This window comes from Bradyrhizobium sp. Pha-3, assembly GCF_042258325.1.
Classification (GTDB): Bacteria; Pseudomonadota; Alphaproteobacteria; order Rhizobiales; family Xanthobacteraceae; genus Bradyrhizobium; species Bradyrhizobium elkanii.
Window position 1 is genome coordinate 1,303,607 of the sequence record NZ_CP170151.1, and the last position, 55,086, is coordinate 1,358,692.

At 63.6% G+C, this 55,086-nt stretch carries 51 protein-coding genes, 1 tRNA gene, 1 other RNA gene and 4 pseudogenes (1 of these 57 running past the window's edge); 28 read left to right on the plus strand and 29 right to left on the minus strand.

Annotated elements, in window-relative coordinates; translation table 11 throughout:
* Positions 1 to 1,014: 1,014 nt before the first annotated feature.
* Positions 1,015 to 1,400, minus strand: a pseudogene (locus ACE10X_RS06275) (carbohydrate porin).
* A 79-nt stretch (positions 1,401 to 1,479) separates the two neighbouring features.
* Positions 1,480 to 1,794 (minus strand): annotated as a pseudogene (locus ACE10X_RS06280) (carbohydrate porin); the annotation flags it as partial.
* Between ACE10X_RS06280 and ACE10X_RS06285 the strand changes: the two are divergent.
* Together ACE10X_RS06285 and ACE10X_RS06290 are read left to right on the plus strand one after the other, a co-directional pair.
* Positions 1,793 to 1,942, plus strand: coding sequence for a hypothetical protein (locus ACE10X_RS06285; protein WP_162832431.1), 150 nt, complete (start codon positions 1,793 to 1,795; stop codon positions 1,940 to 1,942). The pseudogene ACE10X_RS06280 and the gene ACE10X_RS06285 overlap by 2 nt on opposite strands.
* 879 nt (positions 1,943 to 2,821) lie before the next feature.
* A complete protein-coding gene (locus tag ACE10X_RS06290) occupies positions 2,822 to 3,172 on the plus strand; it encodes a hypothetical protein (protein ID WP_038386603.1) in 351 nt (116 codons plus the stop codon).
* Between the two features lie 2,357 nt (positions 3,173 to 5,529).
* On the opposite strand, the gene ACE10X_RS06295 is transcribed toward ACE10X_RS06290, so the two are convergent.
* Together ACE10X_RS06295 and ACE10X_RS06300 are read right to left on the minus strand one after the other, a co-directional pair.
* Positions 5,530 to 6,018, minus strand: a complete 489-nt coding sequence (locus ACE10X_RS06295; protein WP_038386601.1) for a DUF1203 domain-containing protein — start codon at positions 6,016 to 6,018, stop codon at positions 5,530 to 5,532.
* A gap of 234 nt (positions 6,019 to 6,252) precedes the next feature.
* Positions 6,253 to 6,375 carry a hypothetical protein gene (locus tag ACE10X_RS06300; RefSeq protein ID WP_259192580.1) on the minus strand — a complete coding sequence of 41 codons (123 nt, stop codon included), beginning with the start codon at positions 6,373 to 6,375 and terminating at the stop codon, positions 6,253 to 6,255.
* 114 nt (positions 6,376 to 6,489) lie between these two features.
* On the opposite strand from ACE10X_RS06300, the pseudogene ACE10X_RS06305 reads away from it, so the two are divergent.
* The 5 genes and pseudogenes from ACE10X_RS06305 to ACE10X_RS06325 form a co-directional block, all read left to right on the plus strand.
* Positions 6,490 to 7,457 (plus strand): annotated as a pseudogene (locus ACE10X_RS06305) (NRAMP family divalent metal transporter); the annotation flags it as partial.
* Positions 7,458 to 7,686: 229 nt separating this feature from the next.
* Positions 7,687 to 9,624, plus strand: coding sequence for an ABC transporter ATP-binding protein/permease (locus ACE10X_RS06310; RefSeq protein WP_038386600.1), 1,938 nt, complete (start codon positions 7,687 to 7,689; stop codon positions 9,622 to 9,624).
* Positions 9,625 to 10,157: 533 nt separating this feature from the next.
* Positions 10,158 to 10,433 (plus strand): annotated as a pseudogene (locus ACE10X_RS06315) (alpha-amylase family glycosyl hydrolase); the annotation flags it as partial.
* Positions 10,434 to 10,488: 55 nt separating this feature from the next.
* Positions 10,489 to 10,743 carry a high-potential iron-sulfur protein gene (locus ACE10X_RS06320; protein ID WP_080583453.1) on the plus strand — a complete coding sequence of 85 codons (255 nt, stop codon included), beginning with the start codon at positions 10,489 to 10,491 and terminating at the stop codon, positions 10,741 to 10,743.
* A 138-nt stretch (positions 10,744 to 10,881) separates the two neighbouring features.
* Positions 10,882 to 11,043 (plus strand): DUF2934 domain-containing protein, encoded by a 162-nt coding sequence (locus ACE10X_RS06325; protein ID WP_080583452.1) that lies wholly within the window; start codon positions 10,882 to 10,884, stop codon positions 11,041 to 11,043.
* 307 nt (positions 11,044 to 11,350) lie between these two features.
* On the opposite strand, the gene ACE10X_RS06330 is transcribed toward ACE10X_RS06325, so the two are convergent.
* Both ACE10X_RS06330 and ACE10X_RS06335 read right to left on the minus strand, forming a co-directional pair.
* Positions 11,351 to 11,578: a hypothetical protein gene (locus tag ACE10X_RS06330; RefSeq protein WP_244435899.1), complete on the minus strand. Its 228-nt coding sequence runs from the start codon at positions 11,576 to 11,578 to the stop codon at positions 11,351 to 11,353.
* 363 nt (positions 11,579 to 11,941) lie between these two features.
* Positions 11,942 to 12,124, minus strand: a complete 183-nt coding sequence (locus ACE10X_RS06335; protein ID WP_157788052.1) for a hypothetical protein — start codon at positions 12,122 to 12,124, stop codon at positions 11,942 to 11,944.
* A 602-nt stretch (positions 12,125 to 12,726) separates the two neighbouring features.
* On the opposite strand from ACE10X_RS06335, the gene ACE10X_RS06340 reads away from it, so the two are divergent.
* On the plus strand, positions 12,727 to 13,014 hold the full coding sequence (locus tag ACE10X_RS06340) for a DUF2934 domain-containing protein (protein ID WP_038386598.1): 288 nt from the start codon (positions 12,727 to 12,729) through the stop codon (positions 13,012 to 13,014).
* Between the two features lie 21 nt (positions 13,015 to 13,035).
* On the opposite strand, the gene ACE10X_RS06345 is transcribed toward ACE10X_RS06340, so the two are convergent.
* Entirely contained in the window at positions 13,036 to 13,218 is a 183-nt protein-coding gene (locus ACE10X_RS06345; RefSeq protein ID WP_157788051.1) for a hypothetical protein, read from the minus strand.
* A 246-nt stretch (positions 13,219 to 13,464) separates the two neighbouring features.
* Here ACE10X_RS06345 and ACE10X_RS06350 point away from each other — a divergent pair, with 246 nt between their 5' ends.
* Positions 13,465 to 13,830, plus strand: coding sequence for a response regulator (locus ACE10X_RS06350; protein WP_038386597.1), 366 nt, complete (start codon positions 13,465 to 13,467; stop codon positions 13,828 to 13,830).
* A 370-nt stretch (positions 13,831 to 14,200) separates the two neighbouring features.
* On the opposite strand, the gene ACE10X_RS06355 is transcribed toward ACE10X_RS06350, so the two are convergent.
* Positions 14,201 to 15,253 carry a tyrosine-type recombinase/integrase gene (locus ACE10X_RS06355; RefSeq protein WP_244435898.1) on the minus strand — a complete coding sequence of 351 codons (1,053 nt, stop codon included), beginning with the start codon at positions 15,251 to 15,253 and terminating at the stop codon, positions 14,201 to 14,203.
* Positions 15,254 to 16,421: 1,168 nt separating this feature from the next.
* On the opposite strand from ACE10X_RS06355, the gene ACE10X_RS06360 reads away from it, so the two are divergent.
* The gene (locus ACE10X_RS06360; RefSeq protein WP_100213609.1) at positions 16,422 to 16,688 is read left to right on the plus strand and encodes a helix-turn-helix domain-containing protein; all 267 of its coding nucleotides are present in this window, start codon (positions 16,422 to 16,424) and stop codon (positions 16,686 to 16,688) included.
* Positions 16,689 to 16,716: 28 nt separating this feature from the next.
* Here ACE10X_RS06360 and ACE10X_RS06365 read toward each other — a convergent pair whose 3' ends face one another.
* Positions 16,717 to 18,123, minus strand: a complete 1,407-nt coding sequence (locus tag ACE10X_RS06365; RefSeq protein ID WP_038386595.1) for a site-specific integrase — start codon at positions 18,121 to 18,123, stop codon at positions 16,717 to 16,719.
* A 210-nt stretch (positions 18,124 to 18,333) separates the two neighbouring features.
* Positions 18,334 to 18,418 (minus strand) — tRNA-Leu (locus tag ACE10X_RS06370).
* A 522-nt stretch (positions 18,419 to 18,940) separates the two neighbouring features.
* Here ACE10X_RS06370 and ACE10X_RS06375 point away from each other — a divergent pair.
* Positions 18,941 to 19,513 carry a disulfide bond formation protein B gene (locus ACE10X_RS06375; RefSeq protein ID WP_051003132.1) on the plus strand — a complete coding sequence of 191 codons (573 nt, stop codon included), beginning with the start codon at positions 18,941 to 18,943 and terminating at the stop codon, positions 19,511 to 19,513.
* A 245-nt stretch (positions 19,514 to 19,758) separates the two neighbouring features.
* Here the strand turns inward: ACE10X_RS06375 and ACE10X_RS06380 are convergent, their stop codons facing one another.
* Positions 19,759 to 20,844: an AbrB family transcriptional regulator gene (locus tag ACE10X_RS06380; RefSeq protein WP_085970728.1), complete on the minus strand. Its 1,086-nt coding sequence runs from the start codon at positions 20,842 to 20,844 to the stop codon at positions 19,759 to 19,761.
* 324 nt (positions 20,845 to 21,168) lie between these two features.
* A complete protein-coding gene (locus ACE10X_RS06385; protein WP_038386594.1) occupies positions 21,169 to 21,450 on the minus strand; it encodes a PsiF family protein in 282 nt (93 codons plus the stop codon).
* A 207-nt stretch (positions 21,451 to 21,657) separates the two neighbouring features.
* On the opposite strand from ACE10X_RS06385, the gene ACE10X_RS06390 reads away from it, so the two are divergent.
* Positions 21,658 to 22,143 (plus strand): hypothetical protein, encoded by a 486-nt coding sequence (locus ACE10X_RS06390; protein ID WP_038386593.1) that lies wholly within the window; start codon positions 21,658 to 21,660, stop codon positions 22,141 to 22,143.
* A gap of 76 nt (positions 22,144 to 22,219) precedes the next feature.
* On the opposite strand, the gene ACE10X_RS06395 is transcribed toward ACE10X_RS06390, so the two are convergent.
* Positions 22,220 to 22,777, minus strand: coding sequence for a TetR/AcrR family transcriptional regulator (locus ACE10X_RS06395; RefSeq protein ID WP_038386592.1), 558 nt, complete (start codon positions 22,775 to 22,777; stop codon positions 22,220 to 22,222).
* A gap of 177 nt (positions 22,778 to 22,954) precedes the next feature.
* Between ACE10X_RS06395 and ACE10X_RS06400 the strand changes: the two genes are divergently transcribed.
* The 6 genes from ACE10X_RS06400 (at position 22,955) to ACE10X_RS06425 (ending at position 26,768) form a co-directional block, all read left to right on the plus strand.
* The gene (locus ACE10X_RS06400) at positions 22,955 to 23,389 is read left to right on the plus strand and encodes an acyl-CoA thioesterase (RefSeq protein ID WP_375764090.1); all 435 of its coding nucleotides are present in this window, start codon (positions 22,955 to 22,957) and stop codon (positions 23,387 to 23,389) included.
* Positions 23,390 to 23,395: 6 nt separating this feature from the next.
* Positions 23,396 to 23,863 carry a PaaI family thioesterase gene (locus ACE10X_RS06405; RefSeq protein WP_038386590.1) on the plus strand — a complete coding sequence of 156 codons (468 nt, stop codon included), beginning with the start codon at positions 23,396 to 23,398 and terminating at the stop codon, positions 23,861 to 23,863.
* A 215-nt stretch (positions 23,864 to 24,078) separates the two neighbouring features.
* Positions 24,079 to 24,465 carry a CidA/LrgA family protein gene (locus tag ACE10X_RS06410; RefSeq protein ID WP_038386589.1) on the plus strand — a complete coding sequence of 129 codons (387 nt, stop codon included), beginning with the start codon at positions 24,079 to 24,081 and terminating at the stop codon, positions 24,463 to 24,465.
* Positions 24,462 to 25,184, plus strand: a complete 723-nt coding sequence (locus ACE10X_RS06415; protein WP_038386588.1) for an LrgB family protein — start codon at positions 24,462 to 24,464, stop codon at positions 25,182 to 25,184. The genes ACE10X_RS06410 and ACE10X_RS06415 overlap by 4 nt, the downstream gene beginning before the upstream one ends.
* Before the next feature lie 135 nt (positions 25,185 to 25,319).
* The gene (locus ACE10X_RS06420) at positions 25,320 to 26,057 is read left to right on the plus strand and encodes a sulfite exporter TauE/SafE family protein (protein WP_051003131.1); all 738 of its coding nucleotides are present in this window, start codon (positions 25,320 to 25,322) and stop codon (positions 26,055 to 26,057) included.
* A 36-nt stretch (positions 26,058 to 26,093) separates the two neighbouring features.
* A complete protein-coding gene (locus ACE10X_RS06425; protein ID WP_051003130.1) occupies positions 26,094 to 26,768 on the plus strand; it encodes a DsbA family protein in 675 nt (224 codons plus the stop codon).
* 77 nt (positions 26,769 to 26,845) lie between these two features.
* Here ACE10X_RS06425 and ACE10X_RS06430 read toward each other — a convergent pair whose 3' ends face one another.
* Both ACE10X_RS06430 and ACE10X_RS06435 read right to left on the minus strand, forming a co-directional pair.
* Positions 26,846 to 27,052, minus strand: coding sequence for a hypothetical protein (locus ACE10X_RS06430; protein ID WP_038386586.1), 207 nt, complete (start codon positions 27,050 to 27,052; stop codon positions 26,846 to 26,848).
* A 63-nt stretch (positions 27,053 to 27,115) separates the two neighbouring features.
* Complete coding sequence (locus ACE10X_RS06435) at positions 27,116 to 28,003, minus strand: LysR family transcriptional regulator (protein WP_375764091.1); 888 nt, start codon at positions 28,001 to 28,003, stop codon at positions 27,116 to 27,118.
* Between the two features lie 120 nt (positions 28,004 to 28,123).
* On the opposite strand from ACE10X_RS06435, the gene ACE10X_RS06440 reads away from it, so the two are divergent.
* On the plus strand, positions 28,124 to 28,864 hold the full coding sequence (locus ACE10X_RS06440) for an SDR family oxidoreductase (RefSeq protein ID WP_038386584.1): 741 nt from the start codon (positions 28,124 to 28,126) through the stop codon (positions 28,862 to 28,864).
* Positions 28,865 to 28,920: 56 nt separating this feature from the next.
* Entirely contained in the window at positions 28,921 to 29,820 is a 900-nt protein-coding gene (locus ACE10X_RS06445) for an SDR family oxidoreductase (RefSeq protein WP_038386583.1), read from the plus strand.
* A 143-nt stretch (positions 29,821 to 29,963) separates the two neighbouring features.
* Here the strand turns inward: ACE10X_RS06445 and ACE10X_RS06450 are convergent, their stop codons facing one another.
* The 3 genes from ACE10X_RS06450 to ACE10X_RS06460 form a co-directional block, all read right to left on the minus strand.
* Positions 29,964 to 31,046 (minus strand): phospholipase, encoded by a 1,083-nt coding sequence (locus tag ACE10X_RS06450; protein ID WP_038386582.1) that lies wholly within the window; start codon positions 31,044 to 31,046, stop codon positions 29,964 to 29,966.
* A gap of 176 nt (positions 31,047 to 31,222) precedes the next feature.
* Positions 31,223 to 32,194, minus strand: coding sequence for a S1C family serine protease (locus tag ACE10X_RS06455; RefSeq protein WP_038386581.1), 972 nt, complete (start codon positions 32,192 to 32,194; stop codon positions 31,223 to 31,225).
* A 144-nt stretch (positions 32,195 to 32,338) separates the two neighbouring features.
* A complete protein-coding gene (locus ACE10X_RS06460) occupies positions 32,339 to 33,853 on the minus strand; it encodes an AMP-binding protein (RefSeq protein ID WP_038386580.1) in 1,515 nt (504 codons plus the stop codon).
* Positions 33,854 to 34,175: 322 nt separating this feature from the next.
* On the opposite strand from ACE10X_RS06460, the gene ACE10X_RS06465 reads away from it, so the two are divergent.
* Complete coding sequence (locus ACE10X_RS06465; RefSeq protein ID WP_051003129.1) at positions 34,176 to 34,496, plus strand: PilZ domain-containing protein; 321 nt, start codon at positions 34,176 to 34,178, stop codon at positions 34,494 to 34,496.
* 106 nt (positions 34,497 to 34,602) lie between these two features.
* Here ACE10X_RS06465 and ACE10X_RS06470 read toward each other — a convergent pair whose 3' ends face one another.
* From ACE10X_RS06470 to ACE10X_RS06480, 3 genes are all read right to left on the minus strand, one after another.
* Entirely contained in the window at positions 34,603 to 34,980 is a 378-nt protein-coding gene (locus tag ACE10X_RS06470; RefSeq protein WP_038386579.1) for a hypothetical protein, read from the minus strand.
* A 382-nt stretch (positions 34,981 to 35,362) separates the two neighbouring features.
* On the minus strand, positions 35,363 to 36,391 hold the full coding sequence (locus ACE10X_RS06475) for a peptidoglycan -binding protein (RefSeq protein ID WP_375764092.1): 1,029 nt from the start codon (positions 36,389 to 36,391) through the stop codon (positions 35,363 to 35,365).
* Positions 36,392 to 36,418: 27 nt separating this feature from the next.
* Positions 36,419 to 37,405 carry a hypothetical protein gene (locus ACE10X_RS06480; protein WP_038386578.1) on the minus strand — a complete coding sequence of 329 codons (987 nt, stop codon included), beginning with the start codon at positions 37,403 to 37,405 and terminating at the stop codon, positions 36,419 to 36,421.
* Between the two features lie 542 nt (positions 37,406 to 37,947).
* Here ACE10X_RS06480 and ACE10X_RS06485 point away from each other — a divergent pair.
* The 3 genes from ACE10X_RS06485 to ACE10X_RS06495 all read left to right on the plus strand — a co-directional run bounded on the left by ACE10X_RS06485 (position 37,948) and on the right by ACE10X_RS06495 (position 43,566).
* Positions 37,948 to 39,153, plus strand: coding sequence for an efflux RND transporter periplasmic adaptor subunit (locus tag ACE10X_RS06485; RefSeq protein WP_085970727.1), 1,206 nt, complete (start codon positions 37,948 to 37,950; stop codon positions 39,151 to 39,153).
* 6 nt (positions 39,154 to 39,159) lie between these two features.
* Complete coding sequence (locus ACE10X_RS06490; protein WP_304557474.1) at positions 39,160 to 42,315, plus strand: multidrug efflux RND transporter permease subunit; 3,156 nt, start codon at positions 39,160 to 39,162, stop codon at positions 42,313 to 42,315.
* A gap of 114 nt (positions 42,316 to 42,429) precedes the next feature.
* Positions 42,430 to 43,566 carry an AAA family ATPase gene (locus ACE10X_RS06495; RefSeq protein ID WP_304557475.1) on the plus strand — a complete coding sequence of 379 codons (1,137 nt, stop codon included), beginning with the start codon at positions 42,430 to 42,432 and terminating at the stop codon, positions 43,564 to 43,566.
* A 14-nt stretch (positions 43,567 to 43,580) separates the two neighbouring features.
* Here ACE10X_RS06495 and ACE10X_RS06500 read toward each other — a convergent pair whose 3' ends face one another.
* The 8 genes from ACE10X_RS06500 to tkt all read right to left on the minus strand — a co-directional run bounded on the left by ACE10X_RS06500 (position 43,581) and on the right by tkt (position 53,234).
* A complete protein-coding gene (locus ACE10X_RS06500) occupies positions 43,581 to 44,375 on the minus strand; it encodes an inositol monophosphatase family protein (protein WP_375764093.1) in 795 nt (264 codons plus the stop codon).
* A 229-nt stretch (positions 44,376 to 44,604) separates the two neighbouring features.
* Complete coding sequence (locus ACE10X_RS06505) at positions 44,605 to 45,690, minus strand: tetratricopeptide repeat protein (protein ID WP_038386569.1); 1,086 nt, start codon at positions 45,688 to 45,690, stop codon at positions 44,605 to 44,607.
* 7 nt (positions 45,691 to 45,697) lie between these two features.
* On the minus strand, positions 45,698 to 46,387 hold the full coding sequence (locus ACE10X_RS06510) for a thiamine phosphate synthase (protein ID WP_038386568.1): 690 nt from the start codon (positions 46,385 to 46,387) through the stop codon (positions 45,698 to 45,700).
* Entirely contained in the window at positions 46,388 to 47,443 is a 1,056-nt protein-coding gene (locus ACE10X_RS06515) for a class I fructose-bisphosphate aldolase (RefSeq protein ID WP_038386573.1), read from the minus strand.
* Positions 47,444 to 47,632: 189 nt separating this feature from the next.
* On the minus strand, positions 47,633 to 48,700 hold the full coding sequence (gene fba / locus ACE10X_RS06520; protein ID WP_028332808.1) for a class II fructose-bisphosphate aldolase: 1,068 nt from the start codon (positions 48,698 to 48,700) through the stop codon (positions 47,633 to 47,635).
* Positions 48,701 to 48,743: 43 nt separating this feature from the next.
* Positions 48,744 to 49,940 carry a phosphoglycerate kinase gene (locus tag ACE10X_RS06525; protein WP_038386567.1) on the minus strand — a complete coding sequence of 399 codons (1,197 nt, stop codon included), beginning with the start codon at positions 49,938 to 49,940 and terminating at the stop codon, positions 48,744 to 48,746.
* Positions 49,941 to 50,082: 142 nt separating this feature from the next.
* Positions 50,083 to 51,090: a type I glyceraldehyde-3-phosphate dehydrogenase gene (gene gap / locus ACE10X_RS06530; RefSeq protein ID WP_038386566.1), complete on the minus strand. Its 1,008-nt coding sequence runs from the start codon at positions 51,088 to 51,090 to the stop codon at positions 50,083 to 50,085.
* 161 nt (positions 51,091 to 51,251) lie between these two features.
* Positions 51,252 to 53,234 carry a transketolase gene (gene tkt, locus ACE10X_RS06535; RefSeq protein WP_038386565.1) on the minus strand — a complete coding sequence of 661 codons (1,983 nt, stop codon included), beginning with the start codon at positions 53,232 to 53,234 and terminating at the stop codon, positions 51,252 to 51,254.
* Between the two features lie 330 nt (positions 53,235 to 53,564).
* Here tkt and ACE10X_RS06540 point away from each other — a divergent pair, with 330 nt between their 5' ends.
* The 4 genes from ACE10X_RS06540 to ACE10X_RS06555 all read left to right on the plus strand — a co-directional run.
* Entirely contained in the window at positions 53,565 to 53,885 is a 321-nt protein-coding gene (locus ACE10X_RS06540) for a DUF4164 domain-containing protein (protein ID WP_028343976.1), read from the plus strand.
* Positions 53,882 to 54,265, plus strand: a complete 384-nt coding sequence (locus tag ACE10X_RS06545; RefSeq protein WP_028332812.1) for a cell division protein ZapA — start codon at positions 53,882 to 53,884, stop codon at positions 54,263 to 54,265. Before ACE10X_RS06540 ends, ACE10X_RS06545 begins: the two co-directional genes overlap by 4 nt.
* Before the next feature lie 489 nt (positions 54,266 to 54,754).
* A non-coding RNA gene (gene ssrS / locus ACE10X_RS06550) (6S RNA) lies at positions 54,755 to 54,914 on the plus strand.
* 171 nt (positions 54,915 to 55,085) lie between these two features.
* Position 55,086: a 1-nt sliver of a 5-formyltetrahydrofolate cyclo-ligase gene (locus ACE10X_RS06555; protein WP_028343974.1), read on the plus strand. It continues 578 nt past the right edge of the window; only 1 of the gene's 579 nt is visible here; only part of the start codon is in view: it crosses the right edge, with 1 base visible at position 55,086; its stop codon lies beyond the right edge, outside the window.

Here is a 55,086-nt window from a genome sequence, read left to right on the forward strand (position 1 = left end):
AGTCAGCGCGGGTTGAAGTCTCTTACGTTGGCGATGATACTTTCCCCGTCACGCGAGGAGTTGCCAGCGCCAGAGTTTCGGAAGCGGCTGTTCGACCGGCGCGGTTTCCTTGTTGGGATTGCCTATCGACTTCGCGCTCTGCCTCGGCTCAAATCCGGTAGACGCACAGGCGTACGTGGGGCGCTTTGAACCGGCTGCGACAATCTCTCGAAGACAATTCCTCGAAGAATGCTCGTTTGGCGAAAGGCCCGATCGAAGCGCATACGCTTTCGGGGCAGCGATCTTGCTGACGCCGGCATAGGGCATGACCTCCCCACCCTGGTTTCAGCGCCGCGGCTCCCGGCAACGCTCTGCGATCTGCCATCGGTCGACGCGTCCGGGCAGCCTGTTGTCGATGACAAGCACGTCCGCAACCCAGCTCCCGCACCATGCCGGTGCCTTTCTCGCCGTTGGCCGCCTGGACGACGTCGTAGTCCTCGTCGACCACCCCACACTCACAACGAATTTCAATTTGGCGGCTTCAATTCGCCGGCCAGCCAGCCGACCGCGTCCGTCTGCATCGGATCCACGGCGAAGCGGACCACTCGGTGCGCTCGCAGGTCGAGCACTCGAAGGTGCGTTCCTCGAATCAGCGCGGGCCGGGAGAGATGCGCGCCAACGCCATGCGGTGCTTGCAAACCGGACACATCGGACGCTCGTTGGTCGAGGCAGCCATCCCTGAAATCCCCGTCGCCTGATCATACGCCATCCGTAGCCGGAGTATTCGATTATTACTGCCGCTTCCGCCAAAGGGAACGAGCCCGGTCGGACCGGATTGATTCTGCAGGCCCGCGCGCGAGCACGGCCTGCGTAGCTCCGCCGCCAAGTCCCAAAAGTCCCAAAGGTTGGGCTGCGCTCATAGGAGCGGAGTATTCGGCATCGTAATCCCGGGCGGAACGGCCGTTCTTCAGCGGCGCTCCCGCGATGGATTGTCAATCGAAAAGATCGTGAAAACGATGCCTTGTGAGCATCGTCCTAGAACTTGAGCGTGGTCCTGAGACCGAACACGGACGCGTTTCTGAGGGCCTTTCCGGCGAGCGGGCCCGTCGGGAGCGTGGCGCCGCCGCCGGGATGAAGGATGTATTGGAAATTGGGCTGCACCGTCCAGCCGTCCTTGATTTGATATTGATACACCGCAGTCAGCAATCCCTCGAAGCTCCGTACGGGCCAGTTCGGATCCACTAAAGTCCGATAATCCGCGTCGAGTGCCTGCGCCCGTTCGAGACGTGGGCGTAACCCGCTGCGATCCCGAACTTGTCGTTCGGTCGCTCGTCCCGCAGACCGATGAACTCGATGCCCGCATCGGCGTAGAGATCGATCAGGTTGCGGTCGGCACGGGTGCCGGCGGCCCTGGCGAACACGCCGATTCCGCGATCGTCGCCTGTGAGGCACGCGATAAACCTGCTGCTCGAGGACTGCCCAACCGCCGATATCCCCTGACAATAGCAGGGGCTCGCCGCTGCTGGCGGGAGCGGCGAGTGAAACGCCGTTCGACGCGAGCCGCTGGTCCGCGAAGGAGCCGAAGTGCTGCCAGCCTCCGAATTTGATCTGGCCGGTCAGGTTCGGATCGCCCTTCTTGTTGTTCCAGGCGTACTGCATCTGTCCGAGCAGGAGAGGCGGATCGTTGACGCGGAAATTCACGCCGTAGCGGTTGCGCTCCTGCGGATCGCCCGGACCGGGTCCGGCCTGGTCGCCATCGAAGATGCCGCCAAGCAGGGAAAGCTGATCGGTCAGGACCAGCAGCCGGGCTCCCATGGCGGCCAAGGGCGGCGATCCTCGACGACAGGCGGGAGCGGCGATGAAGGAGGCCGTGCAGGCCGATGGCTTCGAACGGCAGCGCTGGATACGGCTCGCTCAGGCCTGGCTCGAGATCACGCGTATCGGTTTTCCACGTGTTTCATGACCCGTCGGCAGCGGCGTCAAAGGCGCTGCCGACGAGCGGAACGAGCGGGCCACAGCCAAGCTTTCCCGGATGACACCGAAATCCCTTCATTCGCTGGTCGAACTGCTCTGGACGCCGTCAGGCGAGTTCCGTCGTTGCGCTTTGCGTACGGCGCGGTTGGTATCGCCGCAATTCGAACGATGGCAAGACCGCCAAGGGGCAGGTTGAATATTTTGGTCGCGATATCGGAGTTGGCTCCGCAATTGCGAGGGTGGTGGCCCCGGAAACGTCCGCATCAAAGGCGAAATCGTGCGCGAGGAATCCAGCTTGGGGCTCATGGTTTCCTCGATGCTGGGCCTCGCTCTGATCGTAGGGATAATCAGGCTCTTCGGCTCGAGCCCGCCGCCGGATTGGGGGTCGCGTACCCGCAGGGTCCAGTCCGCTGTCCAGGCCAAACCTGGCTGACGGCTCGACGTCCGGAAGCCGCTCGCTCGGTAGGGAGCGACGTGCGGCGAAGGGTCGGCAAGTTCTTGGTTTTTTGGTACACTGTGCTCTGGCGGGTTCTACCGCTGCAATCCGCTCGTGCGCTACGCTTCGCGGACTCTGGCGCCGGGCGGGAGGTTGACCAACCCGGCCCTCGGTGCCTCCTAATCAAAACCCCGCCAGCTACCGAAGTATCTGACGGGGCTTGATCTGATATTTCTGTTGGATCTCTCCTCCATTATACCAGTCGTACAAATAACGACGCAGCCGGCGGGTCGTTCCTTTCCGATCGCTGCTCCGGCAGATTTATTTCGATGGCCTGAATGCCGGCGGCCGGGAGCGCAGCGGCCGCTTGCGGCGGCGCCGATCCTCCGTCAACCCCGGCCGTGAGGCGGCCTCAACCGCGGGGTCGTTGCGGTGACCCGCCGGGTCCGCAGCAGCGGCGAGATCAGATCAAATGTCAAGTTCATCTTCGTCAGCGAAGCGCTTGTCGACCAGCCGGTACGGATTGTCGAATTCGAGAGCGGCGACCACGTGGTGCGCTTCTACGGCCCTGGACGTCGGCCTCATCGCCTCATCGACCGCCGCGGGAAGATTAAGAATAAGCTCGATGCGGACGCCGTCGAAGCTGAAACGGTTCGGTTGATTTTCAATCTTTACCTCGATGGCGACGGGAAGACTGGCCCGCTCGAAGTGGCTGAACAGCCACAGAGGGCGGACGCGGCGCTGCGCAACCTTCGGCGTCGGACCCGGTGCATAAGATTTTGACCAACACTTGCTATGCGTCGGGACGATGGCCCTACGGCGCGCGTAGCTCTCGTGACGGCCGCAAGCACGATCCGTCGACTGTAATTCAAATTCCCGTCCCCGTCTTGATTGAGTAAGACGTTTTCGATCGCGTTCAGGCGAAACTTGCCCGGAGCAATCCGAAGACCACACCGCCGCGCGTGATCGATGAACCCTCGCTCCATTGCGGTTTGCGCTTCTTGCGGCCCCGGAATAACGTGCACGGGAACGACCAACAGGCAGAGTAGATCCTATTCCTACTATTCGTGCGGGTTGCCAGCAGAAGAGCAAGACGGTCCGCGAGGGCCGCCACATACCGGCTGCAACCTTGGACGACTCGTGCTGAGGAATCTCAAGCAGCGCGTCTATTGGCGCCCGACCGCATTGTGGAGCTTCTGAAGTCGCTGATCGAACGCCAAGCCGCGAAGAGCGATCTGCCGACCACCGGCTTCTTGCGATCCAGAAAGAGCTGAGCGACGCAGAAGATCGTCTGAAACGGCTCTACCGCTCCAAGCTGCCGAAGCGATCTTCGGCAGTATCGGGAGGCGATCAGACAGGCGGACAGTAACGAGGAGGAGCGTGTTTGCGGAAATGCCATGCGCAGTAGTCCAGGTGGTCTGCACGATGCCTCAGGAAAATGAGAAATGTTGCCGCGGTACTAGAATCGGCGCAGTCAAGTTTTCGTTCCAATCATCGCGGAACGAGCTGTATGCGCTGACCGGTGTTCTCTCCATAACAAACTGGCCGAACGTCTTATCTCCCGTACTCAATGGACGCCAGGTGACGTTCATGTTCGCGCCGACAGTGACCGCCGATCATGATTAGGATACTAGTGAGGAACCTACCATGTGCTCCGCTGTTGCCGAGTTGTCCAATGGAGAGCTTTATAGACAACAACAATAACAAGAATCCGAACGAAAAAAGCCCGGTGAAAAACCGGAAGGGACGTATCACTTCAATCCCGGCAATCAATCCGGTAAAAGTCAGGCAATCCCCAAAGATCGGCCTGAACCAAGCAACGACAGGAATGCGACTGAGAACCGAGAGAAGCCCTCGCGAGGGTAACGCGCGATCGAACGATTTCGTCGTTTCCATGCGCAAATCCAATGAAGGTCGTTCCTTAGCGCGGAGGAACGAAAACGTTAGCGGCGAGGTTAGCTTATGGAGACGGAATCTTGCGAGAAGCCGGACAGTCTCCCACACGGCCCTGCGGTGTAATGCCCGCAGGGTCGGTTCCCGTGGCCGTCCTCGAAGTGAGGTTGCGCAGCAGACGGACAGCGGATGCCGAGGACAAGATTTTCTGCAAGGCAAAATCACGTCCGAACTCTGGGCCGAGCCCAAACCACAAGCTTTGGTCGCATCCGATGCATAGGGTTTTCGCGGCTCAGGTGGATTCCATAGAATTCCGCTGCCCTTCACAGAGGAGTCTAAACGACCCTCGGCGCGGAGGTTTGGAGCAAGGTCGCTACTCCCGATAGGCTTTGGGGCAAGGACCGGGAGGTTTTACCCGACTCTTTGTGTTCCGATCCGTTCCAATTCGGAGCAACATACTCGTCTAGGGATGCCCTCTCATATCGCGCAATGGCGGGAGTCTAGCCGCTTCAGGGTGAATGCAACATTTTCGCCAAGGAGGATAGCGGCCTTGTGTCTTCTAAGGTCGGCTTGCTGTACTCCGAATTATCTCGGATGATCATCGTAATCCGTTAGTCAGCTACGCTGAAAAAATTCCACGGCGAAGCACTACGAGTTTCGATAGAATCGCACTTGAGCCCAGCGCTGCAGCCGCTCAAAACAGTCAAGCAGGGGAAGGTACAAAAAAATAGGAATCGATTAGGAGGAAACGTCACCTTATTGACGGGCATTTTCCATCCTTTGATCGCCCAGTGCGTCGACGGAAAACTTGCCGACCTCGTGGCCTTCACTGTCCTGCACGGTAACCCACCGCCCGGCCGCGGATGTCATTTCCGGCCGAGATCTCTCTGCACTTGACACTGCCCCGTAGGGAATTGCGCCGTATAATCGTTGCGTTCGCAGTGCGGACCGCCTCCACTCTTGCCTGTTGTTTTTTAGGGAGCGTGTTGCTCGCCGATCGTTGGCACCATAGCCAGTTGATGGGCTGGCGGCGTCGAGCTATACTCATAGGCTGCACGTTCATGGGACCAGTGGATCGTGACTAGGCATCAGGGACAACTCGTTGCTACCGAGTTCGTTTCAATGGCTCTTCGATGGAACCCGCCTGGCGCAAAACCTCAGGCCTCGACCGCAGGGTGCCCAAGGCATCTCGGTGAACCAAGCCATTTCGGTGAAGCTCGCACCCCAATGCAAATGCGGTTCTGGAATTAGATAGTCAGTCGGGCGCCTGTGTGATTAGGCCCTCTCTCCACTCTTGCAGCGTAGCAACCAGCTGCCGCAAAGTGGATGTGCAAGTAGTCGACGTTCGGCGGCGCGAGAAGCTCTTCTATGACTGGTTCGATCTGTTTGCCCCCAACTAACCGGTTATCGACCATCATTCCCTTCGAATCGAAAGACCTGACGGCGAGCGTGCGTTTGCGCAGCTGTTCAGGAATTTCGTTCACTCTATCGTAGGTCTGATCGCCCTCGCGCACGAAGATCGCAAACCGCATTCGATACGGCGAATCGACTGGATGATGTTCGTAGTTGATTAGCAAAAGCTCCTCGCCTGGCTGCGAGTCCGTGAGGCTAACTCGGCAAGGATAATTGCCGTCGACTGTCCGGCGAACTGCTCCTCTGGTCGCGAGGTCGAGATCAGACAGGCCGAAAAGATGAGCGAATTCTTCAGCCGGTAGGCCACGGATGCGAAAGGTCATTGTTGTTGTTCCTTTTTGAGGGAGAACTACTTTCGCACCCGCTTGCGAGCGTAGCCACCCGCTTCCCGACGTCGCTTGGTTCTCTCCATTGGGGCGGTGCCAGCAGATCCAGCCGGCTCAAGTGGCAACCGGTTGAGCTGCGGAAGGTTCCTCGATCGCAGCACCCCGGTCATCAATGTAGATCGGGCTCCGTATGGGTGCGCCACCGTTCTCAAACACCGCCAGCTCAAGCCGTCACGCACGTTTCCGTTGCTGCGGATCATGGCCAGCGGCGATGTCGCTATTCCCTGCGAAGAAATGCCCCAGGGCCTTTGACGGGCGCAGCCTTTCACAGACGATCTTCAGGATGGCCAGCATCGGGACCGGCCAAGGTCATGTCGTGGCTTGGATGACGCCGGTATTGGCGCTGGTGGCGAACTGCAGGTTGTGAAAAATAGCGCGGACCATAGGCTGCGCCGCCAGCTTGCGCCTGCAATGGGTGAGGCGCTCTCGCTGGTGGTCGGCGGCCTCAATCACGAGCACGCCCTGATTTTCGCGGCATCCTCAGTGCTGCTCCAGGTGTTTGTGCGATACCAGCGTTATGCGCCCGCCCTGAAGTTTCTTACCTTGGTGTTATTCTTATACGTCGCCACCGCATTCACCGCCCACATTCCGTGGAACAAAGCGCTTGCGCGCGCAGTGTGGCCGGCTGCCGAGGTTAACCGCGATTATCTGCTCATGGTCGTGGCGGTGCTCGGGACAACCATCAGTCCCTACCTCTTCATCTGGCAGGCATCGCAGGAGGTCGAGGAGATGAAGCAAAATCGGCCACGGCGCCCGTTAAAGGAACGGCGTCCTTTAAAGGAGCTATTGCGTGGCGGCGAATCCGAAATTGAGCGCATCGCGTTGGACACCAGCGTGGGTATGGCGTTTTCGAACATCATCGCTTTCTTTATTCTTTTAATCACAGCAGCCGTGTTCAGTGCCGGCGGCGTGACCAACATCCACAGCGCGGCCGAAGCGGTTGAAGCCCTGCGGCCGCTTGCCGGTGATTTGACCGTCGTTTTGTTTGCACTCGGGATTGTCGGCACGGGACTCTTGCGGTCCCGGTGCTCGCCGGCTCGGCTGCGTATTGCGCTTCCGAGGCGTTCGGCTGGCCCGCCACCCTGGAGGCGAAAGCGCCGGATGCCGTGGGCTTTTGCAGCATCATTGCCGCCGCCACGGTGGCGGGACTCGCGCTCGGCTATACGCCAATCGATCCCATCCGAATGCTGATCTGGAGCGCCGTCCTCAACGGCATTGTTGCTGTTCCGATCATGGCGGTCATGATGGTGGTCGTTACGCGCCTTTCGGTGATGGGTCGTTTTAGCGCCCGGCCGACGCTCACGTTTTTCGGATGGGCTGGCACGGCGCTCATGGCCGTTACCGTTGTGGCACTGTTCTGGTCCTCGATCGGCTGACCGCACTATCATCGCGAGTAAGACAAATCTGTTGTAGTAGCGGAGAGTAGCCACGAAACGTGGACCGGCAATGGCAAGGCCAGCTCCATTATTCGTGCGATCTCGACATCGATGGGTTGCGCGGGCCTGACCTCGCCGGTCCGGCCCCGTGCAATCGTCAGCCGAACCGCCAAGAGTTGGTGCCCGAAATATTGAATGGAACTTTCAGGTTCCAATTGCGTTGACGCGCATGAATCGGCAGCCGATCGAGGACGTTGTCGCTGAAACCGGCAAGACGATCGACGCCCCACCACCAGAGATTCTCGAAACGGATCCAGGGCTGTCTCCGGAAGAAGCCGAGCAGATTCGCCGTGACTACTTGCTGAAGCGGTTCTGGATCAGCGCCAAGGGTTTTTGGGGAGTGGCTGGCGGCAGGCTGGCCTGGGTTCTCACCGGCGGATTGCTGGTACTGATTTTCCTGCAGCTCTCTTTCCAGTTCGGCGTCAACCTCTGGAACAGAGCGATCTTCGATGCCATCGAGAAGAGAGATGCAGCCGTCGTGCTGCGTCTTACGGCGGTGTTCTTCCCGCTGGCAATCGGCAGCGTTCTGCTCGGTGTAATTCAGGTCTACATCCGCATGGGCATCCAGAGGCGATGGCGGGCTTGGCTAACCGGTTCAGTTATCTCTCGCTGGCTGAAGAACGGTCGCTACTACCAGCTCAACCTGGTCAGCGGCGATCACCAGAATCCGGAATACCGCATTGCCGAGGACTTGCGCGTGGCGACCGACGCGCCGATTGATTTCGCCACCGGCGTAACGTCCGCGTTTCTTTCGGCAACGACATTCATCATCGTACTCTGGACGATCGGTGGTGCGTTGACGCTGACAATTGCAGGCGCCACTATGACGATTCCAGGCTTTCTCGTTATCGCCGCAGTGCTGTATGCAGCGATCGCGAGCGGTTCGATGGTCGTCATCGGGCGAAATTTCGTGACCATTTCGGAAAGCAAGAATCAGACTGAAGCCGAGTACCGCTACGCCCTGATGCGCGTGCGCGAGAACGGTGAAAGCATTGCGCTTCTGGGTGGGGAGGAAGAGGAGCGCTCCGGCATCGACAGATCGTTCAGCAAAGTCTTGACGCAATGGGCGCGGCTGTGCGGCCAGCACATGCGCACCACCATCGTCTCGCAGGGATCGAGCCTGATCGCGCCCATCGTTCCAATATTGCTTTGCGCGCCTAAGTTTCTCGAAGACGGCATGACGCTGGGCCAGGTGATGCAGGCGGCATCGGCGTTCACCATTGTTCAAAGCGCCTTCGGCTGGCTGGTGGATAATTATCCCCGCCTGGCAGAATGGAATGCAGGAGCGCGCCGCATTGCATCGCTGATGATGTCCCTCGATGGGCTTGAGCGTGCCGAAACTGGCGAGGGTCTCAATCGCATCAAGCGCGGCGAAACCGAGGGCGATACAATGCTTCGTTTGAATGACCTGTCAGTTACACTTGATGATGGCACCGCTGTGGTTGGCGAGACGGAAATTCTGATCGAACCTGGCGAGCGGGTTCTGGTGTCTGGTAAGTCCGGGACTGGCAAGAGCACGTTGGTGCGCGCCATCGCAGGACTCTGGCCATGGGGTGGCGGCAGCGTTGATTTCCACGCGGATCGCCGTCTGTTCATGTTGCCGCAAAAGCCCTATGTGCCGTCGGGCACGTTGCGTCGCGCTGCCGCTTATCCCGCGGACGCCGAAGATTGGAGCATCGATCAGATCGGGGAAGCGCTCGACAAGGTGGGGCTGGGTCATCTGAAGGAGCGCATCGAAGAGGAGGCTCCCTGGGACCAGACGTTGTCGGGCGGCGAAAAACAGCGGCTCGCCTTTGCACGGCTCTTTCTTCATCGCCCGGATATCATTGTGCTTGATGAGGCGACGTCTGCGCTCGATGATCGCAGTCAGGACAAACTGATGGAGCTTCTTAACGAGGAACTAAAGGACGCCACCGTTGTCAGCGTTGCCCATCGCGCCGAACTGGAGGCGTTCCACAGCCGCAAGATCACACTTGAGCGCCGCAAGGGTGGCGCGAGGTTTGTCAGTGACATTGATCTGATCCCGCGCGATGGCCGCAGGCGGTTGATGGGACGCTGGCTGCGCAAGCGCAAGGCGCCTTCGATCCCGCCCCGGCAGGTGGCTTGAGGTCCGCATCCCAAATTGATCCGGAAGAGGACATCCGACCGAGCAGACGCCGAAACGCCGCGCGTTCGTTCGGAGACCCAGAGCTGGCGGATTACTGTCTGTCGACAGCAATCGGTCTGAGATCGTTCCACCTCGCTGTCGTGATCCCCATTCAAATACTGCGGTCTTTGTCGCGATCGCGATGATCACGGTCGCGGACGCGCAGTCGCGATCCCTGTCACGACCTCGTACGCCAACAGGGCAGCACCAGCCCCGACCTCTTCTGCTCCGGCGGGCATTGCGTTGCAAATCCAGTCTGCGGCGGAATTACTACGGCATATCACCGCGTGCTCCTATCACTGCTAAGCTCTGCGACCGCTGCCTGGTTGGATTTGGAACCGGTTGGGCCCCTTCTCGTTGAAATATTTCGAGCACGAGCTCGACCATTTTGAAATTGCCGGTTTCAGTGAAGCGATCGACTAATGAAGCCAAAATAGGTCCGATCGGGACTTCTAATCCGCAGCTGCTTGCGTCGTCTAGCCGGTGCATCGCTCATGATTGACGACCTTTGGTACAAGAACGGCGTGTTCTATGGGCTGCTGCGGCGTCTCGACTATCTGCACGGACTGGGTGTGACTGCGATCTGGCTGATGCTATTCCAGCCGTCGCCAGGCAGAGACGACGGTTACGACATCTCCGACTATTATGGTGTCGATCCGCGACACGGCACGCTCGGCGACTTCGTGGAATCCACTCACGGCTGCCAGCAACGAGGCATTCACGTCATTATCGATCTCGTCGTCAATCACACCTCGGACGCCCATCCGTGGGCTTTCAATGAAGTGGCCTTGCTTCCGTGAGATGCGCATTTCAGGATTGAACGTCATGACAGAGCAACAAGGTGTTTCTCGGCGGCGAGTTCTGACTATCGCGGCGGGCGCTGCTGGCGCATCAGTTGCCGGGGTAAGTGTGGCGCGCGCGCAGGCCAAGACGCCGCAGAAAAACGTGAAGTACCAAGACACTCCGAAGGGCGACCAGCGCTGTGAGAATTGCAAGCAGTTCCAACCACCATCGGCCTGCAAAGTCGTGGATGGAACTATTTCCCCGCAAGGCTGGTGCATGGTTTATATGAAGGCCTAGGATGATCTTTCCGGCCGACGTGGCCCCGCCAAGCTCCTCCGCGAGACGGGCTCGCTACAGGTCGCGGACGTCATCCGCCCAGCGGTCGTGCCGACTATGACTCGCTAGCCCCAGTCGGGATCCCGAGGGAGGTGACAGATGGCAGAACCGACAGAAGAAGAAATACGAATGTACGCCCATCAGCTCTGGGAAAAGGCTGGACGGCCGGAGGGCCGCGACAAAGAGTTTTGGGAGCTGGCCGAACAAGAATTGCGAAATAAGGATAAATCTTCTCCGCTCCGAACCCCTGATAACCTTTAAGTGGACAAGGTTTCGATCGGTAGAGCCCAAGTGGGCTTTCATCGCGCCTTAGCCTCCATCACTCGGTGCATCGCCGGGTGCTTCCTGTTTTTGATCTTGATCCAATGCGGACACCGGCCGCCTCGGTAAGGCCCGGATTCGCGAATCGAAATAGACGAATTGCGCATTGCCGGGCGAAGAGAATTTTGCCGAGATGATCCCAAGGGGCGCTTGCTACACGTCCCCAGACCTTGAACACCAGCACCGACGCCAACCGTCGGTGCTGGTGTTTTTTATGCGAAAAGATCGTTCCCAGCCTGCAGGATCTTCACGTGGATCTCCAGCCACTCCTGCGCCAAGGCGTGAGACCGGCGCCGTATTCGGCCGGCGTGCCTTTGTCCTGATACAGGAAGGGGCCGTTGATCTTCTCGATATAGACGCGGCCATCCTGGACCGGCTCGTATGCTCTGGCGTGCTCCATGGCCTCGGGGCGGCTTTCTCCGGACTGGCGTAGGACGATCTGCGGTGAGTTTCGGCGGGGAATCACGACTTCCATCCCACACTGAATGGCACCGCGTGGCTCACCATGTCATGCCAATTTGGAACGATGTGCACAGCGCCGACCGTGCCGCATGCGTGCACACTAAGCGCCAGCCGACGCGTGACCACGGTTGATCCTGAGGTAGGGTGTCCAGCCGAAAGTCCACCATCCGGCCACAGCCGCCGTGGCACTGGATGTTAAGTGACGTGGCCGCCAGCGAGCCATTCCGCGGGGCTACCGGGCGGGAAGGAGCGGCCGGACCATTTCGTGTATTTGCGCTGGCGCATAGGGCCAAGTGATCGCGCCGATCGCGCGCGGAGAGAAGCCGCTAGGAATCGGTCGCCTATGGATGTCGATCACCAATGGCGGGTCAATCGTCTAGCGCGATTGGTCCGGATTTTCTTGCCACGTCGTCGAGTGCTCAGAAATCCACTTGGCAGCGTCATGCTCCGTAACAAAACCCTTGATGACTTCCGTTTCGCCATCGGGCCACAGAATATCGATCCTCCAGCCGGTGCCGGGATTTTTGCAAGCCATGAAAGCCGGTCGCTGTTCGATCATTGGGTGACTATGCGCCGACGGTGGCCAGCTACAAGCCAGTGATCCTGCCACACTTCGCTTTTGGCCCGCGATCGATCCTATTGGGTGTCCCCGATCTCACGCGGATCCTTTCGTGGCCGGGAGTCAAGAAGATCCGGCGGCGGTGACAATTGGGGACGCAGCTCGGGACTTGGCTCGGTGTCTAGATCGCCCTGGACCTTCGACCGTTGCCGGCGGCTGATCACAAAACCGATCAGGCCGACCACTACCAGCACAGCTCCGTCGAGCATAAGCCAGTGCGGAAATTCCATGCCCAGTACACGACAGAATTTTGCAGCGCAGCCCTGATTAATCTCCGTTGCGGCTTCCTCCCGGAGAGAGGTAGGTTCCAGCCGCGGCGGGCCGCATCACGCTTTGTCCAATTCACCTGCATCGAGTTACTGAGCTTACTTCGTCGGTAGGGACGGCCATATGATTGGGCGCGAGGATCTGATCTGCGCCAGCGATGCTGAAGCCATCGAGCTGGCGACCAAGTTCAGTCTGGCACGGAGACCGCTTCGTGACTAAGCTCGCACGTCAGAAACCTTCTATGAACAATTTGCGTCCTAGTTCGTATAAGGAAGATGCTCAGGGATGAGAAAGTCAACCGCCTGGAATTGGAGCGCGAGCTCGAAAGGGCGAAACGGCTTGCCGCGGTCACAACGGATCGCACGACCTATGAGCGGATACGCGATTTTGCCGAGGACATCAGGCAAAGGCTCCAGCGGTTAGTGTCCCGGCGGGGTGGACAAGACGAAATCCGCGCTCGCGCGCGTCAGCTTTGGGAACAGGCGGGCCGGCCAGTAGGCCGTGATCTAGATTTCTGGCTGCAAGCCGAGCGCGAACTGGCGAACGATGAGGCGATCGACTAGCTCCTGACGCCCGCCTCTTCCTCAGCGCTGTGCAACAGTTGTATACGTTGAATCGGTGGGGATCTGTGCTTCGTACTGCTTGGCTTTTTCAAGTAGTGCGTCGCGAATTGGACCTTCCGGCAAAAGGGCGGCTTGGTGGCGTGCTTCTCTCGCGCATTCTGCGGCTTTACTGGCCAGATCCTCAGTCTTGGTCAGACCACGCATGATGGCTTCCTCCTGTCACAGGAAACGACAGGAAACTTGCGAAGGTTCCTTACCAAGTCCAGTACCGGATCATGCCGCTCGGGCGGCCCTTGAAAACTCATCCGGGCCGGGACAGCCCGATCTCGGCCGGCAGCGCGCTGCTAGGATGGCGGAGCGGCCCGGCACTCCAGGGCCAACGCACCCGCCGTCACGCGAGACGACCGGCGTCGTTCGCCGAGGAGATTTGAAAAGTGAGGAACGCCGTTCGTGTTCTGGGTCGTTGAGGATGAAGCTCTGATCTGCAGCTTCATCGAGGACGCCTTGTCGGACGGCGGCTTCGAGGCATGCGTGGTCCATTCGGGAGACGCGGCGATGTCCACCTTTCGCGATGGTGGCAAGGGATGTCGGGCGCTGCTGACGGACGTCAATCTCGGTGATGGCACCAACGGATGGGAACTGGCGCGGCAGATCAGGGAAATCACCCCTGGCTTTCCTGTGGTCTACATGACGATCAGCGCGCCAGACTGCAAAACGCAAGGCGTCGATGGCAGCCTCCTGATCGAGAAGCCTATTGCGCCGGCGCAATTGGCTGCCGCCGTCTCGCAGCTACTTGATACGGGCTCGCCGGGTTGAACCGAGATCGTTGTTAAGCGATCTTTCGATCGGGCCCGCAAGGATGGGCGGCGGATGAGCGGATCGTCAGCGTGGTGGCGATGCTTTGGGCGTGCATGCGGCCGCAGCGCGAGCCGCCGCTACCGCCATCCGGTTCCACAGCAGGCCTCTGTCCTCCTTCGAAAAGGAGGCGCGCCGCTTGAGATCCTCCAGCGTCTCGTCAGGATGACGTCGCTCGAAATCCTCGCGGATCAGCAACTCGAGGTAGGTCCGGTCCTGAGCGCCGCCTGAGTCGAGATGCTGGTGCGAGTGGGGCACTCGGTTTGGCATCCGCCTGCGACATCGCCTCTCACCAATGCCAAGACGCGGGGCCCGCTTCGCGGCACTACGCTCATGCCCCTGCGGCTGCTTTGTCGCTTGTTTGAGGCCCCTCGCTCGCTCTACCGGCGTCATCAGACGAATAAATACGATCAAGACCGCATGATGATCCCTTACGCGCTTTTTCCCATTGGCACACGTTTCCACCACTCCGCGGCACCAGGGACACGACTGCCGCCCTTGCGAGGTCTTCCAACGCGGTCGCAATGTATTTCGCGTAGTGCCGTTCAATCATTTTGACTGAGGTGTTGTGCAGCTTGGCAACCTGTTGGATGGGCAAGCCCTTTCTGAGACCACGCACGATGCTGGAGTGCCGCAAAGCATAGGGAATCACCTCCGGCATACCGGCGCGCTCGCGAATGGCCTTCCATGGACGTGCAAGTTCCGCTCTTTTCCAAGGACCGCGCTCAGACTTCTTCCACGTGATGCCCCCCGGCTCCTGTTCATGGATCCATCGCTCGAAAAGAGGTGCATCGCTTGGCCGCCCGGCGATTGCGGGCAAAAGTACCTCAATCACATCGTCGCCCACTGGGACCGGGTCGGAGCCGCTATTGCCGCCGCGCCCCTTGTAGGAGCCCGGCACCATCAAACGCCGTGCAGAAACCTGTACGTCGCCCACGCGCATTCGCCTGACCTGGGCATACCGCGCGCCGGTCGCGGCCAGACAGACGACGATCCGATATAGATCGCCATCAAATCCTTGCTCCTGATCGACTTCATACGCAGCTTGAAGGATTGCGCCAACCTTCTCATTCGTGAGGATCTGGTTATCCCGAGCAAGCGACGCTACATCATCATCATCGATCCGCTCGGCTTTGAAGCCGGCCTTCACAGTGGCGAGGAACGTCGGGTTTAGTTTCTTCCTATCTGACGACAGCCGCGGCCACGCGGCGTTTAGTGCGGCCTTGAGGTCATTCACGAGGCGCTGCTTGGTCGTGACCTTTAAGTCCTCCGGCAAACCCTCACGCCACGTTATCAAGTCGTCCTCTTTCAAGGCATGCAGATACACCGATGCGAGAGCAGCAGCTTCCGCGGCTTCCTGATTGCCGCGCTTTTCTTGACTCATTATTTGGCCCTCTCAAGGCTGAAACAGGGGTTCGATTCCCTAGGGAGCGCCAGCAAACTCAGGCACTTAGGTAGCCCTCATTCGCCAAATAGCCTCGCCGCGATGCCTCACTGTCGCTGGCGCATTCGCGAAAAATTTCCTCGTCGCCCTTTGGTGTCCGGAAATATTCAAACCGCCGCTCACGTGCGCTGTCGTACGCGAGCGCCCTCGGATGTTCGCATTGACGTTGCTCGTCGCACAATCAACTCTTGTCCTGTGCGAAGGGCCACGTGAGATACAATCGACGAGAGAAAACCGGCGGACAACAGTCACACGTCAGTCTATCCGCTCCGAAAGCCGCAGAACCGAGCACGATGCCATTCGCCCGGCGGCTTACCTGCACGATTGACGATGCATGCGAAGTGACCGGCTTGGGACGCACGAAGCTTTACGAGTTGATAGGAGCTGGGCATATCGTCACGACCACGATCGGACGTCGGCGACTTAGTGGTGGGCTCACTTCTGGCGCTCCTTGACACCAACATGTCGAACTAATGGACGTGCGAATTAAGGGAACAACCCCACTTTGAACGCGCCATTCAGGCACTCATTTTGATGAGATGACCGTGCCTCCTTAGCCGGTCGAACTCGTCCGCCCACCACTGCATCATCCGCACGGCGCTCCTGCCAGAATTCGGCGGCATGGTTATAGGCGCCACGGATTCCATTCGCCTCATGATGCACAAGTTGAAATTCAATCGCATCCGCTTGTCACTTGCCGCTTTCGTTCGGGAGCGTTGAGGCGGTGGATCACAGGCCATGAATGGTCAATTCGATCTGGTCATATCCGAGACGCGCAGGGCCCGCCAGGTCTCGAACCTGCAACTAGACCGTTATGAGCGGTTGACCTGACGCGACCTGGAAATATCCTCGCGCTTCGGTCCTCTCTCGCCGTTCCGCGCTCCCAAACTCGGAACAGGCAGGCAGTTTATGGAGCGCGTACTGCTCACGCCTTATTGAATAGCTTCACCACGTGCGCCAAAGCTTGCCAGAGCTTGATCTGCATATGGCGTAACTCGATTGAAACTGCCGAAGCTCAGTTCGTGAATCTTAAGAGCTGTTGAAGTGTCTTCATCGTTGCGTTTTGTATCATCCGATCAGTCTCCAGACGCTGCAACAAGGAGAGACTATGACGGACGGGCCACCTGAGGAGGACGGACGAAGACCAACTGGAAGTTCGTTTTCGCCTGCGAATGATCGCGATGGGAGTGTGGTTCCATTTCGCGAGCGACTCAGCTGCACGGTGGACGAAGCTTGCGCGGTAACCGGCTTGGGACGCACAAAGCTTTATGAGTTGATAGGATCGGGCCAGCTTATCACGACAACAATCGGGCGGCGGCGCCTAGTGATAGTACGATCGCTTCTCGAACTTATAGATCGAACTATTTCGGCGTGACCAAACCTCAATGAGCCGCACAATTGACTCAACGTTGCGCGCCTCCCTTGATCGGCGCCACCTTCTTGGGATCGAGCCACTGGTCGATTCGATCAGCCCAATGCTGCATCAGCTTTGTGCGCGAGCCGATCAGCGCGAGTGGTCCGTGCTTCTTGTAGAGACCTTCCACAGTGGAGTTATCGAGATGCGCGAGCTGCAGCTCCACGACGTCGCCGTCCCATGCCTTGGCGTCCTTGATCTCTTCGTGGTGAGACAGAGTCGAGAAGGTGGTTCTGAATCCGTGGGCACAATGGTCCGTTTTGGTGTCAATGCCAAGCAGCCGCAAGCGCTTGTTGAGCGTGTTGTTTGATAGCGGCGCATCCTTCGAGCAGGAAAATGCGTATCGGCGATGGCTCGTCAGCTTCTGAACGCTCCGCAGAATTGCGAGCGCCTGCCGTGATAACGGCACGACATGGTCCCAGCCGGTCTTCATCTTGGCGGCTGGAACAGTCCAGCGTTTTGTATCCCAATCGACCTCGCTCCACTCCATTTCATTGACCATGCCGGGGCGGGGAATGGTCAGCGCATCGAAGCGCAAAGCAAGGCCAACAACGTCACCAAATCTCGCTCTTGTCCACGGTGCGCTGATGAGCTTGAAGACGCGCGTGACGTCACGTGGTTCGGTGACGCCGGGACGCGGCGTTGAAATGTTGGCAATCATCTGCCCATTCAGGTTGCGGAATGGGTTGTAGCCGTCGCCTTCGACATCGGCATAATTGCAGATTTGCTCACCAATGCTCCGCACGCGGTCGCGGGTTTCAAGCTTTCCGTCGGCTTCGTATGAACGCATGAACGCGAGCACGTCCGGACGCTTGATGTCCTGCCTGCACAGCTTGCCGAAGCGATTTTTGACGTAGCCGACGCGCAACTCGAGCACCTCGATGGTCTTGGGGTCGCGCACAGCTACAATCCTGCCGCGTTTGACTTTCTCCACCCTTTTCTTCGCGAGCCATTCGTCGGCCCATTGCTCAAAAGACCGGGCGGCCGCCTGCCTGTGCTTGTCCAGCTGCTTCTCAGTGCTTGGGTCTTTGCCTTCTTTGAGTTGGTCCTTGGCCTTGTCGCGCTCGCGCCGCGCGTCGGCAAGAGAGAACGTACCGTCGTGGCCATTGCCGTAAGGGCCGATGGAGTAGGTTTTCTGACGGCCGTGGAAGCGGTAGCCCATCCGCCAGAGCTTGGAAGCAGCGCTGCCGGGCCTGCTCGCGTCCGGCGTGACCAATAGATAGAGGCCGCCGCCGGTCACGTCGGAAATCTTGGCCGGACTCCACGCGCCTCCGCCGAATTTCGGTCGGGCAACGCGGCAGTCGACGTCGGTCCTGATCTGCTTTGGATTTGCGTCCGCACAAGGCGGATGTTGTGGCGCCTCGCGGACCCCGGCGCCGTCATTCTTGCGGGCCATCTGCTCAACTCCTTAGTTAGGAATAACGGAAGTCGCCGTGAACGTCTGTTCTCCCGATACCAACAAAAATACCAACAAATCGAGCGGCTGGGATCGGATGAGAACAAACGGTGACGAACACCGAGCTATGCAGAAGTGCCTATTTTTCAAGGGTTTGAAGCGCCGCGTGGACGGCTGCGGACGCTTGCGAACGGGAGCGAACAGCCTAGTTGGTGCCCCTGGCCGGAATCGAACCAGCACTCCTTGCGGAACTCGATTTTGAGTCGAGCGCGTCTACCAGTTCCGCCACAGGGGCATTCGCAATGGTCCCGGCCGGGAAGGCCGGGGTCGCGAAGCGCGGCGGACTATAGCGGGCGGCCCGTCACGGTCAACCCGCGCGGGCGGGATGTCCCGCGCCCCGGCAGCGGAATTTCCGGCGGGTGTGATCCCAGGGACGACGCAACGCCGTCGCCGTCCGTATGGCGGTCACAGAACAGTTTGCCCGGCGGCGGCCGCCTGCCACCGTGCCCATGCCCGGCCGCGGCTGCGGCAACGTTTCCGGGACGGAGGCGCGAGCGTAACGGTATTGTCCGTTCGTCGATCTCGATGACGCACATGAACGCAGGCTGCTCAACCCGAGTCTTTTCTTTTCCGATGAGTTGCAAGCGGCGATGACCCAGTGGCGCCTGCGCGTTCCCACGCATCATCGACTGAACACGATCTGACCGCGGCGGACGGCGGCCGTCACGGTCAACCCGCGCGGATGTGATTGTCCCGCGCCTCGACAGCGGTATTTTCACGCGATACGACCGCAATCGACGACCTTGGAGCAGGGCTCATGACCCTCCCGAACGATGCCCGCAGGAGGACCGACGTGACGATTGCCACCGCCCATCCGTCGCATGCTTCCGCCGCCGGCAATCCGGCGCTGACCTCGGCGCTGGCGATTGCCGTGATCGCGGCGGCGACGCTGGCCGGCGCCTGGTTCTTCCAGCTCGTGCTGGAGATCATGCCCTGTCCGCTCTGCCTCGAGCAGCGCTATGCCTATTACCTTGCGGTGCCGCTCGGCGCCCTGGTGGCGCTCGCGGCCGCCCGCGGCGCGCCGCGTCCGGTGCTGCTCGCGGGCCTCGTGATCCTCGGCCTCGCCGCGCTCGCCAATGCCGGGCTCGGCACCTATCACGCCGGTGTCGAATGGGGGTTCTGGCCGGGGCCGACCGATTGCACCGGCCCGATGGTGGATTTCGGCAAGGCCGGCTCGCTGCTGGACCAGCTCGACAAGGTCAAGGTGGTCCGCTGCGACGAGGTGCAGTGGCGCTTCCTCGGCATTTCGCTGGCCGGTTACAACGTGCTGATTTCGCTGCTGATGGCCGCGATCGCCGGTTGGGGCGTGATGAAGGCCGTGAGGGCATAAGCCCGTAGGGTGGGTAGAGCGAAGCGAAACCCACCATCCTTGCTGCGGAACGAAGCCGATGGGTTTCGCTGCGCTCTACCCATCCTACGCTTCCACGGATAAAGCCCGCCCGTCTCTCGATCCGTCATGCTGAGGAGGCCGCGAAGCGGCCGTCTCGAAGCATGCACGGGCACCAGCCGGGCCGTTCATCCTTCGAGACGCGCTACGCGCTCCTCTGGATGACGGGATCGATACGTGCGCCGGGCCTAATCGTCGACGTCGTCCTGCGGGCGGCCGAACAGATGGATGATGCCCGGCGTCGAGATGGTGACGAATAGGAAGCGCGACAGGTGGTGCGCGCCGACGAAGATCGGGTCGATGTGCAGCGTCAGCGCCAGCGCCAGCATCGCGTCCATCGCGCCCGGCGCGAAGGCGACCACGACGTCGGCGAGCCGCACATGGGTGGTGAAGCCGATCACCGCGACGAACACGGCCGAAATCAGGATGGCAATCGCAAACGAGCCGAGCCCGGCATTGACATGGCTGAGCAGGGTCGAGGTTTTCATCCGCGCGAAGCGGGTGCCGATGATGGCGCCGATGCCGACCAGCGCGATGTTGCGCAGCCAGGGCGGCAGGCCGCCATCGACCAGCCCGGAGCCGTGCAGCAGGCTGGAGGCGAGCATCGCGCCGAACATCCAGCTGGCGGGGAATTTGATCCAGCGCAGCAGCAGCGAGACGCCGATCGATAAGCCGACCAGCGCGACGAGGCCGAACGGCGAGGCGACCGAGGTCGGCAACGGCGGCGGCGCGGCATGCGTCACCCCGGTCAGCGCCAGCACCAGCGGCAGCGCCGCGGTCAAAATGATCACGCGCATGGTCTGCACCACCGCGATCGCCGCGACGTCGGCGCCCTTTTCCGCGGCGAGGATCGTGATCTGCGACAGCGCACCCGGGCTGCCGGCAAGGAAAGCCGAGGTCTGGTCCCAGCCATGAACGCGTTGCAGATAGAGGCTCGAGCCGAAGGTCGAGCAGAACGTCGCCAGCGCCAGCAGGCCGATGGTGAGCGGATAGGAGCTCATGTGCTGCAGCAATTGCTGCGACATCAGCGAGCCCAGGGAGATGCCGAGCAGCAGCAGCACCGATTGCGTGAGCACCGCCGGCACCGCGAGCGGCCGTCCGGCCAAGGCGGCGATCGCGACCGCGACCATCGCCCCCGAGATCAGGCCGCCCGGCAATTCTGCCCACAGAAACAGCAAGCCGCCGACGGTGCCGATGACGAGAGTCTCGAGCCCGTTCAGGACTTTGCTGCGGTCGGGAATGGCCGTTGCCATCGAAGCGCGGATCAGGGTCACGCCGCCTTATGGCAAATTCGCGTGAACGCGACAAATGCATCTCGCGATTGCAGCATTGCGCCCCGGCTCGCGCGGCGCACAGATTTTCGCCCTTCGAAACAAGCTGGGGATGGCGATCAGCATCGCCACAAACTCGTCATGACCGGGCCAAAGCGCGAAGCGCGTCTTCGCAGGTCTCCTGGCCATCGACGTCATTCCCACGCGCAAGCCAAGACGTAGATGCCCGGCACAAGGCCGGGCATGACGGGTTCGTCGAGGGATCGAGCGCATGTGCGATTGCCCTCCCCGATGGGGAGAGCGAATCGCATCAAGCCTGTCCGGACGTTACTTCGTCGCCGCGGGCGCGGCAGCGGCGCCGCCCGACTTCTCCTTCTTGCACTCGGAGCGGAATTTCTTGCGCTCCTTGCCGTGCAGCCCCTTGGCGTCGGCTTCCTTCGAGCATTCCAGCGACTGGGCGGTGCGCGGCTTCTTCTCGGCCGGCGCCTTGGTTTCGGCCTTCGGAGCGGCGTCCTTGGCGGCGGGCGCGGCCGTTTGCGCGAAAGCTCCGCCCATCAGCAGCAGGGAGGCAACGGCGGTTGCGGACGCGAGCGTGGAAATCGTCTTCATGGGGCACCTCGTGAGGGAAAGAGGACCGAAACGTCGCGCGACGATGCTGAACCGTGGATGAACATGCAGTGGTCCCGCCGCCACAATATTTTAACGCGCAGGCGCGCCGGCGCGTTGTCGCAAGTCGGGGTTGCGCTAGGATAATGGTCTTACGCCAATGCCCCCACGGGAAACCAACGGGAAACCAGGGATGACGGGAGACCAGGGATGACCATTCAAACCAGATTGTTGTGCGTGATTGCGGTGTCGGGCCTTGCAGCCTTTGCGGCGAGCGCGCCGGCGCAGGCCCTGACCGCGCAGGAATGCAGCGCCAAGTACCAGGCGGCCAAGTCGGCCGGCACCCTCGGCGGCCAGAAGTGGAATGATTTCCGCAAGGCCCAGTGCGGCGCCGACGCGACCCCGGCCGCGGCGCCAGCAGCTCCGCCGCCGGCAGCCGCGGCGCCCGCTCCGGCCGCGCCGAAGGAAGCCAAGCAGGCGCCCGCCGCGGCACCGGCGGCGCCGTCAGGACCCGCTGTGTTTCCGAACGCCATCGATCCCAAATACGCCAAGGAGTCCGAAGGCAAGGGACGCATGCACACCTGCGTCGACCAGTACAACGCCAACAAGGCCACCGGCGGCAATGGCGGCCTGAAGTGGATCCAGAAGGGCGGCGGCTATTACAGCGAATGCAACAAGCGCCTGAAGGGCGCCTGAGTCCTTACCCGTACGGATGTTCGACGAGAGCGGCCGGCGCGAGCCGGCCGCTTTTCCATGGCCGCTAGCTCTGGAGCTATCGGCTGTCCGTGAGCAGCTTGTCCGCCGACTGCGCCAGCAATTGCGCGCGCTTGCGCGGGCCGCGCTCGAGAAACAGCAGGCTCTGGCCGAAGATGAAGCAGTAGAACAGGAAGGCCTGCGCATCGGCTTCTTCAGTCGGCAGCCCGGTGGCGCGATAGAGCTGGGCGACATTCTTCAGCCGCGCGGCATCGACGCTCGCGGCGGCGGCGGCCGCGGCCTCATCGGTGCGCGCCCATTGCCGGATCGCGAGCTCGACCGCCATCGCCTCGGTGTTCATACGCTCCGAATACAGTGTGATGATCGCCTTCAGCCGCTCGCGCGCGCTGGCGCCGTCGAGCGCGGTGTGCTTCTCGATCGATGCGATGCGGCCGTCGCGCCAGCGCGTCAGCATGGCCTCGAGCAGCGCGGCGCGATCCCTGAAGCGGCGGTAGAAGCCGCCCTTGGTGACGCCGAGATTCTTCGCCAGCACCTCGACCCGCACGCCGTCGACCCCGCTATGCGCGAGTTCGGCGAAACCGGCCGCGACCCAGACATCGCCCTTGCTTTCAGTCATGTGATCTCCGCGTATCTCAATGCGCGATTGGGTCATCACGCACTAATCGTTTGTTCGAGCATGGTCTTTTCGGAAAACCGCTCACACTTTTCCGGACCATGCTTTGATACGGTACCGTATTGCTAGCCCGCTTCGTCCTTGATACGCTACCGTATCAAGATCGAAAGGAGGGATCCGATGGAGGGCGAGGCGACCTATCGCGGCACGGTCTATCCCTGGCACTGCGAACATATCGGCCACATGAACGTCATGTGGTATGTCGGCAAGTTCGACGAGGCGAGCTGGAACATGTTCGCGCGGCTCGGCCTGACCCCGAGCTACCTGCGCGAGTCCGGCCGAGGCATGGCCGCCGTGCAGCAGAACATCTCCTACAAGCGCGAGCTGCTCGCCGGCGACCTCGTCGAGGTCAAGAGCCGGCTGGTCGAGTTCCGCGACAAGTCGATCCGCATCCTGCACGAGATGCGCAACGCGGAGACCGGCGAGGTCGCGGCGACCTGCGAGATCGCGGCCGTGCATATCGATCGCGCCGCGCGCAAGGCGGCGCCGTTTGCGCCCGCGATCCGCTACGCCGCGATGCCGCATCTCGTCCCGTCAGAACCCGTGAGTGCTTGACCCGCCATGTCCCGCTTCGAGCCGAAGAATCCCAACTATCGCGCGGTCGCGACCGATACGTTCGCGCGCCAGCGCGCGATGCAGACGCTTGGTATCTCGATTGCGCGCATGGAGCCCGGTGAGGTCGATCTCGCGATGCCCTACGCGCCGGAATTCTGCCAGCAGAACGGCTTCGTGCATGCCGGAATCATCACCGCGGGCCTCGACAATGCCTGCGGCATCGCCGCCTTCACGCTGATGCCCGAAGGCTCCGACATCCTCACCGTGGAGTTCAAGACCAACCTCTTGGCGCCGGCCCGCGGCGAGCGGTTCGTGTTCCGCGGCGTCGTGGTCAAGCCCGGCCGCACGCTGACCGTCTGCGACGGCCGCGCCTACGCGATCCAGGACGGCGTCGAGACGCTGGTCGCAACCATGAGCGGCACGCTGATGGCGCTGCAGCGGCGGCAGTCGCCTGTGGTCGCGGCGGAAGGCTAATCCCGTCATGCTGAGGAGCCGCGTAGCGGCGTCTCGAAGCATGCACGGCCCGGCTAGTGGCCGTCCATCCTTCGAGGCTCGCGCCGCTCGCACCTCAGGATGACGGGACTGAAAGCAGCGGCGCCCAATATCTGCGCATCCTCTTGGACCCGCTGCATTGACAACCCACCATCACACCGACCTGATAGGCGGATGCGTCGCGTGAGCTTCCTGCCATGATCGCCAGCCTCAGCTTGATCCTGCTCTGCCAGCTGGTCGGCGAGGTCGCGGTGCGCGCGCTGGCGGTGCCGGTGCCGGGTCCGGTGGTTGGCCTCGTGCTGCTGCTGTTGCTGCTGGTGGTGCGCGACCGCTTTCCGGCGCTGGCGCGCGGGCCGCTCGGCGATGACGGCGTCGAGAGCGCGAGCCGCGGCATGCTCGCTAATCTCTCGCTGCTGTTCATTCCCGCCGGCGTCGGCGTGGTGCAGAAGCTCGATCTGCTCGCCGAGCACGGCATCGCGGTCCTGGTGATCCTCGCGGTTTCGGTCATCGTCACCCTGCTGGCGACGGTTGCGACCTTCGTTGCGGCGAGCAGCCTGCTTTCGCGCGAGGAGGAGCGGCCGTGAACGACAATCCGTTCTCGCTCTGGGTCTATCTCTCGCAGTCGCCGCTGCTCTGGCTGACGGTGACGTTGTTGACCTATGCGGTGGCCGACGCGGTGTCGCTGAAGACGAGGCGGCACCCGCTCGCCAATCCTGTGCTGCATTCGGTGTGGATCATCGGCGTGTTCCTGCTGCTGACCGGGACCACCTACACCACCTATTTTGCCGGCGCGCAGTTCGTGCACTTCCTGCTCGGGCCGGCGACGGTGGCGCTCGCGGTGCCGCTCTACGAGAACCGCAGGCGGGTCGCGGCGGCGATCCTGCCGATGCTGGTTGCGCTCGCGATCGGCTCGCTGACGGCGATCGTCTCGGTGGTGCTGCTGGCGCGGGCGTTCGGGCTGCCGCGCGACGTCATCCTGTCGCTGGCGCCGAAATCGGTCACCGCCGGCGTTGCGATGGGCATCAGCGAATCCCTGCATGCCGATCCCTCGCTGACCGCGGTGTCGGTGATCCTCACCGGCATCATGGGAGCGATCATCGTCACGCCCCTGATGAACTTCACCGGCATCACCGACTTTCGCGCCCGCGGCTTTGCGGCGGGCATCGCCGCCCATGGCATCGGCACCGCGCGCGCCTTCCAGGTCGACGAGGTCGCCGGCGTGTTTGCCGGGATCGCGATGAGCCTGAATGCGCTGGTCACCTCGCTGCTGGTGCCGCTGGCTGTGACATATCTACTGCGCTAATCCTGGCTGCAGGACAGTTTTGTGCTATTGGTATGGCATTGAGCAGCAAATCCTTCTAGGGTCGCCGCCTCAAACGCGAGTCTGTTCCCCTTGGTCTTCTCCGCAACTCAAAGCATGCTTGGGCTGGCATCGGGCATGCTGGTCGGCTTTTCGCTGGGCCTGGTCGGCGGCGGCGGCTCGATCCTTGCCGTGCCGCTGATGGTCTATGTGGTCGGCGTGCCGGAGCCCCATGTCGCGATCGGCACCTCGGCGATCGCGGTCGCGGCCAACGCCGCGGTCAATCTCTCCAACCACGCCCGCGGCGGCACCGTGATCTGGTCCTGCGCGCTGGTGTTCGCGCTGTCGGGCATGCTGGGCGCGTTCGGCGGCTCGATCCTCGGCAAGATGCTGGAGGGGCAGAAGCTGCTCGCGCTGTTCTCGCTGGTGATGCTGGTCATCGCGGGCCTGATGCTGAAGAACCGCGCGCGGGTCGGGCTGACCGACGTCAAGATATCGATGTCCAACATGCCCGCGATCATCGGCCTCGGGCTTGCCACCGGAACCATGTCCGGCTTCTTCGGCATCGGCGGCGGCTTCCTGATCGTGCCGGCCCTGATGCTGGCGACCGGGATGCCGATCATGAACGCGGTGAGTTCCTCGCTGGTGGCCGTCACCGCCTTCGGCATGACCACGGCCCTGAGCTATGCGTGGTCCGGGCTGGTGTCGTGGGGCCTGGCGGGGCTATTCGTCGCCGGCGGCATCGCGGGCGGCCTGCTCGGCACGAGCAGCGCCCGCCACCTGTCGGAACGGCGCGGCGCGCTTAATATCGTGTTTGCGACTGTGATTATCGTGGTGGCGATCTATATGCTGCTGCGTAACATCAATGTGTCCTGAACGTAGAAGGGCGACGAGCCCTTGCGAAAGCCAGCCATGACCCAACTGAAATCGCCCTTGATCAACGCCGGTGCCACCCGCCGCGGCGCGCTCGGCCTGATCGGTGCCGGCATCGCACTCATGGCCGCGGGCGCCGCGCGCGCCGAGGACGACAATGTCCTGACCGAGGAGCAGGTGCTGCGCGATCCGGATATTCCGGTGATCGGCAATCCCAAGGGCGATATCACCATCGTCGAATGGTTCGATTACAACTGCCCATATTGCCGCAAGCTCGCGCCGGAGCTGCGCCAGGTGGTGCAGGACGACGGCAAGGTCCGCCTCGTGCTGAAGGATTGGCCGATCCTCGGGCCGGTCTCCAAGGTCGCGGCGCGGATGGCGCTGGCGGCGAAGTACCAGGACAAGTTCGACGTCGCGCATGAGGCGATGATCTCGGTCAATTCGCGCATCACCGAGCCCCGCATCGCCGAATTGCTTTCGGGCGCCGGCCTCGACATGGACCGGCTGAAGAAGGATCACGACGCCAACGCCAAGACGATCGACGCGATCCTTTCACGCAACAACGAGCAGGCGCTGGCGTTCGGCTTCAACGGCACGCCGTCGTTCATCGTCGGCAAGTACCGCGTGCCGGGCGTGCTCAGCCTGGATCAGTTCGAGCAGGTGATCGCCGACGCCCGCAAGGCCAATATGGGCCGCAAGACCGAGCAGAATTGATCGCGCTTCCTGCGACGAAAATGGCCTCTCCGGCGCCGGAGAGGCCATCTGCTTTTGTGTCGGTTTGAAAGCAATCGTTACTTCGCCGCGATCTTGTCCCACTGCTCGCGGGTGCGCGTCTTCAGCAGGTTCCAGTCATGCGCCGCGACGTCCCAATTGACAATGGTGCGCGTGTCCTGCGCCACCTCGCCATTGGCGACGCTCGACGTCCGCATCGAGTCATAGACATAAACGCCGCATATCAGCAGCAGCGCGCCCAAAATCATGGCGAAAAAGGTCCGCATCGCTCAATCCCTCCGGTGTCGGAAGCATAACGTTGCGGGGCTCGCTGTGGTTCCGCCGATCGATCAGCTGCGCGCGAACGCCCGCATCACGTAATCGATGAACACGCGCACGCCTGGCGAGAGCTGGCGGTTGCGCGGATAGAGCAGGTTTACCGGCACCGATGGCGGCGGACATTGCTGCAGCACCGGGACCAGCGTTCCGTTGGCAAGATCGGTTTCGGCATGGAAGCGCGGCACCTGCACGAGGCCGAGACCGAGTTTGGCGCTCGCCAGATAACTCTCGGGGCCGGTCACCGACATCGGCGCCGGCAGTGGAAATTGTTTCAGCACGCCGTCGATCACGAACTCCATCGGCCGCAGGCGTCCGGTCGTCAGCGAGCGGATGCCGATCATGCGATGGCCGTCGAGTGCGAACGGATCGACCGGCGTGCCGAAGCGCGCAAGGTAATCCGGCGTCGCGCAAGTCAGCCGCTCCAGCATCGTGACCTGCCGCGCGATCATGTCGCTGTCGGGCAGCTTGCCGAAGCGCAGCACGCAGTCGACGCCTTCGCGGATCAGATCGACCCAGCGGTCGCTCTCGCTCATGCTGATCTCGATGTCGGGATATTCGGCGAGGAAGCCCGGCAGGTTCGGCAGCAGGAAGTGCCGCGCCAGCGTGCCCTGCACCTCGAGCCGCAGCAGTCCCTTCGGCCGCGCGCCGCCGAACGCGCCCTCGGCGTCCTCGAGATCCGCGATCAGCGACAGGCAGCGGCGGTAGTGCGCCTCGCCGTCGAGCGTCGGGCGCACCGTGCGCGTGGTCCGCTCGAGCAGCCGCACGCCGAGCCGCGCCTCCAGGCCCTTCACCGCGTCCGTTACCGTCGAGCGCGGCAGCCCCAGGTCCTCGGCGGCCAGCGAAAAGCTGCGCCGCTCGACCACCCGGGTGAACACGCGCATCGCGTCGAAACGGTCCATCTATTATCCGGAAATGGCGAATAGTGATGCCGGAGGATGCGTGATTATCCGGTGAATGCCAAGGCGTAGCGTCCTCTCATCGAACGCGGCGCGGCCGCACAACCCGATGGGAGACTGAAAATGGCCAACCAAACCAACAAGGTAGCCCTGGTGACGGGTGCCTCGCGCGGGATCGGCGCGGCGGTTGCCGAACGCCTCGCCAAGGACGGCTTCACCGTCGTCATCAACTACTCCGGCGACGCCAAGCCGGCGCAGGCGGTGGCCGACAGGATCGAGGCCGCCGGCGGCCGGGCGCTGACCGCGAAGGCCGATGTCAGCGATGCCAGCGCAGTGCGCGGCATGTTCGATGCGGCGGAAGCCGCCTTCGGCGGCGTCGACGTGCTGATCAACAATGCCGGCATCATGAAGCTCGGTAAGATCGCCGACAGCGACGATGCCGCGTTCGACCGGCAGGTCGCGGTCAATTTGAAGGGCAGCTTCAACACCATGCGCGAGGCGGCGCGCCGGCTGCGCAACGGCGGACGCATCGTCAACTTCTCGACCAGCGTCGTCGGCACCAGGCTCGAGACCTACGGCATTTATGTCGCGACCAAGGCTGCGATCGAGTCGTTGACCGCGATCCTGTCCAAGGAATTGCGCGGCCGCGGCATCACCGTGAATGCGGTCGCGCCCGGGCCGACCGCGACCGATCTATTCCTGCACGGCAAGTCGGACGAGCTGATCGACCGCTTCGCCAAGATGGTCCCGCTGGAGCGGCTCGGCACGCCCGATGACATCGCCTCTGTCGTGTCGTTCCTCGCCGGCCCCGACGGCTCCTGGATCAACGGCCAGACGCTGCGCGCCAATGGCGGCCTGGTCTGACGCCCGCACATCTCCAACCCAACTCGCATTCAACTGACTTCACCAGGATATTTGTCATGAAACAGGTCATCGCCATCACGGGCGCCTCGAGCGGCTTCGGCCGCCTCACCGCCAACGCGCTCGCCAGGGCCGGCCACACCGTCTACGCCTCGATGCGCCACACCACCGGCCGCAACGCCGCCGCGGTCGCCGATATCGAGGAGTTCGCGCGCGACAACAAGGTCGACCTGCGCTCGCTCGAGCTCGATGTCGGCTCGCAGGCGTCGGTCGATGCGGCGATTGCGCAGATCGTCGCCGAGGAAGGCCGCCTCGACGTCGTGATGCACAATGCCGGCCACATGGTGTTCGGCCCGGCAGAGGCGTTCACGCCCGAGCAGCTTGCCGAGCTCTACGACGTCAACGTGCTCTCGACCCAGCGCGTCAATCGCGCGGCGCTGCCGCAGCTGCGCAAGCAGGGCAGGGGACTTGTGGTCTGGGTGTCGAGCAGCTCTTCGGCCGGCGGCACGCCGCCCTATCTCGCGCCGTATTTCGCGGCCAAGGCCGGTATGGATGCGATGGCCGTGATCTATGCCCGCGAGCTGTCGCGCTGGGGCATCGAGACCTCGATCATCGTGCCCGGCGCCTTCACCGGCGGCACCAACCACTTTGCGCATTCCGGCCGTCCCGCCGACGAGGCGCGCGTCGCCGAATACGAGGCCGGTCCCTATGCCGACTTCGGCGAGGAGATCATGAAGGCGTTCGCGGCGATCGTGCCCGAGGATGCCGACGCCTCGTCGGTCGCAGACGCGATCGTGAAGGTGGTCGACACACCGTTCGGCAAGCGGCCGTTCCGCGTCCACATCGATCCGACGCAAGATGGTGCCGAAGTCGCATTCGGCGTGATCGACCGCGTCCGCAACGAGATGCTGCACCGGGTCGGCTTCTCCGACCTGCTCAAGCCGCGGGTGAACGGGTAACTCCGCCTTTCACCGTCATCCTGAGGTGCGAGCGGAGCGAGCCTCGAAGGATGCACGGCCCCGATGCAGCCGCGCGGCCGCAGCAGGGCCGTCGACCCTTCGAGACGCGCTTCGCGCTCCTCAGGGTGACGGAAGAGATTTCCTCAGGTGTCGCCAGTAGTTGCTCCATTCATCCACTGCATGATCTCCGCATTGATCTCGCGCGGATAGGTGTGGCTGAGATCGTCGATCTCTCGGTAAATCACCTTGGCGCCGGCGGCCGACAGCAGGCCTTGGGTCTGCCGCGCGGTCTGTACCGGGAACATCCAGTCGAGCCGGCCATGGGTGATGAAGATCGGCAAGCCGCGCAGCCGCTCCGCGTCGGCCATCTCCGCCATCAGCGGATGGAAGGTCGCCGCAACGGGCGCCAGATGCGTGAAGCGCGAGGCGCCGTCGAGCCCGCTCACATAGCTGAAGGTGCCGCCGTCGCTCATGCCAGTCAGCAGCATGCGCGTCTCGTCGATCTTCCAGCGCGCACGCACCTGGTCGAGGATGCGGTTAAGGTTTGGCGTGTCGGTGTCCTCGCCCATCAGCGCCCAGGTCTGGCCGGTCGCGGTCGGCGCCACCAGGATGGCGCCGCGGCTGCGCGCATCGCGCAGCCAGCTCCACAGGAAGCCGCGGCCGTTGCCGCTGCCGCCATGCAGCGCCATCACCAGCGGCCATGCGCGATCGGGCGTGTAGTATTCCGGCACGTACATCGAGAAGCCGCTGCGGCTGCCCGGCTCGTTGCGCTCATGGAAGATGCCGGTGTCGGCGCTGGGCTTGGCGGCGAGCTTCGCCTGCAGTTCGGCGTCCTCGCGCAGATCGGGCGCGATGAAGAAGCCGCTGACCGGCGGCAGCTCGGTCAAGGGATAGAGCGCCTCCTGCGCCCGCGGCAGATAGCGCAGCGCGCGGAACACGCTGACCAGATCGCCTTCGCCGTTCTGCACCGCGCGCAGGCCCGCATAGCCTGACAGCGCCGGTTCGATCGCGGCTTCCAGCGCGGTCTTGATATGTGCGAATTTCTCCGGCCAGTCGGCAAGCCGCGGCCGCACCGCCTGCAAGGCCTCCTCCGGCTCGCCCGCGATCTGCATCACGCGATCGAAGTCCGGCGGGTTGAGGTTGCGGGCGACGAAGGAAAGCGACTCCAGCGTCTGCAGCAGCGGCGGCAGCACGGCCACGATGTCGTCAACCACCGCCTCGCTCATCGTTGCTGTCCTTTGATGGTTAGAGCTTGAAGAGGAGAGCTTGATTCGTGGCCGCAGAGGCACTGCAGGCGCGAACCTTTGCATGGAAAGAGCCCCCACCCGCATTGCATCTGCGATGCAATGCGACCTCCCCGCAAGCGGGAGAGGTGAAGAGAAAGGGATCGGTCCGAAAATCATCAATGCAGCCGCGGCGCCTTCAACAGCTTCATGCGGTCGATCGAGGTCAGCGTGACGTCGAAGGTGACGCCCTCGTGATAGATGGTCAGCGGCACGTCGACGCCGGCCGCGCCGAGCGACCAGAGCTTGCGGTAGAAGCCGGCCTGGCTCGTCACCTTGTCGCCGTCGACCGCGAGGATCACGTCGCCGGTCTTCAGTTCGGCGCGCGCCGCCGGTCCCTTGCTGGCGACGCCGACCACCACGAGGCGGTTGTCGATCTCGGTCGTGAACATGCCGAGCCACGGCCGCGCCGGCTTGTCGACCCGGCCGAACTTGCGCAAATCGTCCAGCACCGGATTGAGCAGATCGATCGGCACGATCATGTTGACATGCTCGGCGTGGCCCGAGCGCTCGCGTTCGAGCTGCAGCGAGCCGATGCCGATCAGCTCGCCGGCATTGTTGATCAGTCCGGTGCCGCCCCAGTTCGGATGCGACGGAGAGGTGAAGATCGCCTCGTCCAGCAGATACTCCCAGTAGCCGGCGAATTCCTGCTTCGCCGCGATCTGGCTTGCGACCGAGCGCGTGCGGCCGCCGGCGCCGCCGAGCACCACATTGTCGCCGACCTGGGTCGCCGCGGACGAGCCGATCCGCAGCGGTTCGAGATCGAGCCGGCCGAGCGCCTGCACCAGGCCGAAGCCGGATTCGAAATCGAAGCCGAGCGCGTGGCCCTCGACCGCGCGGCCGTCGCCGAGATGCAGCCACACCGTGGCGGCTTCGGTGATCAGATAGCCGATCGTCAGCACCAGCCCGTCGTCGATCAGGACGCCATTGCCGGCGCGCTCGGTGCCGAGCGTCTCGGCGCTGAAAGCATCCGGCGGAATGATCGAATGCAGCCCGACCACACTCATCAGCGCGCGATCGAGATCGTAGCGGTAATCTTCGGGGCGAGGCTGAAAGGCCGCGGGCACTTTCCATTCGGTCGTGGAGGGCATCAAGGGATCTCCTGGCGTGCAGGGCGCTGGAACCTCAAGGTAGACCGAGGTTCTGCCGGCAGGGAAGATGGAATGATATACCTTGCAGGGCCGCCTGCACAGCTCATGTGGCGTGCAGACCTGCCCCTCGCAAGATAATTGAACCTATTCGGTTTTTGCCGCACGCGCCGGCATGATGCGGAAGGTGCGATTGTCCTTGATCCACGCGGCGCGCTCGTCGCGCAGCATGGTGCGGCGGACCTTTCCGGAATCGTCGCGCGGCGCGGTGCCGACGCGCTCGAAACTTTCCGGATGCTTGTAGCGGCTGAGCCGGTCCTTCAGGAAATCGCCCATGCCGTCGGCGATCGCTTGTGCATCGACGCTGTCGGCGAGCTCGAGGATCGCATGCACGCGCTGGCCGAATTCCGGATCGGGCAGTCCGACCACGACGCAGGAGCGCACCTCGGGATGCTCGCTGACCGCGGCCTCGACCTCGGCCGGATAGATGTTGGCGCCGCCGCGCAGCACCATGTCGGCGAGCCGGTCGCCGAGATAGAGATAGCCTTCTTCATCGAGCCGGCCGATGTCGCCGAGCGACTCCCAGCCATCCGGCCGCCGCTTCGGCGTTGCGCCGAGATAGTGATAGGTCGAGCCGGCGCCGTCATTGGGCAGGAAATAGATTTCGCCGGTCTCGCCAGGCGCGACGTCGTTGCCGTCCTCGCCGATGACGCGCAGCTTCGCGGTCTCGCCGATCTTGCCGACCGAGCCCTTGTGCGCCATCCATTCGGTGCCCGAGATCACGCACGCGCCCTGCCGCTCGGTGCCGCCATAGAGCTCCCAGATCCGCTCGGGGCCGAGCCATTCGATCCACTTCTCCTTCAGCCAAGGCGGCATCGGCGCTGCCATGTGAAACACGATCTTCAGGCTGGAGACGTCGTAGCGCCTGCGCACCTCCTCGGGCAGCGCCCAGATCCGGTGCATCATGGTCGGCACGAAATTCACCCACTGCACGCGCTCGCGCTCGATCAGCCGCAGCGTCTCCTCGGCGTCGAACTTCACCATGCCGGTCACCCTTCCGCCCCCGAACAGCGCAAAATGCGAGAGGATGAATGGCGCATTGTGATAGAGTGGCCCAGGATTGAGCAGCGAGGTGTCGCGCGCAATGCCAAGCGTCGCCTCGGCCGTGGTCTCGATCACCGCGGGGTTGTGATCGAGAATCACCTTCGGCCGTCCGGTCGAGCCGCCGCTCGTCATGGCCTTCCAGTAGCGCGCGACCGGCCCATCGAGCGGCTCCCCGGAGAATCCATCCGGCACGAAATTCACCGGCAGCGAATTCGGCGCATTCCAGTCGGCCTCGCCGCCGACCACCAGCGACGGTTTCAGAATCTCGAGCACCGCGGCGGCCTCGCCGCGCGGCAGCCGCCATGACAGCGAGGTCGGCGTCGCGCCGCACTTCCACACCGCGAAGGTCGTCTCGAAGAACGCGTTGCTGTTGGGCAGCCCGATCGCGACGAAGTCGCCGGGCTTGACGCCCTTGGCGGCGAAGGCGCGCGCCCGTGCATTGGCGCGCCGCTCGAGCTCGAGCCAGGTCAACGCATCCGCGCCATGACTGATGGCGATCGCATCCGTGGGCTTGCGTTCGGCATACCAGCGCGGCACGTCGGCGAGGGGGATCAGCATGGGTCGTTTCCGTCGGAAAAGGCGGCTTGAAGCGCTCTTGTTGCAGGGACGTGGCCAAGGCCACGGCCGCCACTTCACCAAGAGTGCAGTCTCCGTGTCAAGCCGGCGGCTGCGCACGTGGCCGGTATCCCGCTGATGGAATTGCAGAATCCCTGTTCGCTAAAAGCCAGGTCAAGATTCCGGTAAAGTTCAAGCGATCGCGCTAAGCCGGACTTTACGGGGGGCCGGCATTGTGGCCGCTGCGGTTCTGTGCCAGGCGCGTCGATCGACGTGCGCGGTGTGCAATGTCTTTCAATGACCAACGGCTTCAAGGACGGCGACGATGGCGAGCAATGGAGCACGGATCAAGGTCAGTCGCGAGCCGCGGCGCCAGCTCAATAATCGTGCGGCCTGGATCACGCTCGATGATGGTGTGACCGAGCGCGAATGCGCCGTGGTCGACATCTCGCCCGGCGGTGCCAAGATCACGACCGAGGTCGAGTTCGAGGTGAAGGACCGCCTCGCGCTGACCCTGCTCGCCGATCACGCCAAGCGCTACCCTTGCGAGGTGGTCTGGCGTCGCGGCAAGACCTACGGGCTCAGATTCGTGACCGCCGAAGTCGAGCCGGTTGAACCAGCCGCGGAGCCGGCCGGCGCGGTCTAGCGCAGCGTTCATCAATCAATGTTCGGATGGACGTTCGGTGCAGACCATCGCCGATCGCATCGGCCGCGCGTTCACGCCAGGACTTCCCGCGCAAGTGTGGCTCACGTCATCGCCGCTGCGGGTTGTCGGCATTGCCGGTGGTGCCGGTCGGGCCTCCCGGAAGCGCCGGTGCGGCGCTGCCGCCGCCGGTGCCGGAAGACGGTGCGACGCGCTGGCCGGACTGGGTCGGAAGCGCAGTGCCGCCAACGCCGTTCGACGGTGCGGCGCGATCGCCTGGCCTCGGCGGCAGCGGGGTGCCGCCAGTGTTCTGCGCGAGAAGCTGGGCCGGTGCGAGGATGAGGCCGGCGGCGATGATGATGGCGAATTTGGTCTTGAGCATGCGCAGGTCCGAGATGGCGCGGTGAGGCTGGACGCACAGCCGCGACGGAGACGAGATATCCGCCAAGCCCGCGAGATTGCGATACCAGCATAACGTCAGCCGCATTTGATGCGTTCCCGAACGCCTCGCCAAGACGAAGCAAATATCCGTGTAATGAAGGGTCTCGACCGATCACGGCGACGCCTCGCCGGTGTTGCGGATCTTTCGGCATGAAGTTTGGACATTCATGTCGCGAGAATGCGGATGTGTGACTCACAGACCTCGCCACACACTCAATGTCGTCCTGGCGAAAGCCAGGACCCATTACCCCAAATGAGAATTGTTGCGCGACGCTGGGGCCACGATCCCGTCCATCGTCAAATGCGGTGGTTATAGGTCCTGGCTTTCGCCAGGACGACGAACGGATAGTGCCGTGTGCCCGTCCCACGGGTTGACGCAAACACAGTCGAGCGCGGCAATGACGGCTGGACGGCCAGGCGCCGTCGTCCTAGCGTTCCGTCAGCTTCAGCTCGATGCGGCGGTTGCGCTTGTAGGCGTCTTCGGTCTGCGCGGTGTCGAGCGGTTGGAATTCGGCGAAGCCTGCGGCGACCAGGCGCTGCGCCGGCACGCCGAGCGAGACCAGGTACTGCACCACCGAGATCGCGCGCGCCGAGGACAATTCCCAGTTCGACTTGAACAGCGGACTGTTGATCGGCCGCACGTCGGTGTGGCCGTCGACGCGCAGCACCCAGGCGATCTCGGGTGGGATCTGCTTGTCGAGATCGATCAGCGCGCTGGCGACCGCTTCGAGCTCGGTCTTGCCCTCGGGCAGCAGCGTCGCCTGGCCGGTGTCGAAGAACACTTCCGACTGGAACACGAAGCGGTCGCCGACGACGCGGATATCGGGACGGTTGCCGAGGATCGCACGCAGTCGGCCGAAGAATTCCGAACGGTATTTCGACAGTTCCTGCACCCGCTGCGCCAGCGCGACATTGAGGCGCTGGCCGAGATCGGCGATGCGGTTCTGCGATTCCTTGTCGCGTTTCTCGGAGGCGTCGAGCGCCTCTTCGAGCGCGGCGAGCTGGCGGCGCAGCGCGCTGATCTGCTGGTTCAGCAGCTCGATCTGCGCCAGTGCGCGCGACGATACGGCCTTCTCGGACTCCAGCGCCTTGTTGAGCTCGTTGGCGCGGCCCTGCGCGTCGCTGCCGGAACTCGCGAGCCCCTCATAGAGCCCCTTCATGCGGTCGCGCTCGCCTTCCGCGGAGGCAAGCCCGGCGCGCAGCTGCGCCACCTGGTCGTCGAGCGTCAGCTTGGAGAGCTTCTCCAGCGACAGCAGGTCGTTGAGCTGGGCGATCTTGGCGGTGAGTTGTTCCAGCGCCTTGTCCTTGCCGGTGACCTCCTGCGACAGGAAGAATTGCACGACGAGGAACACCGACAGCAGGAACACGATCGACAGCACCAGCGTCGACAATGCGTCGACAAAGCCGGGCCAGTAGTTGAAGCCGGATTCGCTGCGGCGCGAGCGGGCGAGGGCCATGGGTCTCTCCTTGGGCTTGCTCCCCGGCTAGCTCTTCTCGGGCTGGCGGGCGAGGCGTTCGAGCAGCCGCTTGATCTCGCGGTTCTGCTCGCCCTGGCCGTCGGCCCATTCCCGGATCATCTGCTGCTCGGTGCGCATATGCGCAACCAGCCCCTGGATCGCTTCGGCAAGATTGGCCATCGCGGCCGTGGTGCTGCGGCCGCCGCCGCCTTCCTCGAGCGCGGTGCGGAGCCGGTCGATCGCGCCCTGCATGTTACCGGAAATGCCGGCTTCATCGCCGGAAATGCCGCGCACGGTGCCGGCGAGCCAGTCCTCGAGGTCGGTGTAGAAGCGGTTCTGGGCCTGGCTCGACTGCAGGTCGAGGAAGCCGAGGATCAGCGAGCCGGCAAGGCCGAACAGCGAGGACGAGAACGAGATGCCCATGCCGCCGAGCGGCGCGGCGAGGCCCTCCTTCAGCGTATCGAACAGCGCGCCGGAGTCGCCGCCGACCTTGAGCCCGTCGATCACCTTGCCGACCGAGCCCACCGTCTCGATCAGGCCCCAGAAAGTGCCGAGCAGGCCGAGGAACACCAACAGGCCGGTCATGTAGCGCGAAATGTCGCGGGCTTCGTCGAGGCGGGTTGCGATCGAATCGAGCAGATGTCGCATGGTCTGCTGCGAGATCGACATTCGCCCCGAGCGTTCGCCGCCGAGGATCGCGGCCATCGGGGCAAGCAGCGTCGGGCGGCGCTCGATCGCAAGGCCGGGATCGGCGATGCGGAAATTGTTGACCCACGCGACCTCGGGATAGAGCCGGATCACCTGGCGGAACGCCAGGATGATGCCGATCAGCAGCACCGCCCCGATCAGGGCGTTCAGCCCCGGATTTGCAAAGAAGGCGGTGACGATCTGCTTGTACAGCACGACCCCGACCAGGCCGCAGAGCACCAGGAACACCAGCATCCGCACCAGGAAGATCCGGGGCGAGGACAGCTTGCTCAATTCGATCTCCATGTCGGAGCGGGAAGGGGGCATTGCCGGGTCATCCGTTCGCGAAGGCCGCATCTGCAAGCAATATGGCACAGCGGCAGAGTGAGGAAAGCCGATTCCAAGGGCAGCAAACAGCACCTTGGGTTGGAATCTCGTGGGCCGTTGCCGCTTTGCACGGCTTTCCGACCGGTCGGCGCATCACCATCCACAGAGCCGCGCGTCCCACTCGCGGATCGCGAGATGAGCTCGGTTTGCACGCACCCTCGGATGAGGCGCGCGCGGCCCGCAGTGATTCGGTCCGATCGTCTCGATGTTGCGAGGTGCGGCATTCTGCGCAGGCAGAAGGGCGTGGTTCCCGCTCACGCAGACCTTAACGCATTCCCACAGCCTGCGATGGAACCCGCTCACAATGCGGTGACAAGGTAAAAGATGCCGCGAAATCAGGGTGATAGCGTTCTGTGACATTGAGCCGCCGAAAAACGCATTGCGTCGCAGCAAGCAGATTTTATTTTCATCGCAGCAACACGAGCGGTGTCGCCGTGACACCGCCGTTCGTTTGTTCAAATCTTTCAGGGGCGATTATCTCAATGTCTGGACTTCGCGCGCAATCGGCATGCATTGCATTGATGCTGGCCGTGACGGCGCCACTGCTTGCAGGCTGCGACGAGCCGAACACCGCAACCGCCGCCGTACAAGCACCCGAGCCGGACGTCAGTGTCGTCACCGTGAAGCCGCAGGTGCGCGCGATGGTGCGCGAGCTGCCGGGCCGCATCGCGCCGACCCGTGTTTCCGAGGTCCGCCCGCGCGTCTCGGGCATCGTCGTCAACCGCATGTTCCATCAGGGCAGCGAGGTGAAGGTCGGCGATCCCTTGTACCAGATCGATCCGCGCCCATTCGAAGTCGAATTGCAGTCGACCGAGGCGGCGCTGGCGCGCGCCAAGGCCGTGCTCGAACAGGCCGCGCTGCAGGCCCGCCGTATCGCCACCTTGACCAGCCAGCGCGCGGCGCCGGAAGCCGAGAACGAAAAGGCGATCGCGACGCTGAAGCAGGCCGAAGCCGACGTGCAGGGTCGCGAGGCCGAAGTCGCGCGCGCCAAGCTCAATCTGGACTACGCCACGATCCGCGCGCCGATCGACGGCACCATCGGCGCTGCGCTGGTCAGCGAGGGCGCCCTCGTGGTGCAGAACGACGCCGCGAGCCTTGCGACCATCCAGCAGCTCGATCCGATCTACGCCGACTTCCAGCAGTCGGTGACCGAGATGAACCGGCTCCGCCGTGCCTTCGAGAGCGGCGATCTTGACCGCATCGCGCCCGACGCGATGAAGGTGCGCCTCGTGCTCGACGACGGCTCGATCTACCCGCTGCCGGGCAAGCTGCTGTTCTCCGACGCCAAGGTCGACGCCTATACCGGGCAGGTGACGTTGCGCGGCGAGTTCCCGAACCCGCATCGCATCCTGCTGCCGGGCATGTATGTGCGCGTGCTGATCGAACAGGGCATCGACAGCGATGCGATTGCCGTGCCGCAGCAGGCGATCCAGCGCAATGGCGGCGGCGGCAGCGAGGTGTTCGTCGTCAAGGCCGACAACCACGTCGCGGTGCAGCCGGTGCGCACCGGCTCGCTGCAGGGTGGTTCCTGGTTCGTGACCGACGGCCTGAAGGCCGGCGACAAGGTCGTCGTCGAGGGCTTCCAGAAATTCGCCGCCGGCGACAAGGTCCGGCCGCAAGCCTGGCGTGAGATCGACGCTGCTGCAGCAACGACGGATTCGCAGCAGACCGCGCACGCAGTGCGGTGATCCGACATGCCTAGCTTCTTCATCGACAGGCCGATTTTCGCCTGGGTTGTCGCGCTGTTCATCTGTCTGATCGGCGCGATCTCGATTCCGCTGCTCGCGGTCGCGCAATATCCGATCATCGCGCCGCCCTCGATCTCGATCTCGACCAGCTATCCCGGCGCGTCGCCGGAGAACCTCTACAACAGCGTGACGCGGCTGATCGAGGAGGAGCTCAACGGCGCCGCCAACATCCTGAACTTCGAATCGACCTCCGACTCGCTCGGCCAGGTCGAGATCATCGCCAACTTCAAGCCGGGCACCGACACCAGCCAGGCCTCGGTCGAGGTGCAGAACCGCCTCAAGCGCGTCGAGGCGCGGCTGCCGCGCGCCGTGATCCAGCAGGGCATCCTGGTCGAGGAAGCCTCGTCCGCCGTGCTGCAGATCATCACGCTGAACTCGACCGACGGCTCGCTGGATGAAGTGGGCCTCGGCGACTTCATGATCCGCAACGTGCTGGGCGAGGTGCGCCGCATCCCCGGCGTCGGCCGCGCCACGCTGTATTCGACCGAGCGCAGCTTGCGGATCTGGATCGATCCGGCCAAGCTGGTCGGCTACGGCCTGTCCGCCGACGACGTCAACAAGGCGATCACGGCGCAGAACGCCCAGGTCGCCTCCGGCAGCATCGGCGCCGAGCCGAGCACCGATACCCAGAAGATTTCCGCGCAGGTGCTGGTGAAGGGCCAGCTGTCCTCGCCCGACGAGTTCGGCGCCATCATCCTGCGCGCCAACAATGACGGCTCGACGGTCCGCCTGCGCGACGTCGCGCGGATCGAAGTCGGCGGCCTCAGCTACCAGTTCAATACGCGCCTGGACGGCAAGCCGACCGCCGGCCTCTCGGTGCTGCTGTCGCCGAAGGGCAATGCGCTGGCGACCGCGAGCGCGGTCGAAGCCAAGATGAAGGAGCTGTCGCGCTTCTTCCCGGCCAATATCTCCTACGAAATCCCCTACAACATCACGCCGGTGGTCGAGGCTTCGATCAAGAAGGTCCTGACGACGCTGGCCGAGGCCGTGGTGCTGGTGTTCGTCGTGATGTTCCTGTTCCTGCAGAACATCCGCTACACCATCATCCCGACCATCGTGGTTCCGGTGGCGCTATTGGGCGCCTGTGCCACGCTGATGATCGCGGGCTTCTCGATCAACATGCTGACCATGTTCGGCATGGTGCTGGCGGTCGGTATCCTCGTCGACGACGCCATCGTCGTGGTCGAGAACGTCGAGCGCATCATGGCGGAGGAAGGCCTGCCGCCGAAGGAGGCCACCAAGAAGGCGATGTCGCAGATCACCGGCGCCATCATCGGCATCACGCTGGTGCTGATGGCGGTGTTCGTGCCGATGGCGTTCTTCCCCGGCTCGGTCGGCATCATCTACCGGCAGTTCTCGGTCACCATGGTGGCGGCGATCGCGTTCTCGGCGCTGCTCGCGCTGTCGCTGACGCCGGCGCTGTGCGCGACGCTGCTCAAGCCGGTCAAGAAGGGCCACGGCCATGCCGGCAAGGGCGTGTTCGGCTGGTTCAACCGCGTGCTCGACACCAGCCGCGCCGGCTATACCCGCACGGTGCAGGGCTCGCTGAAGCGCACCGGCCGCCTGATGCTGATCTACCTCGTGCTGTTCCTCGGCGTCGCCTACGGCTTCGTGCGGCTGCCCGGCGGCTTCCTGCCGGTCGACGACCAGGGCTTCATCACGACCGACGTGCAGACGCCGTCGGAGTCGTCCTATGCCCGGACCGAAGCTGCGGTCGAGCAGGTCGAGAAATACCTCAAGGACCGCGCCGGCATCGAGAACGTCACGTTCCTCACCGGCTTCAGCTTCCTCGGCCAGGGCATGAACACCGCGCAGGCCTTCATCACCCTGAAGGACTGGTCGGAGCGCGGCCCGAAGGATTCCGCCGCCGCCATCGTTGCCGACATCAACCGCGACCTGTCGTCGATCCGCGACGCCAGGATCTCGGCGTTGCAGCCGCCGCCGATCGACAACCTCGGCAACTCCTCGGGCTTCTCGTTCCGCCTGCAGGACCGCGGCCAGAAGGGCTACTCGGCGCTGATCGCCGCGTCCGATCGCCTGATCGCGGAGGCCAATGCCAGCCCGATCCTGCAGAAGGTCTATGTCGAAGGCCTGCCGCCGGCGCCGCAGGTCAATCTGATGATCGACCGCGAGAAGGCGGGCGCGTTCGGCGTCACCTTCGAGGACATCAACAACACGATCTCGACCAATCTCGGCTCGAACTACATCAACGACTTCCCGAACCGCGGGCGCATGCAGCGCGTCATCGTGCAGGCCGACAAGACCAGCCGCATGAACGCGGACGACATCCTGAACTACAACGTTAAGAACAGCCGCGGCCAGCTGGTGCCGTTCTCGGCCTTCGCCACCATCGAGTGGACGAAGGGGCCGACGCAGATCGCGGGCTTCAACTACTATCCGGCGGTGCGCATCTCCGGCGAGGCGCGGCCCGGCTTCACCTCGGGCGATGCGATCGCCGAGATGGAGCGGCTCGCCGACAAGCTGCCGCGCGGCTTCGGCTATGAATGGACCGGCCAGTCGCTGCAGGAGAAGCTGTCGGGCTCTCAGGCGCCGTTCCTGCTCGCGCTGTCGGTGCTGGTGGTGTTCCTCTTGCTGGCCGCGCTCTATGAGAGCTGGACCATTCCGCTCGCGGTGCTGCTCACCATTCCGCTCGGCATTCTCGGCGCGGTGGTAGCGGCGACGATGCGCGGGCTCTCCAACGACGTCTATTTCACCGTCGGCCTGATCACCATCATCGGTCTTGCCGCCAAGGACGCGATCCTGATCATCGAGTTCGCCAAGGATCTGCGCGCGCAGGGCAAGCCGCTGGTCGAGGCGACCATCGAGGCGTGCAGCCTCAGATTCCGCCCGATCCTGATGACCGGTCTGGCCTTCGTCTGCGGCGTGCTGCCGATGGCGATCGCGACCGGCGCCGGCGGCGCCAGCCAGCAGGCGCTCGGCACGTCGGTGATGGGCGGCATGATCGCGGTGGTGATCCTCGCGCTGCTGCTGGTGCCGGTGTTCTTCGTCAGCGTGCAGCGCGTGCTGGCCGGCGACCGCGAGACGGCGCCGGGGCAGGGTGAGGCGTACGGCCCGCCCGCGCCGGCAAGGATCGGTCACTGACATCAGGACCGGCGCCGGTCAGATCAGCGGCTTGCTTTCGCAAGCCGAGCAATCCAGATTGCAGCTCTGGATTGAACGGGAGCATTTGGGCAACCCCGGGATTGAGGGCATGCGATGCGGCCGAGCGATATTGCGATCTCGAATTATCGCTCGATCCGGCGGCTCTTCATGCCCATCCAGCCGCTGTCCGTCTTCGTCGGCGAGAACGGCGTCGGCAAATCCAATCTCTACAAGTCCCTGTCGCTGTTGCGCGACGCGGCGACCGGCCGGATCACGCGCACGATCGCCGACGAGGGTGGATTGTATTCCGTCTTCTGGTCCGGCAATCGCAGACGCGGAGACGATGCGCGTCTGCGGTTGGCTGTGAGATTCGACCACGTCAGATATTCCATCGAGCTCGGATTCCCAAGCCCGGTCGTGGCAGCATTTCCCGGTGAGCCGATGATCAAGTCCGAAACGATCGAGGCGACCCACGGCAAGAAAACAATACTGATGATGGAGCGCACCAACTCACTCGTCCGTGTCCGCGCTGAGAACGGCACCTGGAGCCAGCACAAGGATGCGGTGCTGCCGTCGGAAACCGCGCTGGCCGGATTTTCGGATGGTAAGGGAAGTCCCGAGATCGACCTGATCCGAAATGCAATGCTGAGTTGGCGATTCTATCACGACTTCCGGACCGATCCGGCGTCGCCGATACGAAAGCCGTGTCTCGCGATCACGACACCTTCGCTGAGCGCCGATGGCCACGATCTGGCTGCCGTGTTGGTAACCCTGTTCACGATCAGGCAGGATGCCGGCGATCTGCAGGATGCGATCGAGGACGCATTCCCGGGTGCCGAACTGCGGGCATGGGAAAAAAATGGGCTATGTGAATTCCAGCTGCAACAGGCGGACATGCCGCGTCCGTTCAAGGCGCACGAACTATCCGATGGAACGTTGAAGTATATCTGCCTGCTCGCCGTGTTCATGGGCTATCGGCTGCCGCCGTTCATCGCGTTGAACGAGCCCGAGACCAGCCTGCATCCATCGCTGCTGGCGCCATTGGCGCGGCTGATCGCCAAGGCGTCGCGCCGCGCCGACATCTGGATCGTCACCCATTCGGAACATCTGATGGAGGCGTTGCGAAGCGAGAGCTCTGTCCCGCTGCGCCGGGTGATCAAGGCGAAGGGCGCCACGACCATCGAGGGCCTGTCCCTCGGCGGTGAATTTCGTGACGGGGAAGACGACCAGGATGACGATGACGACGACTAGATCGCGCCTTCGCGCTACTGCCCGAGCGGCTTCAGGATCTTGATCAGCTCGCCATGCACGAACTCGTTGCCGCAGACGACGTGGCCGGTCTGCAGCGGGTCGTCATTGCCCTGGATGCCGGAGACGGTGCCGCCGGCTTCGCGCACCATCAACAGGCCGGCCGCGACGTCCCAGGCCTGCAGATTGCGCTCCCAATAGCCGTCGAGCCGGCCGGCAGCGACAAAGGCGAGGTCGAGCGAGGCGGCGCCGAAGCGGCGGAAGCCCGCGACCTTGGTCTGCAGCGCGGCCATCTCCTGCAGCGCCAGCTGGTGATTGCCGCGGCCGATATGCGGCAGGCCGCAGGCCACAACGCATTCGTTGAGCTGGCGGCGGCCGGCGACGCGCAGCCGCTGGTCGTTGAGGAAGGCGCCCTTGCCGCGCTCGGCGATGTAGAGCTCGTCATTGGCGGGATTGTAGATCACGCCGGCGATCACGGTGTCCTCGCGCTTGAGCCCGATCGAGATCGCGAATTGCGGGATGCCGTGCAGGAAGTTGGTGGTGCCGTCCAAGGGATCGACGATCCAGGTGTGGCTCTTGTCGCTGCCTTCGTGCTTGCCGCCTTCCTCGCCGAGGAAACCGTAGCCGGGCCGGGCCTTCTCGAGGTCGGTGTAGAGCATCTCCTCGGCGCGCTTGTCGGCGAGCGAGACGAAGTTCGCCGGCCCCTTCAGCGACACCTGGAGATGTTCGATCTCGCCGAGGTCGCGCTTGAGGCTGCGGCCGGCGCGGCGCGCGGCCTTGACCATGACATTGATGAGAGCGGAATAGAGCATGATGGAAGCTGGTGGCTTTCGAGCGTTGGAAATCGATCGGGCAGCGTAGGCAAGACCCTGCCCGTCATCCTGAGGAGCGTGGAACGCGCGTCTCGAAGGATCGGCGGCCCGGTCCGGGGCCGTGCATCCTTCGAGGCTCGCTCCGCTCGCACCTCAGGATGACGGGAAACGGCCTGTGGCGCCCTGGGTTTCGGACTGGGTGCCCTCTGGAAGTGGCGCCGTCAAGGCGTCATTTGACGTTGTTTCCGATCCATTTTCGCGCGGCTGCCTCGGCCTTGGCGCGGTCTTCCGGGCTCATATCGGCGAGGATGTCGTCGAGATCGGGGTCGCCCTTGCCCGCGGTCTTGGCAACCGTGTGCCATTTCAGCGCCTCGACCTTGTCCACCGGAGCGCCGGCGCCGGTCGCCAGCACATGGGCGAGGCGGTTCTGCGCGATCGCGCTGTTCTGCCGGGCCGCCTTGCGCAGCAGCGCCACCGCCGCCGGCACGTTTCGCGGCGTGCCCGAGCCGTTGTAGAGGGCGATGGCATATTCGACCTCGGCATCGACATTGTCGGCCAGCGAGGCCGCCTGCAGCAGCCGCGCCGCCTTCTCGAGGTCCTTCGGCACGCCGGTGCCTTCCTTGTAGAAGGTCGCGAGCGCGTATTGCGCCTCGGGGCTGCCGGCGTCGGCGGCCATGCGCAAGAGCTCGGCGGAGCGGCGGAGGTCCTGCGGCAGGGTCTGGCCGTCGAGATAGAGCAGCGCGAGATTATAGGCCGCCTTGGGCTCGCCGAGCTTGGCCGACGACGCCAGCAGTTTGACCGCGGCATCCTTGTCGACCGCGCCGCCGCGGCCCGCGATCTTCATCATGGCGAGCGCGAACATCGCCTCGCGGTCGCCCGCATCGGAGGCGCGCTTGTACCAGTCGTCGGCCTTGACGTAGTCGCGCTTGACGCCGAGCCCATTGGCATAGAGCTCGCCCAGCATCGTCATGGCCTTGGCATCGTTGTTGTTCTGCGCGCGCACGGTCGCGAGGTCGAACGCGGTCTTGTACATGCCGCGCTGATAGGCGCCGTAGACGAGGTCGACATTGGGATCGTCGACGGCCTGGGTCGGGGTCGGCGAGGGCGTCGGAGATGCGGCAGGCTTCGGCGTCGCGGAGGCGGCGGGCTTGGGCGTCGGCTTCTTCGCGACCGGCGAATGCACCTTCGGCTTCGGAGCCTCCTTCTTCGCGGGCGGCGGCGTCTGGGCCGGCGGCGTGATCGAGAGCTGCGCCATCGCGCCGCTCGCCAGCATCGTGCAGCCGAGCGCAACACCTATCGGACGCAGGCATTTCATTCCGGCGTCATCCCTCGGCCTTTCCGTCGGCCTTGGCCTTGCCGAATGCGCCGGCATGCGCCTGCGCCATCGCGTCGCCGATCTCGACGAGCGCCGCCTTGGCGCCGCGCGGATCGGACCAGATGAAGTCTCCGACCAGCACGAAATCCGCGCCGGCCGCCGCAAACGCCTCGGCTTCCTCGCGCGAGGTTGCAAAGCCGACGCAGGGCGGCTCGAACAATTCGTCCCACCATTCCAGCCGCTCGGCGATGGCCTCGCGCGAGGGCCGCTGTCCGTTGGCGTCGGGCTCGCCGAACAGCACATAGTCGGCGCCGGCTTCGCCCGCGGCCATGGAATCGTGGCGGGTCGCGAGCCCGCCGACGCCGACAATGCGGTCGGGCTTCAGCGACGGCACCGCCTCTTCCATCGCGGCGATGCCGGTCAGATGCGCGCCGTCGGCGCCGGCGCGAGCCACGATATCGGAATGGCCGTCGATCAGCAGCGCCGCGCCGGCGTTCTGGATCGCAGGCGCCAGCGCCTTGATGGTGGAGATCATGCTGCGCGGATCGCTCTCGCGCAGCCGCACCAGCACGGCCGCGACCTCGGCCACGGCAAGCAGCTCGGTGAGCTCGGCCGCAAGCCGCGCGGGCTCATCGACCGGCGGCGTTGCCAGATAGAGGCGCGGCGCCGGCCGCGGCGGAACGAGCTTGGTCGCCAACTATGCCGCCTGTTTCTCGAGGCCGGCTTCCCAATTGCCGGTGCTCGCGAGCCCGTTCATCCGGGCGCGATGCGAGAAGGCATGCTGGCCCGCGGGCACGTTGTCGGGCTTGCCGGACCACGCCTTCTGCGGCGCCGCCTGCAGCGCACGGCCATAGGAGAAGGTTAGGCGCCAGGGCAAATTGCCAATCTTGTTCATGGCGTCGAGATGGGCGGTGGCTTCCTCGTCGCTCTGGCCGCCGGAGAGGAAGGCGATGCCGGGCACCGCGGCCGGCACGCAGCTCTTGAGCAGGCGGATGGTCTTCTCGGCGACTTCCTGCACCGGCGCCTGCTTCGGGCACTTCTTGCCCGAGATCGCCATGTTCGGCTTCAGGATCATGCCTTCGAGCGCGACGCGCTGCACCCGCAATTCCTGGAAGGTGCGGTTCAGCACGCGCTGCGTCACCTCGTAGCAGCGGTCGATGTCGTGATCGCCGTCCATCAGCACTTCCGGCTCGACGATCGGGACGATCTGCGCGGCCTGGCACAGCGCGGCATAGCGCGCCAGCGCATGGGCGTTGACGCGGATCGCGGTCATGGTCGGAATGCCCCGGCCGCCAGTGCCGCGGCTGCCGGCACCCGAGCCGATGTCGATCACCGCGCGCCATTTCGCAAAGCGCGCACCGCGCTCGTAATATTTCTTCAGCCGCTCGGCGAGCTTGTCGAGGCCGACGGTGACGAGTTCGCCCGGGCAGTTCGGCAAAGGCTGCGTACCCTCGTCGACCTTGATGCCGGGGATCGCGCCGGCCTGCTCGATCAGCTTGACCAGCGGCGTGCCGTCCTTGGCATTCTGCCAGATCGTCTCGTCGTAAAGGATGACGCCGGAGATGTACTTGCTCATCGCCTCCTGCGAGCGGAACAGCATCTCGCGATAGTCGCGGCGATTGTCCTCGGTCGAATCGACCTTGATGGCGTCGAAGCGCTTCTTGATCGTGCCGGAGGATTCGTCGGCGGCGAGGATGCCCTTGCCCGGGGTGACCATGGCAAGCGCGATTTTGTTGAGGTCGGAGAGGTTCATCGGGGCGTCCTCCAGAGCCATTGCCTTTGCAAACCAAAATAGGCGGTTCTCGGGCAAATGCCTAGAAAACGTTCGTCGCGGCCGGTGTTTGTCGCAGCCGGCGATCAAACCCTCGGGACACCGTTTCCGACTGCGTCGGAGCCGGTGCCCCCCGTAATGTTTCAGGCGATATGTTGTCAGGCGAGCTTGTCAGGCAACCTTGGGGTCGAGCTGGCCCGCGGCGTAGCGCTTGGCCATTTCCGCGGTGGTCAGCACCTTCTTGATCTTGCTGGCCTGGCCCGCGGTGTTGAACTCCTGCAGGCGCTGCTTGCACAGCTTGGTCATCGCCTCCATCGCGGGCTTCAGGTACTTGCGCGGATCGAACTCTTCCGGATTGTCCTTCAGCACCTTGCGGATCTGGCCGGTCATCGCCATCCGGTTGTCGGTGTCGATGTTGATCTTGCGCACGCCGTTCTTGATGCCGCGCTGGATCTCGGCGACCGGCACGCCCCAGGTCGGCTTCATCTTGCCGCCATTGGCGTTGATGATCTCCTGCAGCTCCTGCGGCACTGACGAGGAGCCGTGCATGACGAGATGCGTGTTCGGCAGCTTGCGATGGATTTCCTCGATCACGTTCATGGCGAGGATGTCGCCGTCGGGCTTGCGGGTGAACTTGTAGGCGCCGTGCGAGGTGCCCATCGCGATCGCGAGCGCATCGACCTTGGTTTCCTTGACGAACTTCACGGCTTCGTCCGGATTGGTCAGCAGCTGGTCGTGCGACAGCTTGCCCTCGGCGCCATGGCCGTCTTCCTTGTCGCCCATGCCGGTCTCGAGCGAGCCGAGCACGCCGAGTTCGCCTTCCACCGAGATGCCGCCGAGATGGGCCATGCCGGTCACGGTCTTGGTGACGCCGACATTGTAGTCCCAGTCGCCGGGGGTCTTGCCGTCGGCCTTCAGCGAGCCGTCCATCATGACCGAGGTGAAGCCGGCCTGGATCGCGGTCATGCAGGTGGCGGGCTCGTTGCCGTGGTCGAGATGCACGCAGACCGGGATCTGCGGGTAGATCTCGGTGACGGCGTCCATCATGTGCTTGAGCATGACGTCGTTGGCGTAGGACCGCGCGCCGCGCGAGGCCTGGATGATGACGGGCGCGTCAACCTCGGAGGCCGCCGCCATGATCGACAGCGCCTGTTCCATGTTGTTGATGTTGAAGGCAGGTACACCGTAATCATGCTCGGCCGCGTGGTCGAGCAGTTGCCGCAACGTGATGCGAGCCATTTCCATTTCTCCCTGTAGTGCAAGTTCGCGGATGTGACCTAAATCAACCTTTTTTCAAGACTTCGACGCCCGGCAGCGGCTTGCCTTCCATCCATTCAAGAAACGCGCCGCCCGCGGTCGAGACGTAGGAAAAATCTCCGCCGACGCCCGCCTGGTTCAGCGCAGCGACAGTGTCGCCGCCGCCGGCGACCGAAATCAGCTTCCTGGCCTTGGTGCGTTCGGCGGCATGCTTGGCCGACACCACGGTGCCGCGATCGAACGGCGTCAGCTCGAAGGCGCCGAGCGGGCCGTTCCAGACCAGCGTCGCCGCGTCGTCGATCGCGGCATGGATGCGCGCGATCGATTGCGGACCGACGTCGAGGATCATGCCGTCGGCCGGGATAGCATCGAGGCCATAGGCATGCGACGGCGCGTTGGCGGCAAACTGGTTGGCGACGACAGCGTCGACGGGGAGGATGATCGCGCAGTTGGCGGCGTTGGCCTTCTCCATGATCCGCAGCGCGGTCGGGGCGAGATCCTTTTCGGCGAGCGACTTGCCGACGGCGACGCCCTGCGCGTGCAGGAAGGTGTTGGCCATGCCGCCGCCGATCACCAGCGCGTCGACCTTGTTCACGAGGTTTTCCAAGAGGTCGATCTTGGTCGAGACCTTGGCGCCGCCGATGATCGCGATCACCGGCTTGGTCGGCGCTTCCAGCGCCTTGCCGAGCGCGTCGAGCTCGGCCTGCATGGTACGGCCGGCATAGGCCGGCAGCTTGTGGCCGAGGCCTTCGGTCGAGGCGTGGGCGCGGTGCGCGGCGGAGAAGGCGTCGTTGACCCAGATGTCGCCGAGCTTGGCGAGCTCCGCAACGAAGCCGGCGTCGTTCTTCTCCTCTTCCTTATGGAAACGCGTGTTCTCCAGGCAGAGGATGTCGCCGTCCTTGAGGGCGACGACCGCCTTGGCTGCGGCATCGCCGATGCAGTCCTCGGCGAAGGCGACCGGGCGCTTGATCACCTTCGACAGCGCGTCAGCGACCGGCTTCAGCGATTCCTTGGGATCGCGTCCCTTGGGGCGGCCGAAATGGGCGAGCAGGATCACCTTGCCGCCCTTGTCGGAAATTTCGGTGATGGTGGGGGCAACGCGCTCGAGCCGGGTGGCATCGGTGACGCGGCCATTTTCCATGGGGACGTTGAGGTCGACGCGCAGCAGCACGCGCTTGCCCTTCACGTCGACGTCGTCGAGGGTGCGGAACGATTTTGTCATGAGCGTTTCCTGTGCGGCCGGACACCGCCGTCCGAAGGACGGCGTCGCTTTCGCTTGCCGATGTCGCGGCCGTTGAGGTCGCGAACGCGGGGGCAAACACGCAGATGCCCGGCGCTTGGCCCGGCATCACGAACAGTCGAACTTAAACCAGCTTGCCGATCGTGACGGCGGTGTCCGCCATACGGTTCGAGAAGCCCCACTCATTGTCGTACCAGGACATCACGCGCACGAAGTTGCCGTTCTGCACCTTGGTCTGGTCCATGTGGAAGGTCGACGAGTGCGGATCGTGGTTGAAGTCGATCGAGACGTTCGGCGCGTTGGTGTAGCCGAGGATGCCCTTGAGCTGCTGCTCGGACGCACGCTTCATCGCCTCGTTGATCTCCTTGGCGTCGGTGTTGCGCTTGGCGACGATCTTGAGGTCGATCACCGAGACGTTCGGGGTCGGAACGCGGACCGAGACGCCGTCGAGCTTGCCCTTCAGCTCGGGCAGCACGAGGCCGATCGCCTTCGCGGCACCGGTCGAGGTCGGGATCATCGACATCGCCGCGGCGCGGCCGCGATAGAGATCCTTGTGCAGGGTGTCGAGCGTCGGCTGGTCGCCGGTATAGGCGTGGATCGTGGTCATGAAGCCGGTCTCGATGCCGACGGTGTCGTGCAGGACCTTGGCGACCGGCGCGAGGCAGTTGGTGGTGCAGGAGCCGTTCGAGACCACCAGGTGGTCCTTGGTCAGCGTGTCGTGGTTGACGCCGTAGACGATGGTGGCGTCAGCGCCGTCGGCGGGCGCCGAGACCAGCACGCGCTTGGCGCCGGCGGCGAGATGGGCCGCGGCCTTCTCCTTCGCGGTGAAGATGCCGGTGCATTCCAGCGCGACGTCGACGCCGAGCGCCTTCCACGGCAGCTTGGAGGGATCGCGCTCGGCCGAAACCTTGATCTTGTTGTCGCCGAGGCTGATCGAGTCGCCGTCGACGGTGACGGTGCCGGGGAAGCGGCCATGCACGGAATCGAAGCGCAGCAGGTGCGCGTTGGTCTCGACCGGGCCGAGGTCGTTGATGCCGACCACCTCGATGTCCTTGCGGCCGGACTCGGCGATGGCGCGCAGAATGTTGCGGCCGATACGTCCAAACCCGTTGATCGCGACGCGGATTGCCATGCTCGTCTCCTCTAAAGCTGTTGTCAGCCCCGCGGGAGGGGCTCCCACGAGGTTCTTACGGCGGAACGCCCGGTTCGGCCGGGCGCGTACGGAAAAGATGGAGCTTAGGTAATCCTTTTTCGCGACAAGCTCAACCTTGACCCGCGGGAGGCTGGCCAGCGTCAGACGCGCTTGGTGGCAGCGTTAACGACGGCTTCAGCGGTAATGCCGAAATGCCGGAAAAGGTCCTTCGCCGGGGCGCTGGCACCGAAACCGTGCATGCCGATGAATTCGCCGTCATGGCCAATCACGGCATCCCAGCCCCAGCGCACCGCGGCCTCGATCGCGATCTTGACCGGGGCATTGCCGATAATGGCATTTTGCCGCTCGGCGGGCTGCGCCAGCAGCAATTCCAGCGACGGGACCGAGACAACCCGCGTCGCGATGCCGCGCCCGGCCAGCTGCTTCTGCGCCTCGACCGCGATCTGGACCTCGGAACCGGTGGCGAACAATGACACTTTTGCGTCGCCTTGGGCGGCGACCAGCTCGTAGGCGCCGTGGCTGCACGGGTTGTCGTTCGGCGCCGTGGTGCGGAGCTGCGGCAGGTTCTGGCGGGTCAGCGCCAGCACCGTCGGTCCATCGACGCGGTTGAGCGCCAGTTCCCAGCACTCGGCGGTCTCGACCGCGTCGCAGGGACGGAACACGCGCATGTTGGGGATCGCGCGCAGTGCGGAGAGGTGCTCGACCGGCTGGTGCGTCGGGCCGTCCTCGCCGAGGCCGATCGAATCGTGGGTCATGACATAGACGACGCCGGTGCCCATCAGCGCCGACAGCCGCATCGCGGGGCGCGCATAATCGGTGAACACCAGGAAGGTGGCGCCGTTCGGCGCGAAGCCGCCGTGCAGGAAGATGCCGTTGAGGCACGCCGCCATGCCGTGCTCGCGGACGCCGTAATGGATGAAGCGGCCCTTCGGCGTCTTGGCACCGAACGCCGTCGCCGACTTCGCCTTGTTATTGTTGGAGCCGGTGAGGTCGGCCGAGCCGGCCACGAACTCCATCGGCATCGCAGCCGCAATCACCTCGATCGCGGCTTCCGACGATTTGCGGGTCGCGACGTTGAGCGGATTTTCCAGCAGCCCCTTCTTGAAGGCGCGCAGGCCCTTGGCGAGCGACTGCGGCCGCTCGTGGCGAATGCGGCGTTCGAACTCGGCGCGCTTGCGGCTGCCGAGCTGCGCGAACTGCTCGTCCCACGCCTTGTGCTCGGCGGCGCCGCGGGCGCCTGCCTCGCGCCAGGCCTTCAGCACATCGTCGGGCACCGAAAACGGCTCGAGCGAGATGCCGAGCTTCTCCTTGGCGGCCTTGAGCTCGTCGGCGCCGAGCGCCTCGCCATGCGCCTTGGCGGTGCCGGCCTTGTGCGGCGCGCCGTACCCGATCGTGGTCTTGCAGGCGATCATCGAGGGCTTGTTGGATTTCTGCGCGCGGGTGATGGCAGCGGCAATCGCCTGCGGATCGTGGCCGTCGATCAATTCGGCGGCCCAGCCTGCGGACTTGAAGCGCTTCACCTGGTCGACAGAATCGGAGATCGAGGTCGGGCCGTCGATCGAGATGCCGTTGTCGTCGTACAGCACGATCATCTTGTTGAGCCGCCAGACACCGGCGAGCGCGATCGCTTCCTGCGAGATGCCTTCCATCAGGTCGCCGTCGGAGGCGAGCACATAGGTGTGGTGGTTGACGATCTTCTTGCCGAACTCGGCGGCCAGCATCTTCTCGGCGAGCGCCATGCCGACCGCGGTCGCAATGCCCTGGCCGAGCGGACCGGTGGTGGTCTCGATGCCCTTGGTGTGGAAATTCTCGGGGTGTCCCGGCGTCAGCGATCCGAGCTGGCGGAAATGCTTGAGCTGGTCGAGCGTCATGTCCTTGTTGCCGGTGAGATACAGCAACGAATAGAGCAACATCGAGCCATGGCCGGCCGAGAGCACGAAGCGGTCGCGATCGGGCCACGCCGTGTCGGCCGCATCGAATTTCAGGAATTTTGTGAACAGGACGGTCGCGACGTCGGCGGCGCCCATCGGCAGGCCGGGATGGCCGGAATTCGCCTTTTCGACGGCGTCCATGGCAAGGCCACGGATCGCATTGGCCATACGGGTGTGATCGACCTGCGTCATGATGAAAAGTCCGCCTAAAATGAGGAGCTGATTGCTGGACGGATCGGGGCGGGCAGCCGCGATACGCGCGTGGATGGCCTTACGGGTTGCGGGTGGATTAGCACCTCAATTCCGCAAGTCCAAGGCGATGAAACGCCTCAAAACGGGGAAAAGTTGCCCGAAATCGCCCTATTTCATTCAACGGTGCATAGTTCTGCGCCGCCGTTGCGCTGGGCTCGCTTGCCACGTAAATTTCGTCCCGTAAACGCTTGCCGAACCGCCAGTTTTGCCGTGCGGCAGGCTTGTCTGCAGCAGGCTACCAAGCCAACCGAAGGGTCCACGCCGCGTGCCATGAGTGATCGTCTCGCCAACGGGTCTGGCAATACCGAGGCACCGCTTGCCGATATCGATGCTGCGACAAAGCGGCTGATGTCAGCGCTTGATGCGCTGGAGAGCTCGGTGGAGCGGCGCCGCGAGGCCGACCGCGACGAGAACGAATTGGCGAGCCGGATCCAGGCACTCGGCGCCGATCGCTCGCGGCTTGCCGACGAGCTCGACGGCTCGCTGGTGAAGACGCGCAAGCTCGAGCGCGCCAATCGCGAGATCGCGGAAAAGCTCGACGCGGCAATCGGCAGCATTCGCGCCGTGCTCGATGGCGGAGACAGCAGATGAGCCACATCAACGTCACCATCAATGGCCGGCAATACCGGATGGCCTGCGAGGAGGGCCAGGAGGTGCGGCTGCTGAAGCTCGCGGAAAATCTCCAGCAGCGCGTGGAATCCCTGCGCGGCAAGTTCGGCGAGATCGGCGATGCGCGGCTGACGGTGATGGCGGCGCTCACCGCCTGCGACGAACTGGTCGACGCCAGCGCACGCATCCGCAGCCTGGAGGAAGAGGTCGAGCAGCTGCGCAATGCGCGCGTTGCCGCCATCGACCGCGCCCGCGCGACCCAGACCGCGGTCTCGAACGCGCTCAACGCCGCCGCCGAGCGGATCGAGCGCACCACGCAGGTGCTCAACCGCACCATCGGCGGCGGCATCGCGATCGGGTGATTATTTTTCCCGGCATCGGGTGATCTGATCCTCCCCTGGAGGGGTCGAGACGAGCGAAGCTCGCTCTTGGGATCGACGCTCATGGAATGAGCGGCGAGGTGGGGTGACGGTCCCTCCACGCGCGCAGTGCCGTGTTGAGAGATCACCCCGCCCCGTCTCGCATTCGCTTCGCTCATCGCGAGCCGACCCTCCCCCTCCTGGGCAGGGCTATCGCATATGCCCCTTGGCGACCGCGCAAGTGCTTGGCCTCGTGGTTCGAGACGCGCCGCAAGCGGCGCTCCTCACCATGAGGGTCTACTATTGTGCCGCAAAACAAGACCTCATCCTGAGGAGCCCGCCGAAGGCGGGCGTCTCGAAGGATGGCCACGAGGGGCACCGCCACGAAATGCGATAGCCCTGCCCTCCAGGGGAGGGTGAAGAGACGTGCTAGCCTCGACTGCGTCTTCCTTACCGCTGGCGGATTGCGGCAACGATGGCTACATTAGCCCCGCGAAGCTGCGTCGTGCGTCAGGAGCCATATATCCCCGGGGCCTTATCGATCCTTTAGGGAACTGTCCCTGGCCGGGTCCGTGGACCCGGACATATGGTGCCCACCTACTTTCGTAGGGACTCCGGGATCGAGCGCTCCAACGGCCTCTGCGGCTTCGCACTGATTTTTGCTGTTGCCTTGTCGTCGCGCTGCGGCGGTTGAATTGTCTAGCAGTGTTGTGCCCCGCGATACGGGGCGTCCAGCGCGCCGCGGCCTGGCCTTAACGAAAGCTAGCGTCTCTGGAATGATGGATCGTCCGTTGTCGCGGACGACGACAGCGGAAGATGGATCA

Bases quoted from the DNA above. Each gene is read 5' to 3' on its own strand.
- ACE10X_RS06285 (WP_162832431.1), top strand. From the start codon at position 1,793: ATGGCGGCCAAGGGCGGCGATCCTCGACGACAGGCGGGAGCGGCGATG.
- ACE10X_RS06295 (WP_038386601.1), bottom strand. From the start codon at position 6,018: ATGACCTTTCGCATCCGTGGCCTACCGGCTGAAGAATTCGCTCATCTT.
- ACE10X_RS06300 (WP_259192580.1), bottom strand. From the start codon at position 6,375: ATGCTGGCCATCCTGAAGATCGTCTGTGAAAGGCTGCGCCCGTCAAAG.
- ACE10X_RS06310 (WP_038386600.1), top strand. From the start codon at position 7,687: ATGAATCGGCAGCCGATCGAGGACGTTGTCGCTGAAACCGGCAAGACG.
- ACE10X_RS06320 (WP_080583453.1), top strand. From the start codon at position 10,489: ATGACAGAGCAACAAGGTGTTTCTCGGCGGCGAGTTCTGACTATCGCG.
- ACE10X_RS06325 (WP_080583452.1), top strand. From the start codon at position 10,882: ATGGCAGAACCGACAGAAGAAGAAATACGAATGTACGCCCATCAGCTC.
- ACE10X_RS06330 (WP_244435899.1), bottom strand. From the start codon at position 11,578: ATGGAAGTCGTGATTCCCCGCCGAAACTCACCGCAGATCGTCCTACGC.
- ACE10X_RS06335 (WP_157788052.1), bottom strand. From the start codon at position 12,124: ATGATCGAACAGCGACCGGCTTTCATGGCTTGCAAAAATCCCGGCACC.
- ACE10X_RS06340 (WP_038386598.1), top strand. From the start codon at position 12,727: ATGCTCAGGGATGAGAAAGTCAACCGCCTGGAATTGGAGCGCGAGCTC.
- ACE10X_RS06345 (WP_157788051.1), bottom strand. From the start codon at position 13,218: ATGCGTGGTCTGACCAAGACTGAGGATCTGGCCAGTAAAGCCGCAGAA.
- ACE10X_RS06355 (WP_244435898.1), bottom strand. From the start codon at position 15,253: ATGAGTCAAGAAAAGCGCGGCAATCAGGAAGCCGCGGAAGCTGCTGCT.
- ACE10X_RS06360 (WP_100213609.1), top strand. From the start codon at position 16,422: ATGACGGACGGGCCACCTGAGGAGGACGGACGAAGACCAACTGGAAGT.
- ACE10X_RS06365 (WP_038386595.1), bottom strand. From the start codon at position 18,123: ATGGCCCGCAAGAATGACGGCGCCGGGGTCCGCGAGGCGCCACAACAT.
- ACE10X_RS06375 (WP_051003132.1), top strand. From the start codon at position 18,941: ATGACCCTCCCGAACGATGCCCGCAGGAGGACCGACGTGACGATTGCC.
- ACE10X_RS06385 (WP_038386594.1), bottom strand. From the start codon at position 21,450: ATGAAGACGATTTCCACGCTCGCGTCCGCAACCGCCGTTGCCTCCCTG.
- ACE10X_RS06390 (WP_038386593.1), top strand. From the start codon at position 21,658: ATGACCATTCAAACCAGATTGTTGTGCGTGATTGCGGTGTCGGGCCTT.
- ACE10X_RS06395 (WP_038386592.1), bottom strand. From the start codon at position 22,777: ATGACTGAAAGCAAGGGCGATGTCTGGGTCGCGGCCGGTTTCGCCGAA.
- ACE10X_RS06400 (WP_375764090.1), top strand. From the start codon at position 22,955: ATGGAGGGCGAGGCGACCTATCGCGGCACGGTCTATCCCTGGCACTGC.
- ACE10X_RS06405 (WP_038386590.1), top strand. From the start codon at position 23,396: ATGTCCCGCTTCGAGCCGAAGAATCCCAACTATCGCGCGGTCGCGACC.
- ACE10X_RS06410 (WP_038386589.1), top strand. From the start codon at position 24,079: ATGATCGCCAGCCTCAGCTTGATCCTGCTCTGCCAGCTGGTCGGCGAG.
- ACE10X_RS06420 (WP_051003131.1), top strand. From the start codon at position 25,320: ATGCTGGTCGGCTTTTCGCTGGGCCTGGTCGGCGGCGGCGGCTCGATC.
- ACE10X_RS06425 (WP_051003130.1), top strand. From the start codon at position 26,094: ATGACCCAACTGAAATCGCCCTTGATCAACGCCGGTGCCACCCGCCGC.
- ACE10X_RS06430 (WP_038386586.1), bottom strand. From the start codon at position 27,052: ATGCGGACCTTTTTCGCCATGATTTTGGGCGCGCTGCTGCTGATATGC.
- ACE10X_RS06435 (WP_375764091.1), bottom strand. From the start codon at position 28,003: ATGGACCGTTTCGACGCGATGCGCGTGTTCACCCGGGTGGTCGAGCGG.
- ACE10X_RS06440 (WP_038386584.1), top strand. From the start codon at position 28,124: ATGGCCAACCAAACCAACAAGGTAGCCCTGGTGACGGGTGCCTCGCGC.
- ACE10X_RS06445 (WP_038386583.1), top strand. From the start codon at position 28,921: ATGAAACAGGTCATCGCCATCACGGGCGCCTCGAGCGGCTTCGGCCGC.
- ACE10X_RS06450 (WP_038386582.1), bottom strand. From the start codon at position 31,046: ATGAGCGAGGCGGTGGTTGACGACATCGTGGCCGTGCTGCCGCCGCTG.
- ACE10X_RS06455 (WP_038386581.1), bottom strand. From the start codon at position 32,194: ATGCCCTCCACGACCGAATGGAAAGTGCCCGCGGCCTTTCAGCCTCGC.
- ACE10X_RS06460 (WP_038386580.1), bottom strand. From the start codon at position 33,853: ATGCTGATCCCCCTCGCCGACGTGCCGCGCTGGTATGCCGAACGCAAG.
- ACE10X_RS06465 (WP_051003129.1), top strand. From the start codon at position 34,176: ATGGCGAGCAATGGAGCACGGATCAAGGTCAGTCGCGAGCCGCGGCGC.
- ACE10X_RS06470 (WP_038386579.1), bottom strand. From the start codon at position 34,980: ATGCGGCTGACGTTATGCTGGTATCGCAATCTCGCGGGCTTGGCGGAT.
- ACE10X_RS06475 (WP_375764092.1), bottom strand. From the start codon at position 36,391: ATGGCCCTCGCCCGCTCGCGCCGCAGCGAATCCGGCTTCAACTACTGG.
- ACE10X_RS06480 (WP_038386578.1), bottom strand. From the start codon at position 37,405: ATGCCCCCTTCCCGCTCCGACATGGAGATCGAATTGAGCAAGCTGTCC.
- ACE10X_RS06485 (WP_085970727.1), top strand. From the start codon at position 37,948: ATGTCTGGACTTCGCGCGCAATCGGCATGCATTGCATTGATGCTGGCC.
- ACE10X_RS06490 (WP_304557474.1), top strand. From the start codon at position 39,160: ATGCCTAGCTTCTTCATCGACAGGCCGATTTTCGCCTGGGTTGTCGCG.
- ACE10X_RS06495 (WP_304557475.1), top strand. From the start codon at position 42,430: ATGCGGCCGAGCGATATTGCGATCTCGAATTATCGCTCGATCCGGCGG.
- ACE10X_RS06500 (WP_375764093.1), bottom strand. From the start codon at position 44,375: ATGCTCTATTCCGCTCTCATCAATGTCATGGTCAAGGCCGCGCGCCGC.
- ACE10X_RS06505 (WP_038386569.1), bottom strand. From the start codon at position 45,690: ATGAAATGCCTGCGTCCGATAGGTGTTGCGCTCGGCTGCACGATGCTG.
- ACE10X_RS06515 (WP_038386573.1), bottom strand. From the start codon at position 47,443: ATGAACCTCTCCGACCTCAACAAAATCGCGCTTGCCATGGTCACCCCG.
- fba (WP_028332808.1), bottom strand. From the start codon at position 48,700: ATGGCTCGCATCACGTTGCGGCAACTGCTCGACCACGCGGCCGAGCAT.
- ACE10X_RS06525 (WP_038386567.1), bottom strand. From the start codon at position 49,940: ATGACAAAATCGTTCCGCACCCTCGACGACGTCGACGTGAAGGGCAAG.
- gap (WP_038386566.1), bottom strand. From the start codon at position 51,090: ATGGCAATCCGCGTCGCGATCAACGGGTTTGGACGTATCGGCCGCAAC.
- tkt (WP_038386565.1), bottom strand. From the start codon at position 53,234: ATGACGCAGGTCGATCACACCCGTATGGCCAATGCGATCCGTGGCCTT.
- ACE10X_RS06540 (WP_028343976.1), top strand. From the start codon at position 53,565: ATGAGTGATCGTCTCGCCAACGGGTCTGGCAATACCGAGGCACCGCTT.
- ACE10X_RS06545 (WP_028332812.1), top strand. From the start codon at position 53,882: ATGAGCCACATCAACGTCACCATCAATGGCCGGCAATACCGGATGGCC.